The following is a 56,989-nucleotide window of genomic DNA, read 5'->3' as shown; positions in this document are numbered from 1 at the left end:
TTCACCTCCCGCGTCCAGCCGACGGGCCATAATGCCCGTGCAGCCCGACTTGGGGGACGGACAACACGAGGGCCGCCCGTCCTGTTGTTATCAGTTGGTCGAATAACCGTTGAGCTCAGCTAGGACCATCAGGCACTCAGTGACCGATCCCAAGTTATTGAACTCTGTAACACACGAGCCGTCACAGATGACGACACCACCGATGGGACCGTCAACTGAAACGGCATCACGTCGCCATCCCGAGGTGAGATGCGAACTGCGCGAATAACGGGCCACCACTGAATGCGCTCCAGCGGATCAATCATGATTCCTCCTATGTCCTAAGTGATTCGACAGTGTGCTGATGCATCAGGCGACAGGTTCGCATTCAACTCTGTAGATCTCCACGATGATTTCAGAGTGTTCGTTTTGCACCTCGCGTTTCGCGGAGCGAGCCGCATCCAGGCTCAGTAAAGCATCGCCTGGCTGATGCCAGCAGTGCTCATACTGGTCGTACCAGCGCAGATAGAAAACTTCTTTGCGGGTAGTGGTTACATCGATCTCGATAGTCATTGACCCAATCCCGTGTCCAGTCAACGGACCTTGTGCCCGTGCGGCTCGATTTGAGGGACGGACGGCCCAAGCGACCGTCCGTCCAGAACCCATGAGTTAGTTCGCGGAACGCGGGTCATCCACGTAGTAGACGTAGACAACGCGACGGTCGAAACCCTCCCCGGCGTAAACCTCAAGAGAGCTGGACCGCTGAACATAGTAGAACGCAAGGCCGCTGAAGGCTTCTTCTACGTCCCCGAAGGAGATTTCGTTGCCCAGCTCTTGAATGATTCCCTTTGTCCCGGGTACGTAGACCTTGACGTACTTGAAACGCTGCTGGCTAAGAGCCATCGGAACCTCCGTTGAGCATTGTCTGGATAGGCGTGCGTGCCCGGCTGCGGATTGTGCACCGCTACACCCTGTAAATCTCGGGCCGGGCTGAAGTTTGATGAGCACCCGCACTCTCTGTTCTTATGGGAAGGGTCATCATGCGGGGATGCTCGGTAGTGCTGTGTCCGTGCGCGTACACCCAGACTTCGTATCGTGCAGGTTCCTTCACCGTCTCCGGATTGGGCCTGTCTTGACCGTTGGTCGAGCGTAAACACGGCGGTTTAAAGTCGCTGCTGTATCTCCGCGATCCGCACATGCAGAACTCCGGAACGTTTCCGCCGACTCTCAGTCACGGACATATGTCCGCGTCGCTCCGGGTGCCTCACGGCAAGCCATCGCGCATATGTATGGCTGTCTATTCGGCTGTCTGGGGTTGCCCTACACGGTCCCGTGCTGATCTCCCAATGCCATAAACCGGGGGTTCTTTGCAGAACCGTCGGTTTCCTGGGGAGGGCACTGTAACCGCTGCCGATATAGACGTCATGTCTTCTCAAGGAACGGAACTGCGCGCCATCTTTGCGGCCTCATGCCAACGTTCGCCTATCCAGAAGTGCGCCAAAGACGCCAACTGGGGACGGAAGTCTCTCCGCCAGCTGGTTCGGTCGAACATGCAAAGTCATGCTGGGCATTCCGGGGGCAGGTACGCAGTACCCGCAGCACTACTACAGGGCGACTTATGAATCCCTCTGCTACGGGCCATATCCCTCGGTACGCGCGCAGTTTTGAGTTATTCCGTGTCACGACTTCCTCATGCGCTCAAGGCGCAGAAGCCGCCTCCCGTTCCCGAGGGGAGCGCCGTTGTGGCCGTTCCCGCCGTTCCCGGTCGGTGTGGGTCTGACTCTAGACCTTGAGGAAGCTGTTAGCAACAGCTTCCTCAAGCTTCGAGTTTCCAGCCCTTCAACCCTTCGGGATGTCGCGCTCCTGGCTGCGTGGTGCCAGCATAGGGTGCTATATCCTGCGGGGTTGAGCCGACAGGCCGCCTGGGGGTTTCGCCCCCCGCCGCTTGCCGCGCCTTGACTCTAGGGGATGAGGAAGCCGTTGGCAACGGCTTCCATCGAAGTGTGCGTTGACCTGCCGATATGAGGGCTGGGGGAGTGGCGGGGGCAGGGGTGCGCGCGCCTTGCGGGCCCCGTGATGCCATCACGAGCCATCCCGTGATGTCCCGGGCGTCAGTTGCTCCCCAGCGTCACGACAGGGCAAAGCCTTACCGGCCACCTGGGTGCACGGGCGCCAATGGGGCCTGTCGCGCGGTGTCGCCGAGGGGGGTGGCTGCACACGCGCACGCCCGTAGGAGTGGCTGCGTGGCCCCTGGATGCCCCCGCGTCGCCCTCGTGTGCGTCAGCGCTACGGGCGCCCCTGTGGCCGCGCTACGGCCTGTCGTGGCAGGCCGTAGCGCGTCGCCGCCGCGCCGGTGGCTCGCCAGGGGTATGCGTGCCCGCACCGGCGGTACCCCGCCCCCTAGCAACTGACTCACCGTCAGTTCTTGCTGCCATCACGTCTCGTGACCCAGCGACTACAGCTTCCTGCCAGTGGTCTACCTTGGTACGCAGTTCAACGGTCGTCCCGACATGACTGCGGTGTGTACCCTCAGGGAATGTCGGGGGCGGCGCGGGAGTGCCAACACCCCTACTCCTATATAGGCGTAGAGAGACACTGAGGCTCTCTGGCGTCACGCGCGCTCATGCTCCCCATTGCCTACGCTGCGTGCGTATCAACTCTCCGTGATAGCTGATGGTTCGTTAGTCAGGGGTTGGCCCCACGGGGCGCCCTGAAACCTGACGCAGTATCAGATGCGGCAAGGTGACCTTTTGACCCTTTTGTGGCTCACCTTTCGTCGGCACTTTCCGTCACCATGGCCATGACGCTGTGCGTGTGTGTCATCGACGTTCGGTAAGCAACGAAAGGTGCGAGCCTTGACAACACCTTTCCGGCGCTACTCACTTGCTCGGAGTCTTTGACCAAACGCGTGTTTGGTATGGGTGATACCTGGCGCAAGCGGCATACGCGGACATTCTCCAGCGCGCGCAGATGAGGCTTTGACGTGTGATGCGCGCCACTCTTTCAGGGGTAGTCACTCAAAGTGACACCCCCCACCTTTAAACGTGCGCTTGTGAAAACCGCCCCCTGGTGGCACTCTCGGCGCGAGGTCTGGGCGGCGAGGCAGTATCAGCCGGAATGGGGCGGTATTGCTCAGCGTGACGTCCGCCGAGGGGCTAATTCGGTGCCGATGTCGCTCCGTGCGTACAACGGAGCGTCAAATGACGATCCATCAGTCTGATGGAGAGTCAGGTACGTGATTCGTGGGTGCGCGGTCGGGGTCGCGGCGATGAGGTGGCCAGCCCGGTCCGGCCAGGCCCCGGCGGCGATGATCGAGGATGCTCGGCGTGACTGAGCCACTCACCCTGTTGGGCCGCTTGGGAGACCTCGCTGTCGAGGGCGGCGTTCCGGACTGCTTGATGTGCCGGGCGGTGCGCGAGGGGAGCCTGCGCGGACGAGGCGGAGTGCAGGCTGGAGGCGGCACGGCGTGATGCTGGCGACGGCCCGGTGAAGGCTGCGGCGGTGTCCGCGTGCGAGAAAGAGGTGTTGGACTTGCACCGCCTCTTGGCCCTCGAAGAGCTGCGCCGCGCTGGCCGATAGGGCAAGTGGGGTGGATATGCGGAAGCCCCTGGACGTTCGGTATCCAGGGGCTTCAGTGCTGCGGTGCTGGTCCAGGACTTCCTCCAGGCCGTGGTGCTAGTGCTGCCACTGTCCTTGGATCGCGGCTGCGGTGAAACCTGGTCCGAAGGCGAGGAGAAGGGCGTCGCCCTCGCCGACAGGATCGTGGTGGGTGCGGGACATGATGTCCAGGATGGCTACGCCGCCCAGGTTCCCGCGTTCTGCGAGGCTTTCCCAGGAGTGCCTCATGCTCTTCTCCTCGATGCCGATTCCCTGGGCGACATCGGTGAGGATGCGTGGACTGCCGGGGTGCACGACGGGTACCTGGGGAACCCGGTCCTTGGTCCATGCCTTGATGTGGGGCATGACGTCCCGGGTGGCATGGAGGGCGGCCTTCGTGGAGTCGAAGTGGATGCCGGTGTGGTCGATGCGGCCGGAGTAGCGATCGACGCTGTGCGGGAGGACGAACTCCCATGTGTCGTCGATACGCAGGCCAGAGTTGAAGGGCGTGTCGGTGACGATGCAGGCGCCTGCTGAGTCACCGAAGAGGGCCTTCCAGATCATCGACTCCATGGACGTGTCTTCGTGGTGGTAGACGGAGCTCAGGGCTTCGGCGGCGACGACCAGGACACGGGATCCGGGCCGGGTTTGGACCAAGCCGTGGGCACGGGTGAGGGATTGGACGCCGCCCGCGCACGCCATGGTGGCCAAGGCCAGGCGGTGAATGTCCGGCCGCAGTCCGAGTGCGTTGATGAGCCGGATGTCCAAGTTGGGCACGGACCATGAGGTGGTGTGCGAAGTGACGATGGCATCGATGTCGTGAGGGGCGAGCCCGGCGTCGGCCATGGCCTGCTGGGCGGCTGTGGTCGCCAAGGCGAGGGCGTCGTCGAACGCCTCGGAGACGCGGTCCGCGACGCCGCCGGGAGCGGAGAAGTGCTTCAAAGGCCGCACGAACCGCCTGCGTTCGACGCCCGTGTTGCCCAGGACGCGCTCGATGATCCGCAACTTGGGGTGGTTCGGTTGCTGCTCTCGTATGTCTTCCCAGATTTCCTGCGTGGTGATCTCGTGGCCGGGGAGCGCGATGGCAGGGCACGTGACGTAGCTGGCAGGCAAGGGGAACCCCCGTGTCGTAGCTGGACTAAGCAGACGAAAGCACGCTATGCGTTATTGATCGTTCTATGTGAGTGAGCTGAGCGATGGTGCCCACAGGCTCGGGGGCGGACCCTCCTGCGTTTTGTGCACGAGGACGATGAGCCGGGACCGTGGAGAGGACAGTGGCTCGGAGGCGAGCACGGTGGTCCATCCGGGCCCGAGCGTGGCGTGGTGGAGCGGGCGCTGCGCGCCGTCGACGGCCGGAATGGTGTGGGGGGCCCTTCGGTAGACCGGCCCGACGATGGGGTGGTCCAGAGCCCTGCGTTCGATCTGGCGGAGAGTCGGGTCGTCGGGCAGGGCGGCGAGGGCGAGGCGGAACTGGCCGATGACGTGGGGAGCCCAATACTGCTCCCAGCCGATGAGGACGCGGGTACGTGCCTCTTCGTTGAGGAGCATCCACTCCATCACGTTGTGGGGGGTCTCGCCGCGCGGGAAGAGGTCCTTCCAGGCGGCGTTGGAGGTGACGACGTTCCAGCTGGGGTCGTTGACGTACGCCATGACGCCCATTTCCTGGATGGCGTCGGCCCAGGTGGCTGGTATCTCCATTCCGGAAGTGGGGTGGAGGGGGTAGGGGCGGTCGACGGCTTTCGCGTAGTGCCAGAGGACGAACCACTCATGTTCGTTGAGGCCAAGCAGCTTGGCGACAGAACAGAGGAGGTGTTCCGGCGGGTTGGGGTGCTTGCCGTTCTCTAGTCTCTGGTAGGTGCCCTGGCTCTGGAACAGCAGCTGGTCGACCTGGGTTTGAGTCAGCCCTCCTCCTCGGGCTCGCCGCAGGCCGAAGTCCTCGGGGTTGAGCTGGGCTCGTCGCGCGCGCAGCAGTTCCCCTAGTGCCTCTCGATTCAAGAGGATCTCCCATAACACTGGTACGTCGTCGTGTGAAGTGCTCAGACACGACAAAATTTGTAATGCGAGCAGCGGCGGGTCGTGATCACGGGTGGGTGGTCACCGTAGGTATCTGTCGACCCCTCTGATGAAGCGCCCTTGGGGTAAGCATCTGGGGTGCGAAAGGTGCATCAAGGTGCGTATCCCCCCTTGGGTAGCGCTGCTGGGATATACCAGTCGGTAATGAGTTGACCAAGAGGGTAACTCACCGTGAGCGGGGCGCTGCATGCCGTTCGCTTTAGGCTGCATCTGCACTGCTCGAACGATCAACCGGATTGCGTCGTCGCAGATAGCATCAAACAGGAGTTCGAAGTTGTCGAGGTGGCAGGGGAGCCGCCTCCGCTACTCAGTGAGGGGCCGTGATGGGGAGTCTGGCGAGCCGGGGCATGGGGGAGATGTCTGGTGAGGGCGCTTGGGGGAGCGTTTCTGAACTGCACATCGCTCAGCCGGACAGGCGGTGGGTGGAGCTGAGCGCCGACTCGGTCGAGGCTCAGATGCTGGATATGCTCGGCCTGCTCTCCGAGCTGAGCTGGAAGGTGAATCGGTTCACTGGTGAGGTGCGCTACCTCGTGCCCGCCGACTGGGAGCAGCGTCTGGTGGGTGTGATGCTCGGTGAAGGGGGCGGTCCCTCGGGGTTCCGGGAGGCGGCGTAGTTGCAGGCCCCCAGTGCTGAGGTGGGCAGTCGTTCGGATCGTTGAACGACTGCTTATCAACTCAAGAGCAGCTGTTAAAGTCTCTTATGCGGGCCCGCGGGGTGGGTTACGGGCATGCCCGTGGCCAGCTGCGAGGTGTATCAGCGACTGCTAGGAGACCGGTGATGGCGAGGGCGCAGACCCGCATGTACGAGTTGCCTGATGGCAGGCAGACCTGCGTGTACGAGTTGCCTGACGGCAGGCTGTGCGGAGCGCTGGTCAAAGGTCGGCCGTTCCTCATGAGCCTCAATGGCGAGGACTACGCTCTGCCGCTGTGTGGTAAGGACGTGCTCGACTTCGAGAGCAAGCTGGAGGCGCTCCTGCGGTACTCGTATCGCCCCGAGAAGGTGACGAAGGGGCGTCTTTGGCGGGACGGTACAGGAGTGCTTGCCACCCGGGATGACATCGCTGAGTGGCTTACCAAGCTCTGGAAGAACAACCGTGATGCCTTTAATCCGGGTGAGCGTGCGGCTGTGCAGGCGCTGGTTGAGGCCAGGGGTGGTCCTGATCAGCCGATGTACCGCAAGGGGCGCATGTCGAACGACTGCATAGCTGCGTGGAGGCGTCTGCGTCCTTTGCTGGAGGACAGGGACGAGGCGTGGGATCCTCGCCAGCGCGGGGCGGGTGACCGGGCTGCGCTGGCCGAGCTGCGTGACGAACTGGAGAGCAACACGGAGCGGTTCACGGCAGGGGAGGCTATGTTGATCATGCGGCTGTCCGAGGATGAGCCTCTTCCGAGAGAGGCGGCGATCCTCTACGGCAAGGTGGTGGCCTGGCGTCAGATGGCGCAACAGGCCCACTGATGAAGCGATGTAAGGGGCCTGTCCTGCGGGATGGGCCCCTTTGCTGTGCCCGCAAACCCAAAGAAATACTGTTAATGACTGTTCTTTGATCTCTTGATGAACTGTTGCTATGGTGTTGCTACCCGGGGCGATGGCGTACCGCTCCGGATCTTCAGGGCGCGACGGTGGCGACACCCGTCGGCCCTGTTCAGGGAGGGGAGCATCATGACGGCAGTGACATACCCGGACGCGGTCAAGGCCAGGGATGAGTGGCTTGAGTCGTTCCAGGGGCGGACCAGGGAGGAGTACGGGCGGGACGTGCGCCGGTACTTCGAACACTGCGAGAGCCGTGGCACTAACCCGTTGGATGCCCGGCAGGCCGAGGTGGACTCCTTCCGGACCCTGCTTCGGGAGCGCGGGATCGGCGCCAGTGCCTGGAACCGCGCCCGAGCTGCGGTGAAGAGCTTCTACATCTACGTAGTCCGTGAAACCCGCTGCGAGCGCAACCCTGTTGAAGCCACCCGGCGCGCGAGGACTGCCAAGAGGAAGCAGCTCGGCTTCACCAAGGAAGAGGCTGAGCAACTGCTCGACGAGGCGTACCACTCGGGCAATGAGAAGCTCTACGTGCTCGTGCTCACGATCCTGGAGACCGGCCAGCGCATCAGCGAAATCGTCGGCGCGGACATCCGTGACCTCGACTACGAGCACGGGTACCCGGTGCTGCGCACGACGGTCAAGGGTGAGGAGACCCAGGAGATCACGCCGTTGAACGGCCGGGTCTTCATGGCCCTGCTGACCATGATTGGGGGCAGAACCTCCGGACCCCTGTTCACCACGCGCAGTGGGAAGAGGATGACCCGGCAGGGTGCCTACGACATGCTCGCGCGTCTGGCCCGGCGCGTCTTGCGATTCCGCGCGAACTTCCGTAAGGGCAGGCGCACGTTCATCACGCTCGCCCTCGATCTGGGTATCCCGCTGGACTATGTCCAGGAGGCGGTTCACCACGATGACCCCAGGACGACCAAGGGGTATGACGACGGCCGTCGGGCACTGGGCTCGTCACCGACCTACGCCTTGGAAAAGTACCTGGTGCACCCGGATGACCCTGCGGAAGAGTCCCTTCCTGCACGCCCTGCGCTCTCCGTCGTCCGTGACGCTGACGAGGTGATCACCCTCCGCAAGGCAGACCTGGTCAAGCTCATCACTGAAGAGGTCGTCCTCATGATGAGGAAGCAACCCGCAGTGTTCCCCGGGGAGTTGGTCGCCGCATGACCTACACGGACCAGGACGTCGAATACGTCGCCATGGCCATCGCCGAGGTTGACGGCGTGGGACAGCTGCTCGATCACGACTGCACCACGGGCTACGAGCTGAGGCTGGCCTACCAGCTCAAGGCGAAGCTCATCCTCGACGAGATCTACCCGAAGCTGCGAGGCAAGGAGAGCGCCACCCGCATGACGTACCACCCCATGGGCATGGTCGCCGAGTTCCACGACCGGTTCGATATCGAGCGGGAGAACAGCACCGACGACAAGGAGAACCTCGTCGCGCTGCGCCGTCGCCTGATCGAGGAGGAGTGCCAGGAAGCCGCCGTCGAGCTGACACGCTTGGGTCGCAGGCTGGAGCGCGGCCAGCATGCCCGGAGAGCGCGGGTGGCCCTGGCGAGGAAGCTGGTCGACATCTTGTACGTCACCTACGGCACTGCTGAGATCCTCGGTATCCCCCTGGAGGACGCCTTCGAGGAGGTGCACCGCAGCAACATGAGCAAGCTGGGGCTCGACGGGCGGCCGGTGCGACGGCACGACGGCACGATCATGACAGGTCCCAATTACAGGGAGGCGGACGTCGCAGGGGTCATGTCCGAGAAGACGGCCGCCTGAGGGGGCTCGCACAACTTGCTGGGCTCGGAAGAGCGAATGCTGAACACAATTGATGGTGGCAACGCGGGTGGACATAGAGATTCGGAAGACCGAGACACGGGGAACGTGGACTGTTGTGGTCGACGGCATGGAGGCTGGCACCGTTCAAATCAACGTCCCACTCGGTAAGTTCGAGGTCACCATAGACACGGCCTTGGGGTACGGGAAGGTCGCCCAGAAGGCGATTGACGAGGCCGAGCACTTGAGCACCATGGAAGAGATCCAGGCAGCCATCAGGCGTGGGTACACCGAGCACCTGAAGGTGCTGGAGCGGCTGAAGGTCGTCGACCGTGAGAGCCGACCGAAGTTCGTGAGCACTCCCATGGGCGGCCAGCCGAAGTAACCCTGGCGGACATGCCTAAGAAGCAGAAGACCCCGGTCCTTGGCGGAGGACGGGGGTCTTGCTCGTACCCCCTAACAATTGCTGGCTCCACTGGCAGACGATTGAATGAAGTCGACTAGCAGGAGCAGCTCTATGGCGAAGAAGTACCCCAAACCTCGCGAGATTCCGCAGCCTCAGCTCCAGTCCGGGAAATACTCGAAGCGGCAACTCGACCGTCTCCAGCACCAGGTGCGCAAGAACGCCAGCCCCAAGGCTCGGCAGCGCCTGGAAGCCTTCAACGGCGGTGACACCGATGCCCTCGTCCCCTTCGACACCTACCCCGATCACACCATCAGCAAGGACAAGGCCCGCCCGCGCACGGTGGCTGCTGGGTACGACTACAGCACACACACGCTGCGCATTATGTTCCGCAAGGGCGAGCACACTCGTGGTGATCGCGGCGGGGCTGTCTACGAATACTACCGAGTGCCAGTGAACGCCTGGCGGCACGTTCAGAAAGCATCCAGCGAAGGGCGTTACATCAAGTCAACCTTGAACAACTACCCGTACCGACGCATCGCCTAACAGGTTCCTCATGCCTCTGAATATGTTCACGGGCATGAGGAACTCTTTTATGCGCAGAATCAGCGTCAACCCGGGACAGCGGCTCGTCTACCGGACGTGGACGCAGGAGATGTCCGAGCCGTACCGGCGCTGTGAGAACACGGTTGTTGTACGGATAGGTGGCTTGCGGGCTCTCGCCTTCGGGAAATGGGGAGCCCCCCTGGCGGACGAGGACGCAGCGATGGCCACGGTCTTCCGCCTGGGACAGCTGGTGCTGGAGGGCGACGATGACTGACCGGGAGACGGTACGGGAGCTCGTCGGCCGCCAGGCCGCTGATGTTGATGAGGAGATGGAGTTGCTGGAGATGCTGGGGCTGATGCACGAATGCGAGTAGCGAAGAGGCTGGAGCGGCTCCTGGCAGGTCACGGTCATCGGGACAAGGCTCGCCGCTTTATGGAGAGGTCCGGCCGCGCACAGGTGCTGGACTGGGCAGACAACGAGGCCAGCAACCTCATTTCCGCACTTCGCGACCTGGAGATAGGCACGGCTCCGGAAGCCCTGGAGAAGGGCACAGAAGCGCTGGTTGTTCTCGTCGCCGCCTTCGAGACCCTAGCGCGCCGATCTTGAGCTAGCTGTGCCACCTCGTGAGGTTGGTGCCTTGGCACCGATTAACCGCTAACTAACGTCTCTATTTGAGGAGTTCATGGGGAATGAAGTCCCACCACGTGGTCATGTGGTCCGGCGGCATCACGAGCTGGGCCACCGCCCGCCACGTCATCCAGACCCACGGGGCGGCCAGCACGACATTGCTGTTCGCGGACACCAACGCCGAAGATCCCGACCTCCACCGGTTCAACCGTGAGGCCAGCGCCCAGCTCGGCCTTCCCATTACCCGCGTCACCGACCCCCGGGAACGCGATCCCTGGCAGGTCTTCCAGGACGCCAGCTGGCTGGGCAACACCCGTATCGCCCAGTGCTCCCACGCACTCAAGCAGGACCCCTGTCGCGCCTGGTTGACCGCCAACACCGACCCCACGGACACCATGCTCTACGTCGGCATTGACTGGACCGAGACCCACCGGATGCCCGCCATAGCCAAGGGCTGGGCCCCATGGACTGTCGAAGCACCGCTCACCCGAGCGCCCTACCTTGACAAGCGTGACCTCCTCGCCGAGCTGGAGACGCTCGGCATCCGTCGGCCCCGGCTCTACCGGCTCGGCTTCGAGCACAACAACTGCGGTGGCTCCTGCGTCAAGGGTGGTCAGGCTCAGTGGCTCCGCCTCCTGGAGGTTTTCCCCGACCGGTACGCCAAGGCCGAAGCCCACGAGGCGCGTATGCGTATCAAGCTCGGCGACGTGGCGATCTTGCGGGACCGGACCGGCGGCACCACCAAACCGCTCACCCTCGCCGAACTCCGCCGCCGCGCTGAGCAGCAGCACGCCGACCAGCCCAGCCTCCTGGACCACCTTGACTGGGGCGGCTGCGGCTGCTTCACCGAGGCCGACGCGGCGTAGAACCCGTCTACTGCCCACCGTCCGCCGCTGTCACGCCGTGGAACCAACGTGCAGTCAGCTGCTCCATGGAGTGCCGGGCAGGTCGGTGGTGTTGATTCCCCGGTACAGGCAGCGGTAGATCGCCTCTTGGTACAGCCGTGTGTGCCACCGGGGAAGCGGCAGAGCTGAGATGACGGCACGGCCCGTCGTGGTGAACATCCAGTAGACGGGCTGGGACAGGGTTCTGGCGGCGTACTCCAGGCCGGAGCGGGACTGCTCCATCTGGCTCTTCAGCTCGACCTTGTTCCAGGCCCGCATCAGCCTTGTGAAGGTGCGTATCGCCGCCCCAGCGTAGAGGGGAAGCGATACCAGCATGACGGTGTAGAAGATCGCGATGAGCGTGTGGTGCACGGTGAGGTCCGGCTCGACCCAGTTGTAGCGCTCGTCGTAGTCGCCGGAGGGTTTGGAGAGCATCGTGACGAAGAGGGCGATGAAACCGCCGACAAGCCCCAGCGCTGAGGCAACGGTGAGGGTGCGGTGGCTCCTTGAGTAGAGGCTGCACTGGGAGGCGTAGCCCCGGCATGCCGTCTTCTTCTGCGCTACCCAGGCGGCGCCGTGCTTGTCGCGGTCGTGCCACTCGTCAGCTAACTCAGCTCCCCACTGGACTCCGGCTGACCCCCACCCGGCTGCGCTGAAGACGTCCACGGCATCCTCCCCACCCTCGATGACTTGGCCGGGACAACCCTACTCGCCAGTGATCCTTTCACCCATACCTGGCGTGCTGGTGCGGGAATTGGTCGGTAACAGGTTATCCGGCCTGAATTTTAGCCTCGAACCATTCCAAGTGGTTCGAGGGGAAAGTCCATGCCTGAAGTCGTCGAGCAGCCAGTAGAAGAGGCAGCTGAAGATGTCGTCGCCCAGTACGTCCAGGAGGAGTTCAGTCAGGAGACCGTAGACCAGATCCTCGACAAGATGCTCTTGGTCGTCGACGAACTCTCAGGCCACCCGCTGCGCCCTTATCAGACACCGATGGCGCGACGTATCCTGGAGTCGCTCATCATCGGTGATGCCAAGACCATCACTGCATGCTGGGCACGCCAATCCGGGAAGACCGAGGTGCTGGTCAACACGATCAGTGCGGCCATGATTATGTTTCCCCGGCTTTCCCCGGTCTTCCCGAACCTCATGGGGAGGTTCAAAGAGGGTGTGTGGGTTGGGGCGTTCGCCCCTGTCGAGGACATGGCCTCGAATCTCTTTGGGCGTTTCGTGTCCCGGCTTACCTCGGAGCGGGCCCAGGAGCTGGTGAATGATCCGGAGATTGATGACAAGGTCGCGGCGCGGTCCCAGGAGCTGACTCTGACGAAGTCAGGGTCCCTGGTGCGTAAGCAGACCTGCCACCCCCGGGCCCAGATCGAGGGTCGTACCTATCACGTGGTCCTCGTTGATGAGGCTCAGGTTGCCGACGAGCGGGTGATCAACAAGTCGATCTCGCCTATGCTGGCGAGCACTCGGGGGACCATGATCCTCACGGGGACCCCGAATTACGTTCGCGGAGTGTTTTACAAGATCATTCAGCAGAATAAGCGGGAGCAGACCAAGAGGAACGCCCGGCAGAACCACTTCGAGGCCACGTGGAAGGACGTCGCCAAGGCGCATCCTGACTACGGAATCTATGTTCAGGCTGAAAAGCTCAAGATGGGTGAGGACTCCGACGAGTTCAAGCTGTCGTACAGGCTCGTCTGGATGCTCGACAAGGGCATGTTCACCACGAGCGAGAAGTTCGACCGGCTCTGTGATCCGACTATGCAGACGGTGAAGGCGTACAACGCCCATCCGGTGCTGGTGGGTATCGATCCGGCCCGGAAGCAGGACTCGACCATCGTGACGGTGACCTGGGTGGGGTGGGATCGGCCTGATGAGTACGGTACGTACGAGCATCGGGTGCTCAACTGGCTTGACCTGAGCGGGCTGGAGTGGGAAGAGCAATTCTTCCGCATCGTTGATTTCCTTTCCTCGTACCGTATATGGGCTATAGCCATTGATGTGGGGGGTGTCGGTGACGTGGTTGCCTCCCGGCTCAAGGTGCTCATGCCCGAGGTCGACATCATCGAATGCAACTCCGACCTCGGCGCGCAGTCCAAGCGGTGGAAGCATCTGATGGATCTCATGCGGCGCGGAAAGATCGCATGGCCCGGTCATTCCAAGGCCCGCAGGCTCAAGACCTGGAAGCGCTTCCGAACCCAGATGGAGGATGCCGAACTCCGCTTTCAGGGGCCGAACATCGTCGTGGAGGCACCGGACGAAGCGGGTGCCCACGATGACTATGTCGACTCCCTCGCTCTGTCCACCTGGGCGTCTGCGGAGCTTTCCATGCCCGAGGTCCAGACGAGCGACAACGTCTTTTACCGGTGAGGAGACGATTCCTCGGATAATTCAGGGTGACTCGCTGACCATCTGGAGGCACCATGGCGACCCCGCCCGATCCCACCGACGACCTCAAGCGGGAAATCGCCCGGCTGACGGCGGCAAACGCACAGCTCACCCGCGACAAGGCCGACCTTGCCGACTCCCTGAAGGACGCCCAGCTCGGGCTCCGGCCGAACCGCTTCTACCCCGTGGTGCCCGTCGACGACCCCTTCCTCATGCCGGGCTACACGATCCAGCAGAGCCGCCCAGGCCAGCCCACAGCCCCCACCGGACTCACGGTCACGTACTCCGTCGTCGGCACGAACCCCCAGTTCGCGTTCAGCTGGAAGGCCCCGCTGGCGGGCGCTCCGGGTCTCTACCGGATCTACATCCGCGAGGGCGAGGTCGAGGGCACTCAGCACTCCCGGTGGGGGGAGCTTGACGGACAACTCACGTCGTTCACCTGGGTGTTCAAGGACTGCGTCGTCCGTTCCCGGACACTCCTCTTCGAGATGGTGGCCGTCACCCCGGAGGGCCGCCGGTCGTCGCCCCTGGCCGTGCGCGCGGACGTGCGGTGAGCGGCTGGCGCGACCCTTGGTGGATCCCTGGGTGGACATCCCAGCACCCCACGTGGACCTGGGACCCTCCCGAACCTCCGACCCCGTTCCCGGCGCACATCGAGCAGGTCCACATCCAGGCCGTCTTCATGTGGGGGAGCGCAGCGGACACCTACCGGGCCAGCCTCCTGGTACGCGCCAACTCCCCGCTGGTGGACAGCACGACGGGGATCGTCGTGCTGCCGCAGACAGCCCGCATCCCCATCCGCGAGGGGAAAGCCGACTTCACCCTCCCCGCATCCGACGGACCCACGCTTGCCCAGCCCATCACGTACTCGGTCTGGGAGGTCATGCCTGGCGGACGGCAGTACACCATCAGCGTCCCCTCCGGCCGGGGAGGTGCGGTACAGAATCTGCGCGCACTGAAGAGTGGGGAGCCGTACCAGCACATCCCCGTGCCACGCCTCAACAGCTCGAACTGGAAATGGATGTACGGCTAACACCTTGGGCGGGTCCTTCTGGACGATGGCGATGAGTGCATTCTCCAGAATGAGGTAGTGATATGCCGAACAGCCCCCTTGCCCCTGCTCCCGGTGTCCCGGAGCGTGGGCGTCCCGAGTACACCAGTAAGACCGCCTCCAACTCCGTACGCAAGGGCCGGACTCGTTTCGAGGAAGGCATCGGAACAGATACCGATGTACCTCGCGACTTCGGTGTTGGGGCGCTCTCCGGGTATGAGACGGCTCCCGGCCGGCCGAATCACAACAAGTCTGTATGGATCAAGCCTGCTGCTGAGACGCTCAAGGAACGCGCGCACGTCGGGTCGGCGGCCTGGCCGGAAGGCCCGAACTTCCTTGGTTCCTTTGTTGACGGTGCAGGCTCCGGCGCTGAGCTGAAGTACCAGGCGGCCATTCGCGATGGAGGTCATCAGGCCCGGCCGAACTACGCACGGATCTCCGACAAGTAGCCACTGCTGAGCGCTGAGAAGGGCCCCGGGCGATGTGCCCGGGGCCCTTCGCTTTAACAGGTATGACCGTCACGGACGAAGAATTGTGCCCGTACTGAATGTCGAGCGCATACGGGTGAGTCCATGTCGGTTGCCTTCTACCCGCCGTCGATGAGGGCGGCCAGCAGTGACCTCGCCATATCCATCAGCCCCCTCGGCCTCATTGAGCTGAGCGATGAGGAGCACGAGGTCCATGGCCAGCGGCTGAGCCGCTATGCCACCAACTGGGCGTTCTATCTGGGCTTTCATCATTCCTATCGGCGTGAGGCTGGCGAGACGCAGAACACCATCAACTACACGGGTGCACTGTGCCGCTACGTCAATCACTTCACCTTCGGCAGGGGCATCCACTTCGAGGTGAAGAAGAAGTACGAGCACATCGTCCCGGCGTTGCTGCGGCGTGCCTGGGAGGAGGACAACGACAAACGATCGCTCCTCTATGAGATCGGTGAGAACGGCGGGGTGACGGGTGACAGCTTTGTGAAGGTCGCCTACGAGGAGTCCTGGACTGATGGTGCAGGCCGGACACACCCCGGGCGCGTGCGTATCCTCCCGCTCTCCTCTGCCCACGTGTTCCCGGAATGGCATCCCCACGACCGGGGGAAGCTGGTCCGCTGCAAGATCAAGTACAAGTTTTTCGGCACCTCAACAGAGGGAACCCGGACCACGTATACGTACGTCGAGGAGCTGACCGACGAATCCATCAGGGAGTTCATCAACGATGACCTGGTGGACGAACGCCCCAACCCACTGGGGATCATCCCGATAGCTCACATCAAGAACATCTCGGTGTCCGGCAGCCCCTGGGGCAAGAGCGACATCGACGACATCATCCCGCTCAACCGCGAGTACAACAACGTCACCAACGACATTGCCGACGTGGTCAACTATCACGCAGCCCCCACCACTGTGCTCTTGGGCGCGAAAGCTACGAACTTGGAGAAGGGGGCACGCAAGCTGTGGTCGGGACTCCCGAAGGATGCCTCAGTCTTCAACCTGGAATCAGGCGTCGACCTCAAGGGCCCGCTGGAGTACTTGGAGATCATCAAGAACTCCATGCACGAGCTGGTCGGCGTACCGGCAACAGCCCTCGGTGCCATGCAGCCGGTGAGCAACACGTCAGGGGTGGCTCTGGCAATCCAGTTCCAGCCGCTGGTCCAGCGCGCATCCCTGAAGCAGATGCAGTTCACCCTCGGGTTCAAGAAGATCAACGAGCTGATCTTGCTGACGCTCTTCACTCATGAGCCCGACACCCTGAAATACGACGCCGAAACAGGCGGCATCAAGAAGGACGAGTCCCAGCCCGACGTCCTCAACATGAAGGACCCGGACATCTACAAGGTCGACATCGTCTGGCCGACCCCCTTGCCCGTCGACAACCTGGTGAAGCTCAACGAGATCCAGCTGAAGATGGCGCTTGGTCTGGAGAGCAAGCGCAGCGCCCTCTACGAACTCGGTGAGGAGTTCCCCGACGAGAAGCTCGCCGAAATCACGGAGGAACAGAAGCAGGACGCCCTGGCACGCGGGGCGCTGGAATTCATCAACGCCGCCATCGCTACAGGAATCTTCGGCTCGCCGGACGGAACCACGCCCGATAACACTCGGGGCAGCACCGACTCTAAGGTTCCGGAGCAGAGCACCAAACCTGCCGAGTCCGGGATTTCCCTGGACTTCGGCATGGACGCCAAGAAGATCATGGACACAGTCGTGACTATGGCGCACGGCACCAGACTGCCGCAGCGCCAGCAGAAGTACGACGACACCGACATCGCTGCTTAAGACGAGGAACTCCCATGGACGTGAACACCCTTCCCTCTGCTGCCGAGACCACGCCGGATAACCCGGAAACCGTTGCCACCACGAGCCCGACCGACGCCGTCCCCGGTACCCCGTCCAAGACCTTTACTGCTGACGATCTCAACCGCGTCCGCTCTGAGGTGAAGGAGCAGCTCTACGGCCGCCTGAGCGCACAGGAGGAGACGCTGAAGCAGCTCCAGGAGGAACTCGCCACCCAGCGTGCCGCCCGTGAGGCGGAAGAGCAGGCGAAGGCCGACATCGCGAAGCGGGCAGACGAGGAGGCTGAGGCCAAGCGCCGGGCTGAGCTGTCCGCCAAGGCCCTTGTGGAGGAGCAGCGAACCGAGTTCGAGGCACGCCTGGCCGCGATCGAGGAGCAGCGTCAGAAGGAGGCTGAGCTCTATGCCAAGGAGAGGGCCTGGCAGGAGCTCCAGCAGTACAAGTCCCAGGCAGTCGCGGCGGCTCAGAATGAAATCGCCCCGGAGCTTCTCGACCTCATCAGTGGCGATGACACGTCGGCGATCGACGCCTCCATCGCTGCCATGAAGGAGAAGTCGGCTCAGATCGCCGCCAGCGTGCAGCAGGCCCAGACACAGGCGCGGGCGAACATGCGAGGCACCGCGCCGACGGGCTACGGCATCGGCGCTGGCGGCACTGTGGGGGAGACCATGGAACTGACGCCCGAGCAGATTCGGGACATGCCGATGTCCCAGTACATGAAGCTGCGCTCGCGGCCGAACATGCCCGGCGCCACACGGGCCAGTAACCAGGGCATGTTCGGCTGATCCTTCCCGAACCAGAACCGCCCCTCACTCATGCGAAGGTGAGGGGCTTTCTGCTGCCTGATAACACAATATCGAGGAGGTGGAAGAGACTGGCTGCAAGCGGCTCGCAAAGGGCTGCTTGCAACGACCGGTCGTGCCACTTCGAACTAGAGAGACCACAATATGGCTTCATCGATCACCGGTACCGGGTTCCTCTCCCCGAATCCGACGAACTACTCGGGGCCCAACTCCCTACTCACCCCAGCGATTCAGCAAATCTGGAGCAAGGAAATCCTCAACGCCTGAAGGGGACCCCGGCTGGTGACAGTCGGGTAAACACCACGCTGTATCGGTGAACCCCTCCAGGCAGGTCAGGGGAATACCGAGGGAACCCGTGCCGGGGACTCCGTAGAGACTACACGCGAGGCATCTCCGATAGGACTGGCTAGTCGGCATAACTGGCCAGTTCTGGAGATGGAGATATAGTCCGCTCTGCATCGACCTGGTGAAGATGCAGAACCAGGCAGAAATGACCTGGTCACTCCCTCAGGGAGGGGTAACAGATGGCTTCCAGAGCATGCCGATTTTGCGGTACGAGAATTTCGCTGTGAAGAAGACCGAGCTCGGAGTTGCGCCCGGCTTGCAGATCAACTTCATGCGCTATGACAATTTGGCACCGGCCAAGCAGCTGACCGAAGGTATCCGTATGGAAACCCAGTCGCTAACGGCCTCTCAGTTCTCCATAACAGTCCATGAACATGGCCAGGCCGTTGCCGTGTCCGAGCTCCTGCTTAACGCATCGTTCGACGATGTAATGGCCTCTGCCAGCCGCCTTTTGGGGAGGTCGATGGCCCAGTACATCGACGGCCTCGCAAGGGACGTACTGCTCGGGGCCACATCAGTGCTTTACGGCCGGGATAAATTCGATCTCTCGGGTACGAAGGGAACCCGAACCCGGCTCTCGCCCTACGACAAGGGCGATGCTGCTGCCGGTCGTGACGGCCTGACAAGCCACTACCTGACGGCGAGTACGGTCAAGGATGGCGTCGAGACGCTTGCGTCCAAGAACATCCCGCGTCTCGGCGATACCTACGTCATGTTCATCCATCCTCATCAGTCCCGATGGCTGCGAGAGGACCCGGCCTGGATCAACGCTACATCCTATTCGCAGCCCGGGAATTTCTCCATCGGTGAGATCGGGCGCATCGATGACGTGATCTTTGTGGAGACCACTCAGGTCAAGCAGATCCAGAATGCGGCGAGCAAGATCGTTTACCAGAGCAGCCTAATCGGAGACAATTCATTTGGCCACGCAATCAGCCTCCCTGTGGAACTCCGAGACGGCGGTGTCCTTGACTTCGGCCGCGAGCACGCACTTGCCTATGAGAACTGGGCCCTCGCAGCGTAAGCGGTGAGTGAAAATCCCGAGAATTGCTGGGACGCCCGCGTCACCTGACTGCACCACAACGTGGGGCGAAAGCCCGAGCGTGACGGTTCGAAAAGCAGTCAGCAGGGGTGATCAGCAGCCGAGCCCGCCTGGGCCTGACGGTCCGACGGGAAGGTTCAGAGACTATGCACGGGACGCCCCACCGGGGCGAAGAGAGAGTCCGAACTGCGGTGAGAGCCGTAGAGGCTGGCAGAAATGACCAGCCCGCACACAGCAACAGTGCGAACCAGAAGCAGACAAGACATAGCACCAGACGCTACCCGCAGTGTGAGGTAACAGAATTGGGTACAGCATCCTCGGAATGGGCATGATCACCGATCAGAGTGTCGTGACCATCGAGACCAACTAACACAGGCAAATACAAAAGGTCCCCCATCTCCAGCTATCGATGGAGATGGGGGACCTTTTGTATTTGCCTTAGGTGAACTCGCCGTCTCTCACACCGAGCACGAAGGCTTTCCACTCGTCGGCGGTGTAGCGAAGTATGGTCCCATTTGGGTCGGTTGGCACACGGAGGGCAATTGCCCCACCTGGCAGCTTCGCGATCTCTATGCGGTCGTCAGGTGCGGCTCCGGGAGCACTGATCCACTTCGCGTCGCCCAGGTCTAGCGCGTAGAGATCTGCCTTATCTCGCGTGACCGCCATCAGGAAAGGATCTCGTGATCGACGGCATCGATGAACATGTCCCATGCTTGACGAGAGGCGCGTGCCGCAGGAATGTCTACGTTCTTCGAGTCACGTATGGCGATTCCTTGGGAACCAGGGATGTCGGTGACCTCAACGCAGTTACCGTTGCTGGCGGTATAAGAACTCTTACGCCATTGGGAGCTACTGAGGTCGACCGCGTACAGGTCGGCCGTATCGTTCATCTCAAACCAACTCTTTCTCGATGCGTTCAATCAGCTCGCGGCTATCTTGTTCTGAGAGAGCCGAGCTCGACAGGTTCCGAAACAGACGGCTGAGCCGCTTGACGGCCAGCGCGTCGTCTCGGAAGCCCGTCGTGGCCTCAGCGGACTCAACGAAGGCCACGTCGTCGTCATCGGTCTCTTTCCCTGCGGTGAACAGGGTGAAAGCTCCGGTGGTGACCCCGTTCTCGCCAGCATTGAAGGGTACGACGCGAATCGAGGCGTGGTCCCGCTCGGAGATCTCGGCCAGGTGCTGGAGTTGGGCTCGCATGACTGCCACGCCGCCCACGTGAACTCTCAGGGCGGCTTCGTGGATCACTGCCTCCAGCAACAGCGGATCGGTCTCCTTCAGTAGATCTTGCCGACGCATCCGGACCTCGACCAGTGTGTCCACCTGATCTGGACCAAGTGCCGCGATGCCCCTGCTGGTCACTGCTCGCGCGTAGTCGGCAGTCTGAAGGAGTCCCGGGATCAGCAGAGGCTGGCACTCGCGACAACGACCTGCTTCAGCTTCGTACGCGAGGAACTCTGCGTAGTTCGTACTGATCACGTCGCCATACGCTTGCCACCACGGCGGAACTCGCTGCCTTCCCTTGATCATGAGGTCGGCAAGCTCTGACAGTAGCGGCTCGTCAACCCCATACAGCTCCATCAGCCGTTCGAAGTCCTTCTTCGAGCATGCGCGCTTGCCGTTCTCGAAGCGGCTGACCTTCGAGTTGTGACAGTCGAGGTATGCGCCGACCTCCTCCGTGGTGAGCCCCTGCTGATCCCGCAGCTTGCGCAGCGCAGCACCCAGCTTTCGCCTTGCGGTGAGCGGGCTGGTGCTGGTCACGACGGCCATCGGCCCTCCATCCCCTGTTGAGTCGGTTGGTTGAGCGTACCTGCTGCCCTTCTGGCCGAGTCTGGGCGATCGGCGCCTGCGAGGCAGAGATTTGGCAATCTGCCATGCAGGAGCTTGACGGTGAGCCTGAGTGAAGGGCACCGTGGTTCCCGTCACACAGCGCGCCCCGAGTGTGACAGGTAGCTGATCAACTCTGTCCTGACGCACAGTCAGGGCCTGGAGGGGACATGACTGTCATCGCGCAGAGCACCGGCCAGCAGTACAGAGTCAGGCTCCGGGAGATCGAGCCCGAGACGGTGACGCGGATGCGGTCCATCGTCAGAAACCATTTACACCTGTGGGGTGTAGGGGGCGAGAGTCAACCTGATGTCGACAACGCGCAGTTGGTGGTATCTGAGCTGCTTGCGAACGTTGTGCGGCATACGGATGGCGTGTGCGAGCTGTGTCTGTCACTGGCTGACGGAACGTTGACCATCGAGGTCAGGGATCAGTCGTCCGAGCTGCCAGTAGCCCATGAGCCCGCAGAGTCGGACGAGTCGGGCCGGGGCCTGCTCCTAGTACAGGCGCTGGCGCAGAGCTGGGAAGTGACGCCCTACGAGGTCGGCAAGTCGATCATGGTGAGCCTCGCGCTCTCCGGCCTCCCGTCGTCGGCACCCCGTGGAGGTGCGGAGTGAGCGTCGACCGCGAGGACATCGCCCGAGAAATCTTCGACTACCGGCGGAGGTACCCGGCAGAGGAGAGCCTCCTGGAGCAGGTGATTCCCCAACTGTGCGCCCACGCACGGGCGGGAGCACCGTGTGTCCCAGAGTGCCCGGTCGTAGAGGTGGGCGGGCTGCTGGTCGATGAGCAGGACCGGGTGCTGACGACGCCGCACAGTCGGCGCGGTCCTTTTCCTCAGCAGCGCCTCGCCGAAGACGATGAGAGCCTTCGGGCGGCTGCACTCCTCGCAGTAGTGGCAGTCAGTAATACATCTGATGTCTGGATTGTGGCCGGGCAGACCCTTCCCATCGTGGTCGAGGTGTCGCCGCAGATTCCGGGAGCGGGGTACTCGGGCTCACGCCTGACGTTTCGCTACGTATTCCAGACGTTTACATCCTCAGATGTGCTGGATTCCAAGGCTGCGCAGGCTCGTGCAAGTTGGCTGCCGCTTGAGCACCTGAAGCGTGGCCCGCTGGGGAGGCGACTGGTTTCTGCCCTCCGGGCGGCTGAAGGCGCGCAGCAAGAGTTTTGAGGCTCGTTCTGCTCAAGCAACCAGACCGTTTCAATGTCGAGTTGGAGTGTGATCATGGAGTTTCCGCCGATTCCGTATCCGCGAAACATGTCATGGGTGGAGCAGCCGAGCCAGCGGGAGGAATCCTCGGCTCCTCCTTGCTCGGAAGATCGAGACCAGGACGAGGGGTTGCGCGAGGACTGCTCCGAGTGAAGCAACCGCAGGATCCAACTTCCGTGGAAGGTCGCGTGGCGCTCCGCGCGCTACCTGCCGTTTATCCGGATAGGGCGAGCAATGCTGCCCCCGAAGCGCTGGCACAGGGAAACGATTCCGTCGGGTCTTCAACCTGTACGGTATGTGATCTGCTTCGGGTTGCGATTTATGTCGCAGATATCGAAGGAGATGCGGAAAAATGCCAGACGGTGCGGAGGAGTCAGTTTCGTCACGAACGGGAAGTGCATGCGTGATGGGTGAGCACGAGCGTACAGCGGATGCTTCTCGCATGACTCGCCGTAAGTTTGTGGTCAGTTGGGGCGGCATCACCGCGATCTCTGAGAAATCGGAGCCCCCAGCGTTGACCGAGATGGGTGCGCCTGAGCGAACTCGGCAAATTCCTCGCGCTGTTCCACTACTTCCCGGGAGTGTGCAGGGAGGGTAATCTCCGAGCCTGTTGGCCTCTCTGCGTCTAGTGGCCGAATCGATAGCAAACGACGCCCCATGGCGACCGACTCGGGTCAGGGTCGCGCAGGAATACTCAAGAACTCGCTTGGAGGTGAAATATGAAAACTCGTCGTATCGCAAATGTCAGCGCTAAAGCGGGGAATCACCGGTATGGTGCGAAGCTCGCTCACTTCGCGGTTCTCGATAGCCAGACAAAGAAAAGCCTGGCGGAACTCAGTGAGAGAGAGCCGGAACTCAGTGAGGAAGAGATCCTGTTCCGGATCTTCGCGCGCGAAGACGAAGGAGATGACAAGTGACCCGGTCGCTGACGTCGTCTCAGGAGCAGGTTGTTGCCAAGAAACAAGGGGTGATTGCCAGGTATGCCGAGGGAGAGTCAGCCATCAGTATCGCCCGCTCCTTCCGCGTGAGTACCAGTTGGTTCCTTAGGCAGCTGGACGAATGGGAGGTACCGAGGCGCAGCCCATCCGAGGCTCGCGCCGCCCTCGGGTCTGAACATGCGGCTTTACCGTATGGCGCATTCTCCAAAATATCGACCAGTCGGAAAGGTGATCGCGTTGATTGATCCAGGCTTTTGGAGCAACGAGGACCGCGAGGCGGCTGAGCGAGCCGCAACAGACCTGGCTAATGCGATGCACGAGGTAGGTCTGGAGCCCTGGGATATGGAGATCCTCCATCCCTGTGAGCACCAGGCTAACCCCGAATACAAGATCTCCCTCGGGAATCTCACGGTGCCCGCAGCTGAGCAGGCGGGCCGGATTCTTCGCATCCTGGCCGAATTCAGGGCCGCTGTCTCACAGGTTGTGACCCTTGAAGCCACAACTCCATAGAAACATGGTGGTGTTCGACGCAGAGTATGGGCTGCCCGGAGTGGCCGTCGAGCTCACGGACAGCAGCGTCCTCATCAGGCGCCCCACAGGATTCGAGTGGAGGGCGCGCCGTCGGCGGGTCCGTCCGGCAACTGCTGATGAGCGGCGACAGCTGAGAGCCGTCGGCAGACACCACCGGATGCAACTGCGCACTGTCCGCCGATGAGACTCCGCTCCCTGCCGGATGACGTCTTCCCCCAGCCCGGCAGGGGGCGGGAACAAACGCCCGCCCGGTCGTCCTCGTGGCTGAGCGGCCGGGCGGGTGTACCACCGCACGACGGCGCAAGGACCGTCCCTGCGTCGGCACCACGTAGGAGGTAACGCAATGCGAAACCTGTACGTGACTCAGGTGGACCCCGAGGACGACCCCGACGGCGACGACGGTGAAGCCAACCCTAACCACGGGTGCGGCGACAACATCGTCAAGTAGGGGCTAGGTAGCAACGGTTGGGCCCCTGCTCATGGGATCGTGGTGGGCGGGGGCCCGGCTGAACTGATCAGAGGAACACACATGGCTCTAACCGTTACCGGAACCGGCAGAGTGACCATCGCACCGCTACGGTACACATGGGACCCGGCAGCGTACTGCCTGATCGGGTATGCAACCTCAGAAGGGGGCCTGGCGGCGGTCATCGGTACCGTGGCCATCCCGGGCAGGAAGAACAGCGAGCCATCCCTCATGGACGTAGCGGCGCGACATCAGCCCACCAGCGTCTATGGTCAGCCACTCGAACATGCTCAGGCGTGCTGGCTGATCTGTGCTGGCTGGAGTAGCAGCCTGATCCCCAAACCGGGCTGTCTGGAGTTCCTCGACGCCGCATGGAAGCTGGAACGGCAGGGGACCGTGGATCTGAAGTCCACCATGTACGGACACGATCAGGCGCATATCGGCCGCTTCGTGTTGACTGATCCAGAACTGAGGGCTCAAGCGGTGCGCGCACTCGACACGTACGCTTAACGGCAGCCCCACCTTGCCCCGCCCGCGCACTCCTCCGGGAGGCGCCGGGCGGGGCTCTCTTGTTGCTCGTTACGCGGGCGGTAGCGCGTCCGGTCCCATGACCGGCGTTCCGTTCTCGTGTGCCCCTGTGCATGGAGACTTGTGCTTGCAGAAGAATCCACGGCCCTGACAGGCGAGGCACCGGTGAGCCGCCTGCATCTCTCCGGCTTCGCCGGACTGGCTCACGTACAGCGTGGGCGCGTGGTATGTGCCATCGCCCCTGCATCCCTTGCACAGGTGGTGCGGGCCGGGGCAGAGGCCGTCAGTCATGACCGGGTGTCGGCGTCGACCCAGCCCTGCCCGTTGCACGTGGAGCACGTCTGCTCTTCGTACTCCTTGCCGCCGGGGTTGTCCTCGATGTTGTGGTGGCGCTCAACCTGTACTGTCCCTTTGCCGTTGCAGTCGCTGCACTGGGTGGCCATCCGAGAAACCTCGCATCCATGCGTTGATGGTGCCGGTCTGAGCCGTGCCTGTCCCCCGTTCGCTGGCGTCTCCCCCTTTCTGCGTAGGGCCTTTGGGACCCGTCCGGCCGGTGTCGTGACCAGCGGCGGCCGGACGGGCGTTTGGTGCTCGCCCCTGTGCCGGGGGAGTGGAGTGCACCCCTCTCGGGGGCGAGGGGTCTTCCGGCAGAGGGGCGAGCGGTCTAAGGGGCCCCGTGCTGCGGCGTCGGGACCGCTTCGAGGAGCTGCACGACCTCGACCAGCTGGAGCAGCTCCTCCTTGTCGCCCTGCCAGTCACGTAGGCGCGCTATGACGGCTCTGGTGAGCTGAGCGCGGAATTCCGGGGTGTCGTAGACGGCCGGACTGTACGCAGGGGTCAACGCATCCGCCGTCACGTCACCCGGGGGAGATGCTGACTCGTACGGGTCGCGCGCCCATAGAGCTCCGCTAACTCCTCTCATAGATCCCTTGCGAAGATTTTCTCGCAAGGGATCTCTGTTGTTACATGAGGAGTATCAGATGCCGCCCAGGAAGAAGATTTCGCCGCGTGACCACACCGCGATCGTGAATGCGGAGCTGGAGGAGAACCGGCAGCTGACGGAGAAGGAGACAGCTGAGCGGGAGCTCATCGAGGCGCAGATAGCCGACGAGGTACGCAGCCGCGTCGTGGACCTGACGCAGCCGGACGTGGTGGTTGAGGAGCAGCCGGTCGAGGTCGGTGATCCGGTTCGTGAGATGCAGGTGGTGGAGGACATCACGGATGTCACGATCGGCTACCGGCAGACCTACAGCTTCGAGGCCGGACGCAAGTACCGTGTTCCCGCCCACGTTTATAATCACCTCAAGGAGAAGAACTACGTCTGGGGCGCCTGATATGGCCGACCTCAGTCTCCTCCCCTCCATCGCCGGACCTCAGGTGCAGGCAGGGCGCCGGTACCGTCTCACCGCGCCCGAGGGCATTGGTGTCGGGCTGGGGAAGCTGAATCCCGGGATCACGGTGGAGGTCTATGACGTGACACCGCCCGGCCAGCGTCCTAACCCGTACCAGGACCAGCCTTACGTGTCATTCGTCTACCTGGATGACCGTATCCAGCCGGGTGAGCTCGTCGAGCGGCACATCGGCTACGGGCAGGTGCTGTTCGCGCAGAGCTTTCAGCTCCTGGACGACAGCACCGTGCCCGTCGGCGAGCCCTCGGACCGGGGCGGGCTCACCGCCACCACGGCGCCGTCTTTGGAGGATGCCGCGTGAGCGCGATCGTCCCCAGGGCCACTGCCGCTGATACCACGCGCCTCCTGGCGGGAGCTGCCGCTCCCGACAATGCGCTGGCGGTGGCGTATCTCCAGGCGCTGTGGAGTTCCGCGACGGACAGGCAGCTGCTGTACCGGGTGTTGCCTGCCGAGTTCCTGGCCTCCGTGGCGGCACTGGTCGCCTCCGGCGGGGAGGCCGCCTTCCGTAAGGAGACCGAGACCGTCAAGCCGCGCAGCGTGCGCCGACGTCTGCTCCTGCTGACCGCTGACCCCGGGCTGGACGCCACCGCCGACTCGGTTACGGCCCGCGAGGTGATCGCCAGCGGGTACGCGCGGCAGGCCCTGACGCTGACGGAGGCCAGGGACGATCAGGGCCGTGTCGCCTATGCCAGCAGCACCGACATCCAGTTCGGGCCGCTGATCTTCACGTCCCAGGACGGCACCGGGACCATCACCCACCTCGCTGCCATCAACGAGAGCGACACTCCGGCCGCCCGTGTCCTGGCCGTCTGGCCGCTGGCCACCCCGTTCCAGGTGCACTCGGGAGAGACCCTCTCGGTGCGAGCAGCCACCCTTCAGATCGGGGTGGCCTGATGGTCCAGTCCGTCACTCCCGGACTCCGCGACCTGTGGATGCAGGCTCTGATGCACCCGCAGGCGGATGTGCCGGAGGCCCGCGTACGCCAGTGGTACGAGACAGCGAGTCTCCGGCTGGCCACGGCCGCGCACGGAGACGGCAGTACCTGGCTGGGCTGCCTGTCCAGCCAGGTACTGAGCCAGCTGAGCGCGCGCTTCGCCCAGGCCCCCGAGGCTCTGAACAACTTCATCTCCGGCTCGCGCGCAGGTAGTTGCTGGGTCATGCTCCTGACCAGGGCCCCGCTCGACCCGTGGGCCACGGGCGAGGCCCTGGCCCGCGACTACGAGGTTGCCGCTGAGGGGTGCAGTCCTCAGCGCGTGCTCTTCGCCGACGGAGTGCAGACCAACGCGACCGACGGCACCATCATGGTCAGCAACAGCAACACGCTGCTCTTCGGCCCTTTCACCGGCACTGCCGGATCCGGCGGCACCATCCGCCACGTCGCCCTCCTGCCCGACCCGGTACGCGGCGACACCGTACCCATCGCCGTAGGGGAACTCGATATCCCCGTCACCGCCACGCAGGGATCGACCCTGGTCATCCCCAAGGGCGCAGTCACCCTCCGCACCGCCCCCACCGGGCCGGTGACCAGCACGGCACGCGAGGCCCTGCTCCAGGCGTCCCTCGACGTCACGGGAAAGGCCGAGACGCTCACGCCGCTCCTCCGGCATATGAGCGCCTACCTGGCCGCCAGGAGCCCCGACACGCTGCTCCTGGCCGTGCACGACGATATCGTGCGCTGGCTGGCCAGCACGCTCACCGCCGACAGCCAGTACCTCACCCGGCTCCTGGCTGCCCGTGGCACGGGGCAGGACTTCACCGCCGACACATGGATCCGCCTCCTGACCCAGTCACCGGGAACGAGCCCGACGATGAGCGCCGTCCTCGACGCGGAGCTCCTCGCGCCCGGGTACCTGCCCCAGCTCCTGACCATGTCGGCCGCCTCCTCCGGCCACGAGCTGAGCAACCGTCAGCGTGTGACGTTCGGGACCTTCACCGATCTCGACGGCACACCCGCTCCGGTGACCCACATCGCCGTCACCTCCAACCGGGCCACCGGTCACGTCATCGCCGTCTGGCCCCTCGACGCCCCCGTCCAGGTCCGGCAGTTCGAAGATCTGACCATCCCGGAGAAGACCCTGAGCCTGGAGTGCGTCTGATGGCCGACACCGCGCGCGTTCTGCGCCGCATGAAGAGCATGCTCGACGACCACGGCACCCCCTACCGGGATGTCCTCACCGGTACGGGCGACCTCGCAGAATTCGACCTCTCGGAATCGAATGTCACCGTGGACCGGGCCACCATGATCAAGGAGGGCGCGCTCAGCGACCTCAAGCCCGGCCAGGACTACACCCTCGACCCCGTCCAGGGCCGCATCATCCTCCGGGGAACCGCCCCTCTGGCCCTGGGCGCCATCGTCATCGTCGAGGGCACCGCCCGGGGCATGTTCACCGACGACGACCTCCTCCAGTACATCCGCGAGGCGCAGCTGTGGCATTGCGGCGACCGCGTCCAGACCGACCGCTACCGCAGCCCTGAGGGCTTCTACCGGTATGCCGACGAGCCGCTGACCCTCGACAGCCTCCCGGAGATCGAGGAGCTGCCGCTGGCCATCCTCGCCACGGTCAACGCGCTCTGGGACATTGCCACCAGCCTTGCCCCCGAGCCGGACATCCAGACCCCCGAGGGCACCCACATCGACCGGGAGCGCACCTACACCAAAACGATGGACCAGATCACGGCGCTCACCGACCGCTACAAGGAGCTGTGCGCGCAGCTCAACATTGGCGCCTACCGTATCGAGGTGGCCACGCTGCGGCGTGTCTCTCCGACGACCAATCGCTACATCCCGGTCTTCACGCCCCGGGAGTTCGACGACTCCGCTTATCCCACGCGTCAGCTGCCGCCGATCGACCGGCACAACGAGGACCCCTCGGGCATCCCGACGCCGATCATCTCGGGCCTGATCGGATGAGCCGGGCCGACCGCAAGCGCGGCCGATGGTCACCGGCAGCGGAGTCCTCCCGCATCGATCGGGGCCTGCGCTCCTGGGCAGCCCGGACGGGCGACACCGTCGACTGGTTCCGGTTCTCCCCGGAGACATCGCAGAGGGACGACATCTACGACGAGGGCACCGGCACCGGCCGGGCCTTCTGGGGCCCCCTCTCCGTCCCGGTCCTCAACGCCTACCGGGACCAGGGAACCGCCGACCGCACCGAGCGCGGCCTCTACCAGGTCGCCCCGCTGTCCGTCACCGCGTCCCTGCGCCAGCTGGAGCGGGTGGGGATCACGGAGCCCGGCCTTCTGAATTACCGGTATCTGCGGGACTGGATCGGATACGACGGTCGGCTCTTCCGTATGGAGAAAATCGATGTCCTCGGGCGGCTCCGGCGCCGCGATGCGATCGTCGCTCTCACGCTCACCGAAGTGAAGGCGGACGAGATCACCAGCGACCCCATGTTCGCCACGTACCGGGCTTTCCATAACCGGCTCATCCAGAAGCCTCGCTAACAGTCCCGCTCTTCCGGGTGTAATTCTTGATCTGTCAGAAAGGGCTGATCAGAGGTCACATCCATGCCATGGCTGAGGAATGAGGACGCCGCGATCCGGCGCAAGCTCCAAGGGCTGTCCGTCAAAGACGGCACAGTGGAGCTGCCCGTCGGTGTGCGTTTCTCGCTTCCCGAGACAGAGCTGGCTGACCAGACCTTCCCCCTGGTGATCCTTGAACGCACCCGTGCTGAGCGGGACCCCTCACGGGAATGGCGCGGAACCGTCCAGCTGAAGTATGCGCCTGAAGGCCGCAGGCCGTGGGGCGATATGACGGACCCCTCAGCATCCCCGTACTACACACGTGACCCCATTCCGTACCTGATCGAATACCAGGTCACTGTGCTGGCACGGAAGCAGCAGCACATCACCGACCTCACCGGCACTCTCGCGGAATTCTCCTACCTGCCCGCCCGGTTCGGATACCTGGAGATCCCCGAGGACGGCACGGTACGGAGCCTTGATCTCGCAGGCGGGCCGGAATTCGTCACGGGATGGGACGAATACCGCAAGAGGCTGTTCCAGGCTGTCTACCTCGTACGGGTCACCAGTGAGGTACTCGGCGAAGTCACCGAAGCCACCCCCGTCAAGGAAGTCATCCGGACTGTCCACGACACCCAAGACCCCTGGCCGACCTAGCAGAAGAGGAACCGCATGGCGAACTACCGCCGCCCCGGAATATTCGTCGACGAATCGCTCGTGCCGATCCTCGTCAGCGAGGCCCCGGCAGGTGAATTCATCTCGGCCTTCGTCGGCGAGCACACCTACGGCCCGAGTACACCGACCCTGGTCAGGAACTGGGCCGACTTCGTCACGCTCTTCGGCGGATTCGGAGACGGAAGCCGGATGCTGCCGTTTGCCGTGCACCAGTATTTCGGCAACGGAGGCCGCGCCGCCTACATCGTGCGCGCGGTAGCGAAGGACGCCAAGACCGCGTCACTGACTCTGAAGGACCGCGAGGCCCCCGCCCCTCCGGTCAACGGCGGCGATCCACCGAAGGCGCCCCCTTCGCTGCCTGCCGACACTCTGCGGCTGACAGCGAAGGCCGCAGGCTCCTATGGCAATACGGTCTCGGTCAGCATCAGCGACTCCAATACCGGACCCGGCCGCTTCAACCTCTGGATCAAGGTCGGCGGCGACTCCTCCGGCAGCACCATTGAGCGCTTCAATGACCTCTCCACGGACCCCGCCGACCAGCGCAATGTCGTCGCCATCGTCAACTCGCCCTCGACCGGCTCCCATTTCCTCACAGCCGAGTACCTGGGCAAGCCTCCGTGGAAGGCCGACTTCACTCCCGCACCCGTGCAGGACGCACCACTGACCGGTGGTGACGACGGTGCCTCCGCGCCCGACCTGGTCGCCGCGACCCGCCAGCTGGAGGAGACCGGCCAGACCCTCAACATCAATCTGCCAGGGATCAGCGATGCGGCCATCCTCAACCCGATCATCGACTGGTGCGAGACCTACGGCTATGCATTCCTCGTCGTCGACGGGCCCCGGCTCGCTGCTGACACCACGCTCGACCAGGCCGTCGACAAGTACCTGGCCCTGTCTCCCCTGAGTAACCGGGGCACCAGCCCAGCCCCGCTACGGACCTCCTCCTACGCAGCCGTCTACGGTCCCTGGATCAGCACCGCCGACCCGGCGGTGGCCGCCACCGGAGCAACCCGGCTCCTGCCGCCCGGCGGCGCCGTCATGGGGCGCTTCGCCGACTTCGATGTCCAGTACGGACCCCACCGCACCCCAGCTGGCCCTGAAGCCTCACTCAAGGCCGTGTACGCCGTCCAGTTCCGGTTCCTCGACGCCCAGCTCGATGTCCTCAACCAGGCAGGCATCAACGTCATCCGTCAGGTCCCGAATTCGGGGTTCTGCATCATGGGAGGACGCACCGCCAAGTCCGGCTACCCGGACAGGTACATCGCAGTCCGGCGGTTCCTCATCCACGTGCGCAAGATGCTCGTGGAGAGCACCCAGTTCGCGGTTTTCCAGCCGAATACACCGGACCTGTGGGCGAGTCTGGCGGCGATCGTCACGCAGCGCCTCACCGAGATGACCCAGACGCAGATGCTCAAGGGAAGCACCCCAGACCAGGCTTTCCGCGTCATCTGCGATGCCACGAACAACACGGAACAGACCGTCTCCAACGGCGAAGTCCACATCGACGTGGGGCTGGCGCTGGCCCGCCCTGCTGAATTCATCGGCATCCACATCGGCCAGTTCGAGGGCGGTTCGACCTCAGCAGAGTCTCTCTAGAAGGAGAGGAAGACATGGCAGGCAAGACCCGTACCACCGTTGAACAGAAGTCCTCACTCGCATCCATCTCAACTGACCCGCTTCGCTCGTTCAAATTTCACGTCCAGATCCACGGACCCCAGTCACTCCAGAATGCCTATCCCAAGATGGGGTTCATGGCGGTGAGTGGCCTGAGCATGACCACGGACGTCATCGCCTATCGCACCGGCGGCAACAACGTCACTACGCAAAAGCTCCCCGGTTTCCGCGAGAACCTCGCACTGGCCGCCTAGCAGGGCAACTTGCTAGTGATAATCCCGAGAATTGCTGGGACCTCCTGTCAGACTCCGGCACCACAACGTAGAGGGAAACCTCAGGCGTGATGGTTCGAAAAGCCGGAGGTAGGGAAAATCAGCAGCCGAGCCCGCCTGGACCTGACGGCCCGACGGGAAGGTTCACAGAACATGCACGGGAGACCCCACAGGGGTCAAGATATGTTCGGGTCTGCGGTGAGAGCCGTAGAGGCTGGCAGAAATGACCAGCCCGCACACAGCAACAGTGCGCACCAGAAGCAGACAAGACATAGCACCAGACGTTACCCGCAGTGTGAGGTAACAGAACGCAGTCAGACTTCTCTCCGATCACCCTCTCCAAGGGCCTTTGCCCTGGTGATCAGCAACTGCTCGACTGGATGTACCAGATGTTCTCGGTCATGCAGGGCGTCGGCAAGACCTACGACACGAATACCGATTTCCGCGCCACCATTGACATCATGCTGATCGACCATCCGGTCACCAAGCCAACAGCCGCCGTGAAGGCGATCTGGCGTGTGTACAACGCGTGGCCAACAGCTATCGCGTTCGGCGACCTCGACGCCGGTCAGAACATGTACGCGGTCAGCCAGATGACGTTTGCCCATGAGGGGTTCGATTTCAAGGTCGCGTCCAAGGCCGGGCCGACCGGCGTTTCCCTCTAACTTTCAGCAGGAGTAGCAGATGAGCGAGATGACGTACGACTGGCACTTTGACGACGGGAACACGGCATCAGCCATCAGCCCCGCCGAGGATCCAGCCAGAGCCACTCAGGTCATGCAGCAGGTACTCACCGAATCGGTAGGGCCGCCGCCCGCGCCGCCTGTTCCCAACGACTGCCTCGTCACGCTGCCCGTGGGCGCCACCATCAACGGCCAGCCCGTCCGTGCGGCTGAGGTGCGGGAGCTGACAGGAGAGGACGAGGAAGCTCTGGCGTCCGTCGCGACGAACACCTTGCGATTCTTCTCCAAGGTGCTGGAGCGCGGCCTCGTCGGCATCGGCGGCACCAAGCCCACGCCTGAGCTGACGACGGGTCTCTACGTCGGCGACAGGGACGCGCTGCTCCTCGCGATCCGCCGTGCCACTTTCGGACCGACGCTTGAGATGAAGGGTGTTCCTTGCCCCGGCTGCCATCAGTCTGTCGATATCACTGTCGACCTGGCCACCGTGCCTCAGCAGGGGCTGCCGGACGGCCCGCACACCGTCCAGCTCCGGGGCGGCATTGCCCACGTGACGTTTCCTACGGTCGCGGACCAGGAGCACATTCTCACCGACCCTGACGCGTCGGATGCCGTCAAGAACACGCGCCTTCTGGAGCGATGCCTTGACCGTATCGAGGCGCCGGACGGCACGGTCGTCAAGGGCAGCGCAGATGTGGCGCGGAAGCTTGGTATCTCCGACCGGCGCAAGGTACTGCTCTACCTCGCCGACCATGCCCCGGGTCCTCAGCTGATGGACATCTCCGTCGAGCACGACGGCTGCGGAAAGGAGATCCCGCTGCCGCTCACCCTGGCGGACACGTTTCTCAATCTCTGACGTGGAGGCCACGCTCATCGACTACGCCTCCCTCGTCCACGTCTACGGCTGGACACCCTCTGAAGTAAAGGGACTTAGCGTCCGCGAGCGCCACTACTGGCGCGATCTCGCCCTGTGGTCCAAACAGCGAAAGGAGGCCGAAGGCAATGGCACAGGATGACACTCCGCTCAACGAGCCCAACATCGCCGGGCGCCTCCTGGGGACCAATGAATTCGTCAAGGGCGTCGACGCGACCGAGAAGCAGATCAAGGAGCTCGGACAGTCCCTGGACCGGATGAACCGGGCCATCAACGGGCTCACCGGGAAGATCACCGGCACTGCGGTCAGCAGCACCCAGTTCCCCCCGGCGAATTCCCCCTATGCCGCCGGTCGGGCTCAGGTCGCACAGTCCTCCGGCAGCGGGGGCGTGCTCGTCCCCACGTCCGTGACCCTGGGCACGGGGGGCAACCGGCTGCCCGTGCCCGCCGGGAACCGGCTCCCTGTACCGACGGTGGTTCCTCAGCAGCTCCCGCCGCTTCGGGGCACCATCACACGTCTGTACACCACCACCCGTCCCGCGCCGCCCATTCCTCCGGGAGACGGAGGCAGCGGCAACGGGGGAGGGGACTCCGGCGGGGGCCCGGCACCTGCTGGGGGCGGCGACCCCCGGCTCAGCTACGGGCTCGGGCAGGCGACCGGTGCGGCGGCCACCTGGGGTGCGGGGAAATTCCGGCGCCGTGTCGACCATATGACGACGCAGGCGTACGAGATGGACCGGTACGCCACCTTCGCCTATACCCAGTGGGGCGATCAGGACCGTGGCCGGTGGTCGGAGAAGAACCGTCTGCGCAATGACGCCATGCACAGCAGCACGGCGCAGAGCACCGAGGATCTGAACACCGGCCTTTTCGAGGTGGACCGCCGACTCGGCATGGGCCGCTCGGACGCGGAGCGGCGCATCCTCCACAAGCGCGCGTCCGGCTATGCCCTCCTCGACCCGTCCATGGGTGTCGCCGATTCCGCGCAGATGATGACGGCCATGTACACGCCGCAGACCAGCATGATGTACCAGGTCATGGGCGTGGGGCCGACGATCGGCGCGGGCGGCGAGCGCATGTCCCAGGCGCAGCTGAACGAGAACCTCCTGGGCCGTGTCTACCGGGGTGGCGGATACACCCTGAAAAACGTGCAGGCGGACAGCGAGCAGGGCGGGGCGCTGCGCACGACTCTGGAGGCTCAGGCCCGGATGTCCGGGCAGTCGCAGGACTGGGTCGAGAACAGGCTCAACGAGATCCAGTCGCAGGCCAAATGGCAGGAGAAGACGAAGGGTTCGGCTGAGGACTTCGACAAGCTGCTCCAGGACGCGGGCGGGACAGGGGACAAGGCGAAGGCTGCCCGGAAGAAGCTGGATGAGGGCGGCCTGGACACTGACAATTTGATCAACCAGCGCAAGCGTAAAGAGGGTGAGGAGCGGCGTCACGATTCCCAGATGATGGATGCTTTCGCGCCGACGCTCCAGGCGACGACTGATGTCGTCATCAAGTTCAAGGAGGCGCTGAACTCCATTTTGGAGCTGCCCGGTATCAAGCAGATCGTGGGGGCAGCTCAGGGCGTCGACTCCGGGACTGGAGGGCGGCTGATGAGCACCCTCAGCGGAGCCGCCCAGGGTGCCGCACTGGGTGCGGGAATCGGCTCTGCCGTACCCGTCATCGGTACCGGGGTGGGGGCCGTAGCTGGTGGTCTGATCGGTGGCATCGGTGGTCTGATCGGTGGCGGTGCCGACAGCGGGGGAGGAGCGGGCAGCGGGGCGCCCCACAAGACGCGGGCCAACCTGCCGCAGGGTGCCGCGAACAGTGCCATCGGCGCCGCACTCAGCCAGATCGGCATCCCCTACTCATGGGGCGGTGGCGGACCGGACGGTCCCAGCACGGGGTTCGCGCAGGGCGCGGACACGGTCGGCTTCGACTGCTCGTCCTTGATGCAGTACGCCTACGCCAAGGCCGGTATCTCCCTGGGGCGTACGACCTATGAGCAGATGACCCAGGGCAAGGGCATCGACTACAAGGACCGCAAGCCCGGCGACCTGATGTTCCCGAATTCCGGCCACGTGGTCATGTACCTGGGCGGCGGGAAGATTGTGCACGCGCCGAGAAGCGGGCAGAAGATCAGGATCGACCCCGAATCACATTTCGGGAAGTACATCGCGGTGCGGCGGCTCGTCGCGGGCGGCGGGGACACCATCTCCGTCGACGGCGATGGAGATAAATCCTCCGAGGCGGGCTCCGGGAACGATAACAGCGCCAAGACCGGGACATCAGCTATCGGCGCGATCGGTGACGCCTACGGCAGCGCCAATGAAGTCGACGTTCTCAGAGCCGCGTTGACCGCCTCCGGCGGCTCTCCCGCAGGCAGCGGCGGCACCTCGAAGCAGAAGTCATCAGGAGGCGACGGAGAGGATTCGGGAGATACCTCGGCAGCGTCTATAGGCGCGTCCGGATCCGGCGTGCAGCGCTGGGCGGGTGTAGTCCGGTCGGTCCTGCGGCAGTTGCACGAGCCTCTGGAGAAGACGGGGCTGGTGCTGAAGAGCATCGACAAGGAGAGCGGCGGCGACCCCAACATCGTCAACACCACAGACATCAACTGGAAATCGGGAACCCCGTCTGTCGGCCTGCTCCAGGTCATCGGACCGACCTTCAAAGAGAACGCCGGACCCTACCTGAAGACCGGGCCCTTCAAATACGGAGTCAGCGTCAACCCGGCGGCCAACCTCTATTCCGGCGTGCACTATGCCAAGGGCCGTTACGGACCAGGCTGGGCTGAGCGTATGGCGGAGCCACGCGGATATGCGGTAGGCGCATGGGAGTTGCCCGCTGATGAGGTGGCACAGGTCCACAAGGGCGAGATGATCATCCCGGCCCGGCAGGCGCAGACGATCCGCCAGGCGCTGCTCCAGGATTCCGTTCCGGTGACGTCTCCGGCGGCGGAGGCGGCGCGGGCCAGTGCCGCCGGTACGCCCTCAGCGGCTGGGCCGGGCGGGGTGGTTATCCAGTTCGCCGATGGTGCGATCCGCGTGAGCATCGCGGGAGGTGCCTCAGGTCCGGCCGCATATCAGGTGGCGCAGCAGATCGTCGATTACGTCGCGGCGGATGACCGTATCAAGAGGATCGGGGCGGGGGTGTAACTCATGTTTGAGAACATCAAGGAGTTGAAGTCCGACCAGAGGGACAATGAGCCGTGGGATCGCAGGCAGACCGCGACGGCGGGTGTCTGGACGGGTGGCGGCAGGGTCGGTGAGGGAACGGATGGCTGGGGCAATGAGCTGTTCAGCCGCCGGGGTTTCATCCGTACGGCGAAGATGCCGGGTGGGACGAAGGAGTCGGACCTGCGGACCCTGCGCTTTTTGTACAACCCTTCAACGGTTGCTGTCACGCACGGGCTTGACGGGCAGAACATGCAGTTGGCGCAGTGGCAGCGCAGTGAGGATATGACGGGTACCGCACTGCTGCCGGTCAACAACTCCTGTTCGTTCAGCTTGCTGTTCGACCGGACCTTCGATGTGCTCGGGCCCCGTGACAAGCCTCCGGCGAAGTTCGGGGTGATGTACGACATCAACATGCTGTACAACATCTGCGGCATCAATCAGCAGGTGAATCCCAACGTCGGTGTCACCGTCACGCCGTACAAGGACGGAAGCGACACCTCCAAGCCGTCCCCGGACTCCGGGGAGCTGCCGACGAAAATCACGGGACCGATGCAGATGGTGCCGGTGGACATCTATTTCGGCGGTCACAACAATCTGTACTTCTACGGCTTCATCAGCAATCTGTCGATCCAGTATTCCCACTGGACGCAGGAGATGATACCGACGCGCAGCGCGGTGAGTATCACCGTGACCGGGCTTCCCAAGTGAGGTGGAGAGGACTGTGATATCGAGCCGTTCGCGGTACGCGCGTCATGTTGTGGAGCTGGTTACCAGCCCCGACGGAATCAGCCGTAGGGTTATTTCAACCGGCCCGCAGGAGACGATCAGGACCCGGGCCAGGCGGTACCGGTGGAGGGACGGAGACCGGGTGGATCTCCTGGCCTACCGGCATTACGGAGATGCCACACAGTGGTGGCGTATCGCTGACGTCAACCCGCATGTCATGGACTGGACGGAGCCTCCGCCAGGAACGATTATCAGGATCCCGCATGTCACTTAGGATGCACGCCCCGCACGCCTCGGTCGTCTACCCGAAGGTCACCTCTGTCCGCCAGTTCGTCACGGAACTGGCTGTGCACCTGAAGGAAGGCGCGCATCCTGTTGCGGAGGTGACGGTGGCGTTCTCCGCGCCGTTCCGTGCGGATATGCAGGGCTGGCTGATGGCCACCGGCCGTCTCATACCGGAAGGCGCACCCGTCCACCTGGTCTACGGTTCCGGCCCGCACCAGAGGGCCGACTTCTTCGGGTACGTGCACTCCTTCAATATCGCCTCCTCCGGCGAGGACACGAAATTCACCGCGAACACCGAGGTCACGGTGACCTACACCCTGACCGGCGCCACGAGCTTTCTCCAGACGCAGCGCAGCCGGACCTGGATCGCGGCCTCCCCTTCCCACATGGCCCGCACCATCTGCCGCGACCACCAGCTGGCCCCCATGGTCCAGCACAGCCCCACCCGTCTACCGGCCCGGTCCCAGCACTCCCAGTCCAATTTCGTCTTCCTGCGCGAGCTGGCCGATGAGTGCGGCTTGCGCCTGGTGGTCGACGGCACGCACGTGTACGTAACCGATCCGCTGGTCTCACTGCGGCAGGGGCACGAGGTGCCCGCGTTCTTCCTGACCAAGCTCCCCGGCATCCGTGACACGATCTACGATTTCCGGATGACCGGCGGTGAGCTGGACCCGGTCGGGGGCCTGCGTACCCGCTCGGAGGCGTACGGGTACAACCCGGCGACCCGTCGCATCTCCCGGGTCGTGGACCGCAGCACCGTCCAGGCCCGCACCACCAGCTACGCCACGAGGCGCCCCAGTGCCTCACAGACCTCCGCAGCGCGCAGGGCTGTCAGCCAGGCCGCCAACTCCCAGCTCTGGGTCGAGGCCAGTGCCCGGGTACGTGGTGATGCCCGGGTACGGCCGGGAACAGAGGTCTGGCTGCAAGGGGCGGGGCTGGGGCCGCGCACGGTCGGCCAGTGGATGACCCGTGAGGCCACCCACCGCCTGGTACTGCACCTGACCGACCCCCGGAAGTCCGTGTTCGAGACCTTGCTGGTCGTGGGGCGTAATCGTCTCGACGGCCTGGACTCCGTCGCCCGGTCCACGGTCCTGCCACCGCCGCGCGGAACAGCCCTGGTCCAGGGGGCGTGGCGGGCCGCGCCTGCCGGAGCCGCCCGGTGAGCACCCTGGGCATCTATCTCGGCATCGTCTCGCACACCCGTGATCCCCAGCAGCGCCGACGGGTGCGGGTGCGTATCCCCCAGCTCGCCGGACTGAGCGTCCAGCCGTGGGCCAGGCCCGCCTACCCCGGTTCCCGTATCCCCTCGGTGGGTGAGGAGACCTGGGTGTTTTTCGAGGGCGGCGATCCTGACCTGCCCGTCTATCTGCCCCGCCCCTGAACGGAGACCGCTTGTGCCGCAGCAGATGTCCGTCCCTTTCGCCCTGGACAAGAACGGCCGGGTGGCCGCCGTCGGGCGGCCGGATCAGCAGATGTCCCAGCGTGTGCGCGGCGTGGTGGCAACCGGGCTCACCGAGCGGGTGATGCGCCCTGAATTCGGCACCGACCTGGGGCCGTTCCTCTTCGAGGTGAACGACGAACTGACCCGGCAGGCTATCCGCCACACCGTTCAGGAGTCCTTGTCGCGGTGGGAGCCGAATGCGGTCATCAAGAACATCGAGCCTCTCGCCAAGGATGACGAGCAAGGTGTGAGCGACGTCTTCGTTGATGTGGGACGGACCAATGCCGATCCGGAGGAGACCGACCTCATGGAGGACGACATCACGGTCCGGCCCGGCGGCCGGGTCGACATCTACTAATAGTTTTCGCCTCATGGGCTCCACGATCTAAGGGAACCACTGTCCCGCAGATCCCGGAGCACTCATGGCCACAGGAAATTCCGTCAAGCCTGCCATCGATTACACGGCGAAGGACTTTGACGGATTCCGGGCAGCCATGCTCGCCCACGCGGCACAGATATTCCCTGAATGGACGGCTGCGGAGAACGCCGCCGATGACGATGACGCCTATGCCGCCGACTTCGGCGTGGTCATGGTGGAGCTCCTGGCCCACCTGGGTGACATCCTCTCGTACTACCAGGAAGCCGCCGCCCGCGAGGCGTTCCTCTCCACGGCCACCCGCCGCGACTCCATCATGGAGCTCGCGCGCATGCTCGGATACACCCCGGACGTGGCCTCGCCGTCCTCGGGCAGCGTCGCCCTGGCCACCGAGGAATCCCAGGCGTCCGACGTCCTCGTGCCCCGGGGCACGAAGATCACCACCGAGTACCTCCCCGAGCTGGACGGGCCCCTGGTCTTTGAGACCGCTCAGGATGTGACCCTGCCTGCCAAGGGCGCGGCCACGCTGTCCGTCGGCGTCACCGAGGGGATCACCGCAGGCACATCACCCCTGACCGTCATGCGCCGCACCGCCCAGGAGCACACGGTGGCGGTCGAGCCGCTCGGCACCTCCACCGGCCTCGCCGACCAGCACCTCGCCCTGGCGCAGACCCCCGTCATCCCCGGCACAGTCCGCCTGTTCACCGATGACGGTGACGACGCCACCGAATGGCGTCAGGTGGACTCCCTCCTGGAATGGGGCCGACTGGACAAGGTCTACACCGTGGCCACCGGCGCCGATGGTACGACGTCCGTCGTCCTGGGCGACGGCATCACCGGCGCCGTCCCCGCGCTCGGCCAGCCGCTGTACGTGACCTACCGGACCGGCGGCGGCAGCAGGGGGAATCTGGCCGCCGGATCCCTGGTCGACCTCATGGACGGCCTCACCGGGGTGTACATCGTCTCCTCCTCGGCCATGACGGGCGGCCGGGATCCCGAGACGCTGGAGTCCATCCGCGCCAACGCCCCCCGGGCCCACCGCACGCAGGACCGGGCCGTGAGCCTGCGCGACTACGCCGACCTGGCCCTGGCCGTGCCCGGCGTCAGCAAGGCACGTGCACTCGCCCGCCAGACCACCTCCGTCCAGGTACGCATCGTCACCGCCCGCAACGGCACCCCGACGCCGGAACTCCTCGACCGCACCGAGCGTTTCCTCCAGCAGCGCGCCGTGGCCGGAGTCAACGTCAGCGTCTCCCCGGGGGCGCTGGTGCGCGTGCACATGGGGGCCAAGGACGCACCGATCGTGCTGGGCCTGTACCCCAACCACCGGCGCGAGGACGCGCTCCTGGCCGGAACGCAGGCGCTCCAGCAGCTGCTCTCCGACACCGGCACCGCATTCGGCATGTCGCTCCCGGTCAGCCGCGTCTACGGCCTCCTCGACGCCATCCCGGGCGTCGAATACGTCAAGATCCCTTTCCTGACGCGCGACGGCGCGGTGCAGAGCGGGGCGCAGGACATTGTCTGCCGGGACTGGGAAATCCCCGTCCCCGGAAACCTCTACCTTGTGACCGACGGAGGTCTTTGATGCCCTCGCACTACCCCCAGGCCGTCCGCCGCTGGCCCAAGCACACCAATCAGCGCGACTACGTCATGGCGGAAGACGTCAACGAAATCCAGGACGAAATCCAGGGCATCAGCACCACACTCGGTGTCCTGCCCACCGAGTACCAGGACTCCAAGGGCAAGACCACCCACTACACCACCGTCGACTCCCGCCTGGACAACATCCAGCGGGACATCGAAAAAATCAAGTACTACCAGGACGGTCTGCTCGACGCCGCCAAAACCGGCTGGAACCTGCCCGTCGCCTCCATCCGGTCCTCCGGCACCAGCGTCCCGCAGACCGTCAACCAGACCAGCCCCAACTCCCCGGTAGAGGACTGGTGGCCGCTGCTGTACGACGCCCCGGTCATCGACCCTCTGGGCATCGCCAAGCGCCCCACCTACTACCTGACCTGCCCGCAGACAGGATGGTGGGTCGTCTCGGTGCGCACCATGATGTGGGTGCCCCGGCGCCAGCCCGGCACGCAGTCCACCGACCACGCGATGTTCACCCGTATCCACATCGACGGTGTGAGCAAGGACGTGGCGACCGACGGTGACTCGGCACCTCTGGGCACCAACGGCTACCACCGCAACAACCCCACCTACGCGGGCCCTTGGTATCAGGGCGAGAAGCTGAGCGTCGAGATCCGGCACATGGGCAACAAGTCGATCGCCAACGCCCCGGTCAATGACCCCATCGGCGCTCAGACGGTCTACACCTGGATCGGGCTCACCTACATCCGGGCACTGCCCGAGCAGTTCACCAAACGGCCGGACTGGGACGTCGACCCCCTCGGCATCTGACCCCACCACATCCCCGGAAAGGAGGCGACCATGGCCGTCTACGGACTCGACTTCTACGCACAGGCAAAATACGGCATCGACATCCCCGTGCAGTACAGCGTGGAACCGGTCACCGCCGTGCCCACCGCACCCGGCACCGTCCACCTCCACTGGTCGCCCTCCAAAGAGGACGACTGGACGCTGCTGCGCCTGGTCCGCAACCCCCTGGGACTGCCCGGCGACGCCACCGACGGTGACGTCCTCCTCGAATCCGGCCACGACGGACTGACCGCCAGCTACCTCGACACCAACCTCACCCAGGGCCGCCTCTACTACTACTCGGTATTCGTGGCCACCCCGCCCGACCCCGGCACTACCGGCCCCGGCACCTGGATCAGAGCAGGCAACACCGCCGCCCTCGCCGTGGGCGACCACCGCTACGCGGAGCGCATGTACCACCTGATGCCCCGGGCCTACCGCACCGCCCTGCACGAGGTCACCGGGTACGAGGACGGCATCACCAACCAGACCCTCTTCACCTTCCTCAAGATCCTCGGGTTCCAGTACGACACCATCAAAACCGAGCTCGACCTGCGCACCCGCATCCACGACCAGCGCTACAGCACCCTCACGCAGACCCAGCACACCGCCGAATCCCTCGGGGTCGAACCCGCCCTGTCCCCCCGCCCCGCGCTGCGCCGCACCCGCGTGCACAACGCCACCGCCACCGCACGGGCCAAAGGCTCACCGGACGGGCTGCGCCGGATCATCCGCGACCTGACCGGCTGGGACGCCACCATCGACAACACGCCGAACCTGCTGGTCGACCAGGACCAGTCCGGCCTCTGGCACCCCACACTCCAGGACTGGAAACCCGGCATCCGCTACGCCGAAGGCGAGTACGTCCAGTACGGCGCTGCGGTGTACAAATCCAAGGGCTCCAGCAGGACATACGGTGCTGCCCAACTCCTGCCACCGGTCGCCATCTCCTCCCAAGGGCGCGTCCGGCGCCAGAGCTACATGGGCGAGCGCGCCTTCGCCGAAGACTTCAAACTCGGCGACTCCTTCACCCTGGAATTCGACGTCGCCACCGCAGGCGAGTACGACGCCTACGGCATCTACACCACCAGCCACGACTTCGCGATCTGGGACACCGAGCTCGACGGCACCAAAGTCAACACCGGATTCGGCGGCTACAGCCCCTACGTCATGCCCGTCGGCGTCAGCCTCGGACGATGGACCCTCACGGCGGGAAAGCACCGGCTCCGTTTCGTCTCCACCGGCAAGAACGACACCTCCACCGGGTACCAGATGGGGGTCAACCAGTGGACGATCACCCCCACAGGAACGCTGCGGGCTGCTGACGTCCCACCCCAGGGCCACCCCGACTCGGCCCTCTTCTGGTCCCAGGAACCCACCCCGCGCGACTGGGCACTGGAACGCAACCCCCTGACTCTGGACCCCTCCACCTGGATGCTCTTCAAGGACGCCACCCTCGGGCGCCTGCCGACGGGCAGCCTGGGCATCCAGACCGGAGCCACCGCCGTCGAGGGCCCCTACTCCGGCACCAGCCTGACCTTCACCGCCCCCGAGGACGGCCAGTCCTACACCCTCTCCTCCGTCGCCAACGCCCAGATCCGCCCCTGGACCCCCACCACCGACTACACCCTCGGCAACCTGGTCACCTACCAGGACACCACCTGGGAAGCCATCGCCTCCGTCACCGACGGCCAGGAACCCGGCCACAGCCCCGCCCACTGGCGCCCCTCCCTCATGACCACCAACCGCGCCACCCCCGACTCCTCCCTCATCACCAGCTACGGCATCCCCCTGCGCCCCCTCCACGACTGGACACCGAACACCCCCTACCAGCCCGGCGACCTCGTCATCCACGGCCGCTACCGCTACCAGGCCGTCCTCGCCAGCACCGCCACCCCGCCCAGTACCGGCCCGCACGACAACCGCGCATGGTCCTACGCCGGGCCCAACACCGACATCATCACCGCCAGCGCCTACGCCCGGTTCGCCGACGGGAAGCCATTGCCGGACCTGGCCGTCGACGTGTGGTGGTACGGCGACCAGTCCGACTACCTCACCTGGAGCAGCCGCGCCACCGCCGCTGCCGTCCTGGACCGGTTCGACTCCCACCGCACCACCCTCTCCGGCGCACCGGTCAGCACCACCCCCACGTCGTGGATCACCGGAGGCGGCACCTGGTCCGCCCAGGAAGGCGCCGCCCGCCTCGCTCCGGCGACGGCACCGGACGGCACCTACTGCGCGTACGCGCTCTTCGAGCCGCCGCCCCTGTCCGGCACCGCACCGGGCAGCCAGCCCTTCACGGTGTCCGCCACGTTCGTCAGCAGGCCCGCCGACCCCACCGCCCATCAAGGGGTGGCTCTCTCGGCCAAGCCGGACCTGGCCTCATTCACGCTGGCGGCCCGGGACGGCCTCTACCGCGCGTGGCTGGCCAGCGGGAAATACACACTCACCAAACTGGGCACCTACCCCGAGGTCAAGGACGGCGAGCGCATCACCGTCTGCTACGAGAAAGGCCAGCTGGTGGTGAAGAAGTCCGCCGGTGACGGATACCAGATGACCGACCTGCTCACCCTCAAAAATCCCGAGATGACAGGCACATACCTGGGGTTCGTGGAGATCAAGGGACAGACATGACCGACCTCAGCATCAACGGCCCGGCAACCCTGACCGCCATCAGCGCCATACCTGCCCTCACCGTGGAAATCCCCGCCCTCTCCACCACCCTCAGCACCGCCTTCACCGGCAGCGCCCGCCTCAGCCAGGCATCCGCTTTCGGCGCGCTCACCGACCTCGGCGTCACCCCGTTCGCCAGCACCACCGCAGCCCTGCGCACCCCCTGGGTCGACCCCGCCGCCGCCATGACCGTCAACCACGGCGTCACCGACACCAGTAACGGATGGCGTCGTACCTACCTGACCACCACCGTGCCGCAAGGCCGCAACACCGGCGCACCGGCCGGAACCACCCGGGGCGCCGCCTACGCCGCACTCGCCGTACGCCTGCCCAACCTGCCCAAGGGCAGCATGCCCCAGCTCAACTCCGTCATGGTCGAGCGGCACACCACCGCCAACCTCCTCGACCACGACGCCGCCTACCACCTCAATGCCCTGTGCTACACCGGCAACGGCTGCACCGTTGCCCTCTCCGGCGACCGGGTCCTGGTCGGCAACCGCTCCCTGAAATGCACCGTCACCACCCCGGCCGCCCCCGAGATCGGCCCCATCCCCACCTTCGCCGCCCTCGCCCAACTCCCCGACAACCCACCACCGCTGGTGTTCTCCGTATCGGTCGCAACCTCCTTCGCGGAGAGCTTCAGCGTCCGCGCCGCCTTCTACGACGCCGTCGGCACCACCCTCTCCTCCACCGACGCAGGGCAGACCTTCACCACACGGGGCACCTACGCCTGGACCCCCGGATACATCACCGTCACCCCGCCCCCCACCGCCGTGTACGCCAGCGTGGTCCCTGTCCTGCGCCCGTCGGCAACGTTGCAGGTGGGGGAGAGCATCTACACCGCAGCCCACGCCATCCGCTACCAGTCGCTGACCGCACCGCGCACCGGGAAAACCGGGTACCGGCCCGCCCGCCACATGACCATCAACCTGCACGCCGACCGGATCAACCTGGCACGCAACCCCTCTCTCACCACCAACACCCCCGGGATCTGGCGCAACTGCACCCCCGAAGCCGAAACGAGCGCGGCCGTCACCCTGGCCGTGGGCCGCACCCGCCCCGGCGCCGCCGTCTTCCGGGCCACCCCGGCAGCCAGCGAAACCGTGCACCCTGAGGGCACACGTATCGGCATCGGCAGCACCGTCGGCCAGCAACCCCTGACCACCACACTGGAGATCATCAACACCGGACGCCAGCACATCCTCTCGGGATACATCCGCGAGCAGCCCGACAACACCCTCCCCGTCCGCCCCTTCGTCAGAATCACCCAGGACGTCCCCGGCACCGGCCCCGTCACCACCGTCCACCGGGGCATCTCCACCGCAGAGGTCCGTGCCCAGTACCCCCAGCACGTCGACGGGGAATGGGTACGCGTCTGGGCCGTCATCACCCCGCCACCCGGCAGCCCGAAATGGCTCAGCGCATGGTTCGGCCCCGCTCCCGAAGACTTCACCGCCAGCGCGGTCAGCAGCTTCCACCTCGACGACGTCCAGCTCGAAGAAGGCGCCGCCCTCCAGCCCTATTTCGACGGCGGCGCCCACACCGCCGACTACCTCTGGGAAGACACCGGCCCCGCAGCCGCAGACTCCGGCGAATACACCCGCAGCCACTACTACCGAGACCGCCGCACCATCCAGCGCCGACTCAAAGACACCCTCACCGACCACATCCAGCACGGCACCCCCTACGACCTCACCTACGCCACCGCACCCACACCCGCACCCACCGAGCCACTGCCACCCCTTGCGGGCCGACCCAGCGCATCCCTGCCGCCCGTCGCAGGCGTGCGCGCCACCCAGGTCAACTCCCGCTCAGCAGTGGTGCACTGGAGCGCCCATGAAGACACCGGCCGCAGCATCATCGTGCGCAAGGCAGGCCGCCCGGACACCGTCCGCGCACCCGGCGCCAGCGGAGTCCTCCTCAGCGACCTGACCCCCCAGACCCTCCACCACATCACCGTCCTGCGCCGCAACGACGCCACCGGAGCCGAATCCGCCCCCACCACACTCACCCTGCGCACGACCCGCACCGCATGGCCCGAGGGCCTGCGCAACGAAGCCGCCGACCCGTCCTTCGAACTGTCCGCTCCGCAGAGCGGTGGCCAGGTCGGCACATGGACCATCAACCGCGAAACCACCCCGGTCGGCCTGGCCGTCGACACCACCCTGGCCCTGACCGGACAGCGCAGCCTGCGCATGACGTCCCGGGCCGACGGCGCTGGCTACGGCATCAGCATGTGGCCGCACCGCCGCACCGTCGTCCCCGGCCAGCAGTGGACCCTCAGCGCCTGGGTACGCTCCACCACCGCCCGCCCGGCAGAGATCTGGATCCGCTGGTGGGCAGAGGGCGGCACCACCAACATCGCCATCAGCGACAAGGCGGCCACCCTCCCCGCCAACACCTGGACCTACCTCACTGTCACCGCCACCGCCCCGCCCGGCGCAGACCGGGCCTTCGGCCACTTCCACTTCCCCCAGCAGGCCGCAGGAGAGACCTACTGGATCGACGGTGTCAGTTTCACCCGCACCCCCGGACCTGTCGAATACGCCGACGGCAGTGTCCCCGGATGGGAATGGAACGGGCAGGATGCCGACCGCACCTCTCACTACATCGGCATACCCGGTGAACACACCACCCCCGGACGGCTCCAGATCACCGACATCGGCGCCTACAGCGCCACCATCATCTGGGACCCGGCCAACCCCACCAACCTCCAGCGCAGCATCATCATCCGCCAGGGCGACCAGACCCTCGCCGAAGTCCCCAAAGCCACCGGCTACATGCGCCTGACCGGCCTCAAGCCCTCCACCGACTACACCTACACCGTCACCCAGCGATACGAGGACGGACAGGAATCCGGACCGCAGCGCCTGGTCCTCACCACCCAGGCCGACACCTGGACCAAGGGCCTGGTCAACGGCGCCCCCAACCCGAACTTCGAATACGGCGCGCTCACCGGCAACCGCCTCGGCCCCTGGTCCGCCGACCAGCCCACCGCCACCCTCAGCCTCAGCAGCACCGCCTTCACCGGAACCCGAAGTCTGGCCCTGCGCGGACAGGCCGGAACAACCACCGCCCTCACCCACGCCGGTCAGACCCAGCCCACCACCGAAGGCGACACATGGACCGCCTCCGGCTGGGTCTACAGCACCGTGGCCGCCACCACCCACACGGCACTGCGCTGGCAGGACTCCACCGGCGCGGACGTCCTCCTCCAGCAGAGCACGGGCATCCCCCTGCTCCCGGGCGAATGGCAACGCATCACCGTGACCGGCAAGGCACCGGCAAAAACCACGCAGGTCCACGCCCTGTTCGTCTTCGACAACCAGACCGACGGCGAGAGCTACCAGGTGGACGCCGTCATGCTCACCAAGACCCCCGGGCCCGTCGAGTACGCCGACGGAGACACCACCGGATGGCGCTGGAACACCACCCCCGGCACCACCAGCACCTATGTGGACGACGGCGCACCCCCAGCCCCCCTCAACTTGCAGGTGCTCCGCAAGAGCGAGAAAGACCTGTCGGTCACCTGGGACCAGCCGCCCGCCGACCGGGCCCTCACCGCCCGCCTGTGGCTGGGCGGGGTAAAACAGTGGGAGGGCGACGCGGCAGTGCGCAGCGTGCGCTTCACCGGCCTCACCCCGGCCACGGCATACACCGTCGACGCCGCCTACTTCGACGCGGCCAGAGGCAAGGAGTCGCCGAAGAGCACCCTCAACGTGACCACCGACCCAGCGAAATGGCCGGTCGGACTCGTCAACTACGCACCCGATCCCGGATTCGAGTATCTCAAGCGGGACGCCAACGGCCTGATCGGCGGCATCTGGACCCTCAACCGGGACACCCGGATCACCGAGCTGGACATCAACACCACCAACGGCAAGCACTTCCTCCAGTACACCGCCCGCGACGGCGCCTACGTGGCCGCCACCCACAACCCGAAACGGATCGCCGTCGTGCCGGGGGAGACATGGACAGCCAGCGCGTACTTCCTCGGGCTCAACACCGACAAGAAATGCAGCATCGTCTTCATCTGGTGGGACAAGAACGGCAACGAGCTCCCCCACGCCGCCATGACCCCGCAGACGGTGCCCAAGGGCGCATGGAACCGGCTCTCCTTCACCGACACAGCCCCGGCGGGCGCCGTCGAGATGTACACGATGTACCGCTTCGGCGACCCCACCGACCTCACCAAGAAGGGCGAGTTGTACTACCTGGAGAACGTCATGGTCACCCGGGGTGCCCAGACCTACCCGGCGGCGTCCGGAGACACCGAGGACTGGGAATGGATCGGTGGGCCCGGTGGGACCAGCAGGTACAAGGGCTGGCCCGGAGCCCAGCAGCCCGCGAAATCCGCATAGCAAGACCCCCAGGACGGGGGAGGGGGGCACACGTCCTGGGGGTCTGATGCGGAGGCGGGGAGGGCCTCTGAAAAGAGCGTAGCGAGGAGGGTGCTGAACATGTGAACGGACTTCTCGCGCAGAGTGGCTATCAACTGCCAACCCCTTGTTGGTGTGGGCCAGTTCATAGCACGCGCGGGAATGAAACGCCGAGCCCCGCTGGTTTCTCTAACCGTTCCCGCCGCCTCAGCCACCGCTCAACCTGGCGGCGGAACGCTGGCAGGTCATGCTTCCCTGCCAGCCCTCACAGAACCGACCACCCCCTACAGGTGCGGCAGAACAGGGCGCAGGCAATACCCCTCCCCCCCTCTGCCGTTCCGACCATGACGCCCACCTGGGACGGAGGCACATGGGCTACCACCCAGGTGCCTCGCCGGATGGTGCGGCCTTGCTCCGGAAGCCGGGAGCAGGAGCGCTGATGCACACTGAGCCGTAAGGGATTCAGGTCCGAACCGGTGGGCCCGACGAGGACGGCTACGGCGAGAAGTGTGTCAGGCGGCGTGCCTCAGCCCATCCGCACCTGTACGACCTTCAGCGGTTCTGGATGGAATGCAAGACGTCTCTCCATGGCCCGAACGTAAAGGCTTCCCCGGGCAGCGGTACAGCCAGGTGATCGGCGATAACACCCCTCTGAACCGGCTGCCGAGCCGCACGCGGCACAAGCCCAGGACGGCAGCAGAACAGTGCTTATCAACTTGCGGAAATGAGTTGATCCCCAGTTGAGCCAGGGGCCTCCCGCTGCCTAGTCTCCGGTGTCAGGCAGCAGCTTCTCTGCACCAGATGAAAGGCCCCGGGATGCCACGCGGACACGGCAGGATCGACGCCGAAATATGGGACAACCCCCAATTCCTGAAGCTCGACGAAAAGGCGCAGCGGCTCTATTTCTTCGTCGTCTGCCAGCCCGATGTCACTCACGCGGGCATCCTGCCCCTGACCCTCAGCCGCTGGGCACAGACAGCCAGCGGGCTGACTCCCGCCAGCCTCCGCGAGACCCTCCAGGCCCTCGTCCACGCCGACCTCGTCGCCGTGGACCACACCACGGACGAACTGCTCATCTGCGGCTATGCCCGTCTCACGAGGACCTGGAAACAGCCGCGCGTGATGGGAGCCATGGTCCGCGCCGCCCGCCAGATCACCTCACCAACCCTGCGGGCGCGACTCCTGGCTGATGTCGAGCGCCTCCCCCTGAGCGACCTCGCAGACGTCACCACCGGCACGGCCCCGTCCGTCCGGCAGCAGGTCATCCTGCACGTCCAGACCCTGTGCGCCGAACTCACACCCCCCACCGCACCCCCCTCACGAACCCCCTCGCAACCCCCGTCCCCAGCCCCTTCCTCCACTGCTCCGCAGACCGCCCCACAGGCCCCCGCACTGGCGGACCAGATCCTGGCCGCATGGTGGGAGCGCTACGGGCGCCGTACCGCACAGGGCCGGAGGTCCGTGCGCGCGACCATCGCCGACGCCCTCGACAACGGCAATGACCCCCGCGAGCTGTGGCGCGCCATGGAGCGGCTCGGCGAGCTCAGCAAGCCCGTCACCGGCGGCACCCTGACCTACGCGTATGCCGAGCTCCGCAAGCCGTCCAGGCCCTCCGGCACTCCTCAGCTGCCGGGCGGCCTGCACCCCACCGGCACGGACCGCCGCGTCGCCGACCACTACGCCCTGATCGCTGAGATGGACCGGGAGACGCGATGACCCCCGCCGAAGCCGGGCGCCTCCTGGCCCACTGCGCCGCATTCGACAACCGGCAGCCCTCCCGCGCCGCGAGTGAGGGATGGTCCGCCGCCCTGCGCGATGTCCCGTTCGACGAGGACGCCCTGGCCGCCGTCGCCCGCTACTACGGCACCCCGCCACGCGACCCCGGACAGCGCCTGTGGATCCAGCCGCACGACGTGCGCACCCTCCGCAAAACGATCCGCAGCGAACGCCTGGAGAATTTCTCCTACGACGGCGACCCCGACGAAAGCCCCCAGCAGTACCTCACCCACCGCCGCCACCAACTGGCCGCCGTCGCATCCGGCCGCCAGCCCTCTCCCTCGGCACGCCCGGCCCTCACCGGCCCGCCGCACCCGCAGCTCGCCCGCTTCCTCGAAGGCGTCGGCCACACGGTCGAGAACGGCTCGGCAGCCGAGCAGGTCGCCGCCGTACGCCGCCCCGGCCCGCTCGGCAGGGACTGCCCCACGTGCAGCGCACGGACAGGCCGACCCTGCCGCACCCCCGGAGGCAAGCCCCGCGCTGCGCACCGCCACCGGGTGGACGCCGCGCTCGGCCACCCCGCGCCGGATGCCGGGACGACGGAGCGCGAGATGGAAAGGCGCCGCGATGCCTCCCGCCGCTACCTGGAGAACACTCACGCGCAGGACGCTGCGTGACGTGGGAGAAGCTGCTGGCGGAGGAACTGCCCACGGGAAGCTTCGGGGGCCCTCGGTCGCCAGAGCAGCATGCGCAGGATGCCGGTTCCGGGCGCACGCCTGACCCCAGGGCGGCGGAGCACCGGGCGGTGATGGAGGCAGAGTTGGCGGCCTGGTACCAGCGCCCCCGCTCCCGTAATCCGATGTGACATACGGCACGCGGCCGGGAGGTTTAAGCCCCGTCAAACACATCGTCAGTATTCGCGGAGCGTTTGGTCCAGCAGTAGCAACGCCTCCCGGAACACCAAACGTTTGGCTCTGCTAACGAAAGCGTTTGACCGGAATTCTTCATTAGCAGGGCACCAACAGGGCTGTTGTAGTGTCGTCGGTGTCGGGAGGAGATATCCCGAACCCACTTCTGCGGCTGAATGCGCGCCGCCTAACCCGCGCCCGCCGACGTATCCTCAGGAGCACCCTCATGCCTTTTTTCGATGCCGACACCCCTGATGCAAGCAGCAGCCAGAATGAAGCCCCTGAAGCCGCCTTCCGGGGAAAGGCAGCCAAGTGGGCACTCATCAAGTCGCGGATAGAAGCCGAGACCAGGATCCTTGAGAACCTGAAGAAGTCCCTTTCCGCCGATCTCCAGGAGTTCGGAATCCGGGACGCCAACGGCTCCTACATCATCGACCTCGGCACTTCCTACGAGGTCTCGGGAAAACCGTTCACGGCACTGAAGTTGGAGTGCTCCCGGCGGCGTACGGCCGACGAAGACACCGCCGAGCGCATCGCCCTGGAGAAAGGGCTCCTCGACCGGCTCTTCCCTCACCGCCGGACCTTCGACCCGCAGGAGGTCCACGTCCTCCTCCAGGAGGACCTGCTGACGGAGGACGAGGTCGACGCCATCTTCCCCGAGGAGACGTCCTACCGCTTCGTCCGGGCAGGCCAGTGATGGCTGGAATCCGGCACTTCAAGTCCGTCGAAGGCAACACCCAGAGCGGCGACGTCCACGCCTACTACCCGGGTTCCTCCCGCCGTATCCGTGCCGTCGATCCTCACACCATGCAGCTCGTGGCTCCCACGCCCGTCGAGCCCACCTGGGACGCCCAGCCCCGCCTCCTGCGCGTCGGCACCGAATGGCGCGAGTTCTTCACCATCGGCCAGCTCGCCAGCGCCCTCCACCGCTCACCCGTCACCATCCGCAAATGGGAGAGCAGCGGCATCATCCCCGCCCCTACCTTCGTCATCAAGGGCAAGAGCGAGCGCGGAAACCGACGGCTCTACACCCGCGAGCAGGTCGAAGGCATACTGCGCATCGCCGACGAGGAGGGGATCCTTCATCACCAGGGGGAGGGCATCCACATCTCCGACACCAAATTCTCCGAGCGGGTGATCGAGCTCTTCCACGCTCTTGCCGCCCGGCCGCAGAGCCAGGACCAGGCTGCGTGAGCCGCCGCAAGCACGCGCCACCGCGAGGCAAACACCCTCAACGGCATTAGAGGGACCATGAGATGTCTCCTCGAAACGCTGCGGACCGCCACTGAGGAGACCACGTTCACCCGCACCGGCCCCGGCCTGCACCGGCCGCACCGCCCAAGGACTTGACTCATGCCATATCCCCGATATGCAGACCAGAACCAGCCCAGCGCCCCCAGGCACCACGACGCCGAGCACGACACACCGCCCGGATACGTTGATCCCACCACCCCGGCATACCAGCCCCCCGCTCAGGACCAGCACACCGCCACCGAAGGCGCCCAGGCGGCGCACGGGGGATGGGACGCCTACGACCAGGTCGCCGGACCCGGAGAAACCAGTTACGAAGCGAAGAACGCCCTACGCCTGCAACTCTCCAGCATCCCCACACTTTTGAAGGTGCTCGCAAACGAGCCCTTCGACAGCTATCACATCCACTGGTTCCGGGAGTTCACCACAGGACGCCGCTCCTTTCGGGGCCGCGCCACCGGATGCCCCCCATGCGACGACCTCGGCCACCGTCCCCGGAAGGTCGCAGTATTCAACGTGGCCTGCTACGACGAGGCCAAGGGCACCTGGGAAAACGGGGTCTGGGAGGCAGGCAAGACCGTAAGCGACCAGCTTCGCGCCTTCGCCAACGACCGCAAGCGCGGACCTCTGACCAATCCCGTCCTGTACTTCGCCGTCTCCAAGACCGGCGCAGGCACCGAGACGAAGTACCACGTGGAGACGGTCAAGGCTCGCGACCTGGAGGAGGACTGGGGTGTACGTCCGCCCAGTCAGGACGATGCCGCACGGCTGCTCCAGGGAGTCCAAACCGAGGCATGGGAGCGGCACAACAGCGTCGCTGAGCTGCGGGAGGCTGTCGCCCGCGCACTCGCCGAAGCCAACAACCAACCGCCCGCCGCATAGACCCAGGAATACGCCGTGACTGAGCCGTTCATCGCCGCCACTGCCAGCTCGCTCCAGACCGAGCTCCTCATGGACTCCGTCGAGACGATCGACGAGAACCTCCTTGCGCTCCTGGAGCGCCTCGGGCAGCCCCGGCGCAGCCCAGACGTGCTGGATATGGAAGCCAGGGCATCCCAGGCCCGGATGGAACTGGTCGCCCCCCTGCGGCCTCTGATCGAGATGTACTGCCGCCTGTGGGCCGAGGGCGCGTACCAGCTCGCCCCTGAAGACGCTGCGCACGTCGACAAATCCACGGAAGAATGGGAGCAGGCGGTCACCCAGATCGTCAGCCAGATGAACGCGCTGTCCGTGGCCATCGTGGCGAATCTGATCGACAAGGGTGTCATCACACACGCACCGCGCCGGGTCCGCCGGTGAGCGGATTCTGGGACCGGGTCGTCGGCAGCGGGGCCCCCGCCACACCCGGACCCGCCGTCTCCGCACCTCCTCCCCGGCACCTCAGGCCCGCCCCCGCCACATCACCCTCGGTACGCCAGCTGTCCACCTGCCCCGGGTGCGGCTCCGGCCACTACATGGCCCCGCCCAACGCCCCCCAAAATCCCCGGTGCTTCGACTGCGGCTATCCCAAGCTGCACTCCACCAGCGGACTGATAGCCGGACCCTCGGACGGCCCACCCACCCCAGCCCGCAACCAGTCCCCGGGCAGCCAGAGCATTCACCAGATCGTCAACCGCGTCAGCTAAAGGAACCCTGTGACCAGTCAACTCATTACGGTTGAACAGTTGTTGGTGCTCGCTAACCGGGCCGAACGCCCCGGCGGTCTCACAGCGCCCGAAGCCGACCGTCTGCGGCGCGGAGTCCAGGCACTGGCCGGTCGGCCCGCATCGCGCCGCCCACGGCCCTCAAAGGGGCCGCAGCGGCGCGCAGCGGAGGCGCTGCGGCTGCGGACCGCTCTCGCCCGGCTCCACCAGCCGCTGCTCCGAGGCGGCATCGAGGTGTGCACCGAGTGCTCCGGCTGGAACGGACAGCGCTGCCGGGGGCTCATCACGCCGTGGCCCTGCCCCACCGCCGACACCGCCAAGCTCGACCTGGTGCGTGCGAGCTGACTGGCGTGCCCTCTGCGCTCTCCTTTGCCTTCCGGGTGCCTCACCAGGGGGATGCGGGGAAGCGAATTACCGTGCCGCGAAGGCGGTCATATTCACTAAGGAGCCGGACATGGCCGACGAGCATGTGACGATGGAAACCCTGGAATCGCTGGCCCTCGCATGCGAAGAGCGTGCTGAGCAGCTGGGCTCCACATACGCCACGGAGGAGGACATCGGCACGGCCCGAAGCCTGTCCGAAGTAGCCGACATCCTCAGAAACATGGCGCTTGACTGCCTGGCCTGAGCAGCTCGCGATCAGTGCCCTGGAGACGCACGATGTCTCCAGGGCACTGTGCTGCCATGACCCGGAAATCCTTTACCTGTCCGTGATGCAGGTGAGTAACTCCCGCACGCGACATGCGAATTACCCACCGCATAGTGTCACCCGCAGACAGAGCACCAGAAGCACTACAAACTGGGGGATCCCATGAGCATCGAGATCTACTTGTGGGTCCTGATCGGATCGCTCGTCCTCAACGCGATCGTCATCCTGATCAACACCTTCGGGGACCGCCGTAGCCTGACACGAATCCTCGACCGCCTCGACGCCATGGACGATGGGCAGCCCACACCGGACGAGCGGTGAATGGCACTCTTCTCCCGCAAGAAAGCACCCGACTGGAGCGCCAACGGCATCCCGGCCCTCGAAGCCAAGTGCCGCAAGTCCCGGACCCCTGACGCAAACCACGACCCGTGGTTCGACGACCCGGACGAGGCCCGTGCCATTTGTAACGGGGAAGCCGACGGAGTCGTCTGCCCCATGCGCCAGGAGTGCCTGACCCAGGCAATGATCAACAACGAGCGGCACGGGGTCTGGGCAGGACTCACCGAAATCCAACTGGTATGGATGCGCAGGAAATTCCGTCACCAGCCGCATCACTGGCATGTCGAGAACGCGATCCCGCACGAGGAGCTCGTCCAGCGTGAAGCAGCTTCCCAAGACACCCGCCCTCCGGCGCAGGAAAACCCCCGCCCCCGTCAGCTTGAACTCCCATTTCGAGTCACGCCGGACGGACAAGTCCTTCTTGTCTGAGGCCCGCGCACACGTCATCACCCAGCACCAGGCCGACACATCACGACGGCAGGACATCATCCACCCGTCGGAGATGGCCAAGGCCGACTGGTGCCCCCGCGCCACCTATCTCCGCATTGAGACAGGCGTTCACCACAGGAAGACCTTCGGCTTCCAGACCCTCAACGTCTTCGACACTGGCCACGAGGCCCACCGGAAATGGCAGAACCGCGCCTGGCAACTCGGCTGGCTCGAAGGGAACTTCAAGTGCCTCCACTGCGCGCATATCTGGTGGGCTGTCAGTCCCGCTTCATGTGACGGGTGCTCCAGTACCGCCCTGGAGTACGCCGAAGTCCCCGTCAAGGATATTGCGGGATTCCAGATCGCCGGGCACGCCGATGGCCTGCTCAGGCCGATCCGGAAGCTTCTCGAAATCAAAACGGTGGGGGAGGGGACCTACCGGTTCGAGTACCCCAGACTCCTGGCCAGGCACACCCTGACCCTGCCGGACGGCTCCGAGATGGTCGATCTCAAGAAGGTCTGGGCAGATACCCGTACCCCCTTCCCGTCGCACATCCGCCAGGGCCAGATCTACATGTGGCTCGCCCGCAAGGCCGGGATCGACATCGACGGCATGGAATACATCTATGAGTCCAAGTTCAACCAGGACGTGAAGTCCTTCACCGTCCAGGCGAATCCCGACGCAATCGCCGACCGCATCGCCATGGCCCACGACATCAAACAGCGCCTGGGTACCCACAATCCGCCACCGTGCCCGC

60 protein-coding genes and 1 pseudogene (1 of these 61 running past the window's edge) are annotated in these 56,989 nt (G+C 64.9%); 51 read left to right on the top strand and 10 right to left on the bottom strand.

What is annotated here, in order from left to right; genetic code table 11:
- Positions 1-348: 348 nt before the first annotated feature.
- From ACH427_RS04430 to ACH427_RS04415, 4 genes are all read right to left on the bottom strand, one after another.
- Positions 349-552, bottom strand: a complete 204-nt coding sequence (locus ACH427_RS04430) for a hypothetical protein (RefSeq protein WP_398867864.1) — start codon at positions 550-552, stop codon at positions 349-351.
- Between the two features lie 96 nt (positions 553-648).
- Positions 649-882 carry a hypothetical protein gene (locus ACH427_RS04425; protein WP_398867863.1) on the bottom strand — a complete coding sequence of 78 codons (234 nt, stop codon included), beginning with the start codon at positions 880-882 and terminating at the stop codon, positions 649-651.
- Between the two features lie 2,772 nt (positions 883-3,654).
- Positions 3,655-4,689 carry a PhlD gene (locus ACH427_RS04420; RefSeq protein WP_398867862.1) on the bottom strand — a complete coding sequence of 345 codons (1,035 nt, stop codon included), beginning with the start codon at positions 4,687-4,689 and terminating at the stop codon, positions 3,655-3,657.
- A 63-nt stretch (positions 4,690-4,752) separates the two neighbouring features.
- Entirely contained in the window at positions 4,753-5,571 is an 819-nt protein-coding gene (locus ACH427_RS04415; protein WP_398867861.1) for a helix-turn-helix domain-containing protein, read from the bottom strand.
- A 500-nt stretch (positions 5,572-6,071) separates the two neighbouring features.
- Between ACH427_RS04415 and ACH427_RS04410 the strand changes: the two genes are divergently transcribed.
- From ACH427_RS04410 to ACH427_RS04375, 8 genes are all read left to right on the top strand, one after another.
- Positions 6,072-6,263, top strand: coding sequence for a hypothetical protein (locus ACH427_RS04410; protein WP_398867860.1), 192 nt, complete (start codon positions 6,072-6,074; stop codon positions 6,261-6,263).
- 164 nt (positions 6,264-6,427) lie between these two features.
- Positions 6,428-7,105 carry a hypothetical protein gene (locus ACH427_RS04405; protein WP_398867858.1) on the top strand — a complete coding sequence of 226 codons (678 nt, stop codon included), beginning with the start codon at positions 6,428-6,430 and terminating at the stop codon, positions 7,103-7,105.
- Between the two features lie 204 nt (positions 7,106-7,309).
- Positions 7,310-8,356: a tyrosine-type recombinase/integrase gene (locus tag ACH427_RS04400; RefSeq protein ID WP_398867857.1), complete on the top strand. Its 1,047-nt coding sequence runs from the start codon at positions 7,310-7,312 to the stop codon at positions 8,354-8,356.
- Entirely contained in the window at positions 8,353-8,964 is a 612-nt protein-coding gene (locus ACH427_RS04395; protein WP_398867856.1) for a hypothetical protein, read from the top strand. Before ACH427_RS04400 ends, ACH427_RS04395 begins: the two co-directional genes overlap by 4 nt.
- Positions 8,965-9,031: 67 nt before the next feature.
- Positions 9,032-9,346 (top strand): hypothetical protein, encoded by a 315-nt coding sequence (locus tag ACH427_RS04390; protein WP_398867855.1) that lies wholly within the window; start codon positions 9,032-9,034, stop codon positions 9,344-9,346.
- 132 nt (positions 9,347-9,478) lie between these two features.
- A complete protein-coding gene (locus tag ACH427_RS04385; protein ID WP_398867854.1) occupies positions 9,479-9,910 on the top strand; it encodes a KTSC domain-containing protein in 432 nt (143 codons plus the stop codon).
- Positions 9,911-9,959: 49 nt separating this feature from the next.
- A complete protein-coding gene (locus tag ACH427_RS04380) occupies positions 9,960-10,184 on the top strand; it encodes a hypothetical protein (RefSeq protein WP_398867853.1) in 225 nt (74 codons plus the stop codon).
- A gap of 416 nt (positions 10,185-10,600) precedes the next feature.
- A complete protein-coding gene (locus tag ACH427_RS04375) occupies positions 10,601-11,404 on the top strand; it encodes a hypothetical protein (protein WP_398867852.1) in 804 nt (267 codons plus the stop codon).
- Between the two features lie 54 nt (positions 11,405-11,458).
- Here ACH427_RS04375 and ACH427_RS04370 read toward each other — a convergent pair whose 3' ends face one another.
- The gene (locus ACH427_RS04370) at positions 11,459-12,088 is read right to left on the bottom strand and encodes a hypothetical protein (RefSeq protein ID WP_398867851.1); all 630 of its coding nucleotides are present in this window, start codon (positions 12,086-12,088) and stop codon (positions 11,459-11,461) included.
- A gap of 159 nt (positions 12,089-12,247) precedes the next feature.
- Between ACH427_RS04370 and ACH427_RS04365 the strand changes: the two genes are divergently transcribed.
- From ACH427_RS04365 to ACH427_RS04335, 7 genes are all read left to right on the top strand, one after another.
- Positions 12,248-13,795: a terminase large subunit domain-containing protein gene (locus tag ACH427_RS04365; RefSeq protein WP_398867850.1), complete on the top strand. Its 1,548-nt coding sequence runs from the start codon at positions 12,248-12,250 to the stop codon at positions 13,793-13,795.
- Between the two features lie 53 nt (positions 13,796-13,848).
- Positions 13,849-14,367 carry a hypothetical protein gene (locus ACH427_RS04360; RefSeq protein ID WP_398867849.1) on the top strand — a complete coding sequence of 173 codons (519 nt, stop codon included), beginning with the start codon at positions 13,849-13,851 and terminating at the stop codon, positions 14,365-14,367.
- A 128-nt stretch (positions 14,368-14,495) separates the two neighbouring features.
- Complete coding sequence (locus ACH427_RS04355) at positions 14,496-14,846, top strand: hypothetical protein (RefSeq protein WP_398867848.1); 351 nt, start codon at positions 14,496-14,498, stop codon at positions 14,844-14,846.
- Positions 14,847-14,908: 62 nt separating this feature from the next.
- Complete coding sequence (locus ACH427_RS04350) at positions 14,909-15,313, top strand: hypothetical protein (RefSeq protein ID WP_398867847.1); 405 nt, start codon at positions 14,909-14,911, stop codon at positions 15,311-15,313.
- A gap of 123 nt (positions 15,314-15,436) precedes the next feature.
- Complete coding sequence (locus ACH427_RS04345) at positions 15,437-17,131, top strand: phage portal protein (protein ID WP_398867846.1); 1,695 nt, start codon at positions 15,437-15,439, stop codon at positions 17,129-17,131.
- Positions 17,132-17,145: 14 nt separating this feature from the next.
- Complete coding sequence (locus ACH427_RS04340) at positions 17,146-17,931, top strand: hypothetical protein (protein WP_398867845.1); 786 nt, start codon at positions 17,146-17,148, stop codon at positions 17,929-17,931.
- Positions 17,932-18,421: 490 nt separating this feature from the next.
- The gene (locus ACH427_RS04335; protein ID WP_398867962.1) at positions 18,422-19,318 is read left to right on the top strand and encodes a N4-gp56 family major capsid protein; all 897 of its coding nucleotides are present in this window, start codon (positions 18,422-18,424) and stop codon (positions 19,316-19,318) included.
- Positions 19,319-19,774: 456 nt separating this feature from the next.
- On the opposite strand, the gene ACH427_RS04330 is transcribed toward ACH427_RS04335, so the two are convergent.
- The 3 genes from ACH427_RS04330 to ACH427_RS04320 are packed head-to-tail and all read right to left on the bottom strand — an operon-like array spanning position 19,775 to position 21,103.
- Entirely contained in the window at positions 19,775-20,002 is a 228-nt protein-coding gene (locus ACH427_RS04330; protein WP_398867844.1) for a DUF397 domain-containing protein, read from the bottom strand.
- Positions 20,002-20,226 (bottom strand): DUF397 domain-containing protein, encoded by a 225-nt coding sequence (locus tag ACH427_RS04325; protein WP_398867843.1) that lies wholly within the window; start codon positions 20,224-20,226, stop codon positions 20,002-20,004. The genes ACH427_RS04330 and ACH427_RS04325 overlap by 1 nt, the downstream gene beginning before the upstream one ends.
- Position 20,227: 1 nt before the next feature.
- Positions 20,228-21,103, bottom strand: a complete 876-nt coding sequence (locus ACH427_RS04320; RefSeq protein ID WP_398867842.1) for a helix-turn-helix domain-containing protein — start codon at positions 21,101-21,103, stop codon at positions 20,228-20,230.
- Between the two features lie 227 nt (positions 21,104-21,330).
- Here ACH427_RS04320 and ACH427_RS04315 point away from each other — a divergent pair, with 227 nt between their 5' ends.
- From ACH427_RS04315 to ACH427_RS04300, 4 genes are all read left to right on the top strand, one after another.
- Entirely contained in the window at positions 21,331-21,777 is a 447-nt protein-coding gene (locus ACH427_RS04315) for an ATP-binding protein (protein WP_398867841.1), read from the top strand.
- Positions 21,774-22,334, top strand: a complete 561-nt coding sequence (locus ACH427_RS04310; protein ID WP_398867840.1) for a hypothetical protein — start codon at positions 21,774-21,776, stop codon at positions 22,332-22,334. The genes ACH427_RS04315 and ACH427_RS04310 overlap by 4 nt, the downstream gene beginning before the upstream one ends.
- A gap of 758 nt (positions 22,335-23,092) precedes the next feature.
- On the top strand, positions 23,093-23,290 hold the full coding sequence (locus ACH427_RS04305) for a hypothetical protein (protein ID WP_398867839.1): 198 nt from the start codon (positions 23,093-23,095) through the stop codon (positions 23,288-23,290).
- 1,111 nt (positions 23,291-24,401) lie between these two features.
- The gene (locus ACH427_RS04300) at positions 24,402-24,818 is read left to right on the top strand and encodes a hypothetical protein (protein WP_398867838.1); all 417 of its coding nucleotides are present in this window, start codon (positions 24,402-24,404) and stop codon (positions 24,816-24,818) included.
- Positions 24,819-25,123: 305 nt separating this feature from the next.
- Here ACH427_RS04300 and ACH427_RS04295 read toward each other — a convergent pair whose 3' ends face one another.
- Together ACH427_RS04295 and ACH427_RS04290 are read right to left on the bottom strand one after the other, a co-directional pair.
- Positions 25,124-25,279, bottom strand: coding sequence for a hypothetical protein (locus tag ACH427_RS04295; RefSeq protein ID WP_398867837.1), 156 nt, complete (start codon positions 25,277-25,279; stop codon positions 25,124-25,126).
- A 221-nt stretch (positions 25,280-25,500) separates the two neighbouring features.
- Entirely contained in the window at positions 25,501-25,677 is a 177-nt protein-coding gene (locus ACH427_RS04290) for a hypothetical protein (protein WP_398867836.1), read from the bottom strand.
- 139 nt (positions 25,678-25,816) lie between these two features.
- Between ACH427_RS04290 and ACH427_RS04285 the strand changes: the two genes are divergently transcribed.
- From ACH427_RS04285 to ACH427_RS04130, 32 genes and pseudogenes are all read left to right on the top strand, one after another.
- Positions 25,817-26,170 carry a hypothetical protein gene (locus tag ACH427_RS04285; RefSeq protein ID WP_398867835.1) on the top strand — a complete coding sequence of 118 codons (354 nt, stop codon included), beginning with the start codon at positions 25,817-25,819 and terminating at the stop codon, positions 26,168-26,170.
- A 1-nt stretch (position 26,171) separates the two neighbouring features.
- Complete coding sequence (locus ACH427_RS04280; RefSeq protein WP_398867834.1) at positions 26,172-26,546, top strand: hypothetical protein; 375 nt, start codon at positions 26,172-26,174, stop codon at positions 26,544-26,546.
- Positions 26,543-27,139 carry a hypothetical protein gene (locus ACH427_RS04275; RefSeq protein ID WP_398867833.1) on the top strand — a complete coding sequence of 199 codons (597 nt, stop codon included), beginning with the start codon at positions 26,543-26,545 and terminating at the stop codon, positions 27,137-27,139. Before ACH427_RS04280 ends, ACH427_RS04275 begins: the two co-directional genes overlap by 4 nt.
- Positions 27,139-28,341, top strand: a complete 1,203-nt coding sequence (locus ACH427_RS04270; RefSeq protein WP_398867831.1) for a hypothetical protein — start codon at positions 27,139-27,141, stop codon at positions 28,339-28,341. The genes ACH427_RS04275 and ACH427_RS04270 overlap by 1 nt, the downstream gene beginning before the upstream one ends.
- On the top strand, positions 28,341-29,156 hold the full coding sequence (locus tag ACH427_RS04265) for a hypothetical protein (protein ID WP_398867830.1): 816 nt from the start codon (positions 28,341-28,343) through the stop codon (positions 29,154-29,156). The genes ACH427_RS04270 and ACH427_RS04265 overlap by 1 nt, the downstream gene beginning before the upstream one ends.
- Positions 29,153-29,692 (top strand): hypothetical protein, encoded by a 540-nt coding sequence (locus ACH427_RS04260; RefSeq protein ID WP_398867829.1) that lies wholly within the window; start codon positions 29,153-29,155, stop codon positions 29,690-29,692. The genes ACH427_RS04265 and ACH427_RS04260 overlap by 4 nt, the downstream gene beginning before the upstream one ends.
- 63 nt (positions 29,693-29,755) lie before the next feature.
- On the top strand, positions 29,756-30,367 hold the full coding sequence (locus tag ACH427_RS04255) for a hypothetical protein (RefSeq protein ID WP_398867828.1): 612 nt from the start codon (positions 29,756-29,758) through the stop codon (positions 30,365-30,367).
- 15 nt (positions 30,368-30,382) lie between these two features.
- Entirely contained in the window at positions 30,383-31,981 is a 1,599-nt protein-coding gene (locus tag ACH427_RS04250; protein WP_398867827.1) for a phage tail sheath family protein, read from the top strand.
- A 14-nt stretch (positions 31,982-31,995) separates the two neighbouring features.
- Complete coding sequence (locus ACH427_RS04245; RefSeq protein ID WP_398867826.1) at positions 31,996-32,253, top strand: phage tail protein; 258 nt, start codon at positions 31,996-31,998, stop codon at positions 32,251-32,253.
- Between the two features lie 338 nt (positions 32,254-32,591).
- Positions 32,592-32,936: pseudogene (locus ACH427_RS04240) on the top strand (phage tail protein); the annotation flags it as partial.
- Positions 32,937-32,955: 19 nt separating this feature from the next.
- The gene (locus ACH427_RS04235; protein ID WP_398867825.1) at positions 32,956-33,807 is read left to right on the top strand and encodes a hypothetical protein; all 852 of its coding nucleotides are present in this window, start codon (positions 32,956-32,958) and stop codon (positions 33,805-33,807) included.
- A gap of 146 nt (positions 33,808-33,953) precedes the next feature.
- Positions 33,954-36,968, top strand: coding sequence for an NlpC/P60 family protein (locus tag ACH427_RS04230; RefSeq protein WP_398867824.1), 3,015 nt, complete (start codon positions 33,954-33,956; stop codon positions 36,966-36,968).
- Positions 36,969-36,971: 3 nt separating this feature from the next.
- Positions 36,972-37,697, top strand: coding sequence for a hypothetical protein (locus ACH427_RS04225; RefSeq protein WP_398867823.1), 726 nt, complete (start codon positions 36,972-36,974; stop codon positions 37,695-37,697).
- Position 37,698: 1 nt separating this feature from the next.
- A complete protein-coding gene (locus tag ACH427_RS04220; RefSeq protein WP_398867822.1) occupies positions 37,699-37,989 on the top strand; it encodes a tail protein X in 291 nt (96 codons plus the stop codon).
- The gene (locus ACH427_RS04215; RefSeq protein ID WP_398867821.1) at positions 37,979-39,163 is read left to right on the top strand and encodes a hypothetical protein; all 1,185 of its coding nucleotides are present in this window, start codon (positions 37,979-37,981) and stop codon (positions 39,161-39,163) included. Before ACH427_RS04220 ends, ACH427_RS04215 begins: the two co-directional genes overlap by 11 nt.
- The gene (locus tag ACH427_RS04210) at positions 39,160-39,381 is read left to right on the top strand and encodes a phage baseplate assembly protein V (protein ID WP_398867820.1); all 222 of its coding nucleotides are present in this window, start codon (positions 39,160-39,162) and stop codon (positions 39,379-39,381) included. Before ACH427_RS04215 ends, ACH427_RS04210 begins: the two co-directional genes overlap by 4 nt.
- Before the next feature lie 13 nt (positions 39,382-39,394).
- Positions 39,395-39,799, top strand: a complete 405-nt coding sequence (locus ACH427_RS04205) for a GPW/gp25 family protein (RefSeq protein ID WP_398867819.1) — start codon at positions 39,395-39,397, stop codon at positions 39,797-39,799.
- Positions 39,800-39,863: 64 nt separating this feature from the next.
- Complete coding sequence (locus ACH427_RS04200; RefSeq protein WP_398867818.1) at positions 39,864-41,402, top strand: baseplate J/gp47 family protein; 1,539 nt, start codon at positions 39,864-39,866, stop codon at positions 41,400-41,402.
- Positions 41,402-42,226, top strand: a complete 825-nt coding sequence (locus tag ACH427_RS04195) for a hypothetical protein (RefSeq protein ID WP_398867817.1) — start codon at positions 41,402-41,404, stop codon at positions 42,224-42,226. Before ACH427_RS04200 ends, ACH427_RS04195 begins: the two co-directional genes overlap by 1 nt.
- A gap of 30 nt (positions 42,227-42,256) precedes the next feature.
- Complete coding sequence (locus tag ACH427_RS04190) at positions 42,257-44,878, top strand: hypothetical protein (RefSeq protein ID WP_398867816.1); 2,622 nt, start codon at positions 42,257-42,259, stop codon at positions 44,876-44,878.
- Entirely contained in the window at positions 44,875-49,278 is a 4,404-nt protein-coding gene (locus tag ACH427_RS04185) for a fibronectin type III domain-containing protein (protein ID WP_398867815.1), read from the top strand. The genes ACH427_RS04190 and ACH427_RS04185 overlap by 4 nt, the downstream gene beginning before the upstream one ends.
- A gap of 834 nt (positions 49,279-50,112) precedes the next feature.
- Positions 50,113-51,012 carry a hypothetical protein gene (locus ACH427_RS04180; RefSeq protein ID WP_398867813.1) on the top strand — a complete coding sequence of 300 codons (900 nt, stop codon included), beginning with the start codon at positions 50,113-50,115 and terminating at the stop codon, positions 51,010-51,012.
- On the top strand, positions 51,009-51,689 hold the full coding sequence (locus ACH427_RS04175) for a hypothetical protein (protein WP_398867812.1): 681 nt from the start codon (positions 51,009-51,011) through the stop codon (positions 51,687-51,689). The genes ACH427_RS04180 and ACH427_RS04175 overlap by 4 nt, the downstream gene beginning before the upstream one ends.
- Positions 51,690-52,146: 457 nt before the next feature.
- Entirely contained in the window at positions 52,147-52,617 is a 471-nt protein-coding gene (locus tag ACH427_RS04170; protein ID WP_398867810.1) for a hypothetical protein, read from the top strand.
- Positions 52,617-53,114, top strand: coding sequence for a MerR family transcriptional regulator (locus tag ACH427_RS04165; RefSeq protein ID WP_398867809.1), 498 nt, complete (start codon positions 52,617-52,619; stop codon positions 53,112-53,114). The genes ACH427_RS04170 and ACH427_RS04165 overlap by 1 nt, the downstream gene beginning before the upstream one ends.
- A 159-nt stretch (positions 53,115-53,273) precedes the next feature.
- A complete protein-coding gene (locus tag ACH427_RS04160) occupies positions 53,274-54,053 on the top strand; it encodes a hypothetical protein (protein WP_398867808.1) in 780 nt (259 codons plus the stop codon).
- A gap of 15 nt (positions 54,054-54,068) precedes the next feature.
- Positions 54,069-54,470, top strand: coding sequence for a hypothetical protein (locus ACH427_RS04155; protein WP_398867807.1), 402 nt, complete (start codon positions 54,069-54,071; stop codon positions 54,468-54,470).
- A 365-nt stretch (positions 54,471-54,835) separates the two neighbouring features.
- Complete coding sequence (locus ACH427_RS04150) at positions 54,836-55,159, top strand: hypothetical protein (RefSeq protein ID WP_398867806.1); 324 nt, start codon at positions 54,836-54,838, stop codon at positions 55,157-55,159.
- Between the two features lie 109 nt (positions 55,160-55,268).
- Complete coding sequence (locus tag ACH427_RS04145) at positions 55,269-55,442, top strand: hypothetical protein (RefSeq protein WP_398867805.1); 174 nt, start codon at positions 55,269-55,271, stop codon at positions 55,440-55,442.
- 183 nt (positions 55,443-55,625) lie between these two features.
- A complete protein-coding gene (locus ACH427_RS04140; RefSeq protein ID WP_398867803.1) occupies positions 55,626-55,784 on the top strand; it encodes a hypothetical protein in 159 nt (52 codons plus the stop codon).
- On the top strand, positions 55,785-56,231 hold the full coding sequence (locus ACH427_RS04135) for a WhiB family transcriptional regulator (RefSeq protein WP_398867802.1): 447 nt from the start codon (positions 55,785-55,787) through the stop codon (positions 56,229-56,231).
- Positions 56,224-56,989, top strand: the 5' portion of a protein-coding gene (locus ACH427_RS04130; RefSeq protein ID WP_398867801.1) for a hypothetical protein. 74 nt of this gene lie beyond the right edge of the window; 766 of the gene's 840 nt are visible here — the first part of the coding sequence; its start codon is at positions 56,224-56,226; its stop codon lies off the right edge, out of view. Before ACH427_RS04135 ends, ACH427_RS04130 begins: the two co-directional genes overlap by 8 nt.

Origin of the sequence: Streptomyces sp. NPDC020379 (assembly GCF_044387105.1) — a bacterium.
Classification (GTDB): Bacteria; Actinomycetota; Actinomycetes; order Streptomycetales; family Streptomycetaceae; genus Streptomyces.
Note: the sequence above shows the minus strand (reverse complement) of the source record. Positions and strands in the feature narration are given on the sequence as shown.

Excerpts from the sequence above, each read along its gene's own strand:
- ACH427_RS04255 (WP_398867828.1), top strand. The coding sequence starts at position 29,756 with ATGCCATGGCTGAGGAATGAGGACGCCGCGATCCGGCGCAAGCTCCAA.
- ACH427_RS04190 (WP_398867816.1), top strand. The coding sequence starts at position 42,257 with ATGGCCGTCTACGGACTCGACTTCTACGCACAGGCAAAATACGGCATC.
- ACH427_RS04270 (WP_398867831.1), top strand. The coding sequence starts at position 27,139 with ATGGTCCAGTCCGTCACTCCCGGACTCCGCGACCTGTGGATGCAGGCT.
- ACH427_RS04135 (WP_398867802.1), top strand. The coding sequence starts at position 55,785 with ATGGCACTCTTCTCCCGCAAGAAAGCACCCGACTGGAGCGCCAACGGC.
- ACH427_RS04245 (WP_398867826.1), top strand. The coding sequence starts at position 31,996 with ATGGCAGGCAAGACCCGTACCACCGTTGAACAGAAGTCCTCACTCGCA.
- ACH427_RS04225 (WP_398867823.1), top strand. The coding sequence starts at position 36,972 with ATGTTTGAGAACATCAAGGAGTTGAAGTCCGACCAGAGGGACAATGAG.
- ACH427_RS04200 (WP_398867818.1), top strand. The coding sequence starts at position 39,864 with ATGGCCACAGGAAATTCCGTCAAGCCTGCCATCGATTACACGGCGAAG.
- ACH427_RS04335 (WP_398867962.1), top strand. The coding sequence starts at position 18,422 with ATGCAGAACCAGGCAGAAATGACCTGGTCACTCCCTCAGGGAGGGGTA.
- ACH427_RS04380 (WP_398867853.1), top strand. The coding sequence starts at position 9,960 with ATGCGCAGAATCAGCGTCAACCCGGGACAGCGGCTCGTCTACCGGACG.
- ACH427_RS04305 (WP_398867839.1), top strand. The coding sequence starts at position 23,093 with ATGAAAACTCGTCGTATCGCAAATGTCAGCGCTAAAGCGGGGAATCAC.
- ACH427_RS04230 (WP_398867824.1), top strand. The coding sequence starts at position 33,954 with ATGGCACAGGATGACACTCCGCTCAACGAGCCCAACATCGCCGGGCGC.
- ACH427_RS04430 (WP_398867864.1), bottom strand. The coding sequence starts at position 552 with ATGACTATCGAGATCGATGTAACCACTACCCGCAAAGAAGTTTTCTAT.
- ACH427_RS04165 (WP_398867809.1), top strand. The coding sequence starts at position 52,617 with ATGGCTGGAATCCGGCACTTCAAGTCCGTCGAAGGCAACACCCAGAGC.
- ACH427_RS04325 (WP_398867843.1), bottom strand. The coding sequence starts at position 20,226 with ATGAACGATACGGCCGACCTGTACGCGGTCGACCTCAGTAGCTCCCAA.
- ACH427_RS04285 (WP_398867835.1), top strand. The coding sequence starts at position 25,817 with ATGCCGCCCAGGAAGAAGATTTCGCCGCGTGACCACACCGCGATCGTG.
- ACH427_RS04215 (WP_398867821.1), top strand. The coding sequence starts at position 37,979 with ATGTCACTTAGGATGCACGCCCCGCACGCCTCGGTCGTCTACCCGAAG.
- ACH427_RS04385 (WP_398867854.1), top strand. The coding sequence starts at position 9,479 with ATGGCGAAGAAGTACCCCAAACCTCGCGAGATTCCGCAGCCTCAGCTC.
- ACH427_RS04395 (WP_398867856.1), top strand. The coding sequence starts at position 8,353 with ATGACCTACACGGACCAGGACGTCGAATACGTCGCCATGGCCATCGCC.
- ACH427_RS04170 (WP_398867810.1), top strand. The coding sequence starts at position 52,147 with ATGCCTTTTTTCGATGCCGACACCCCTGATGCAAGCAGCAGCCAGAAT.
- ACH427_RS04280 (WP_398867834.1), top strand. The coding sequence starts at position 26,172 with ATGGCCGACCTCAGTCTCCTCCCCTCCATCGCCGGACCTCAGGTGCAG.
- ACH427_RS04145 (WP_398867805.1), top strand. The coding sequence starts at position 55,269 with ATGGCCGACGAGCATGTGACGATGGAAACCCTGGAATCGCTGGCCCTC.
- ACH427_RS04260 (WP_398867829.1), top strand. The coding sequence starts at position 29,153 with ATGAGCCGGGCCGACCGCAAGCGCGGCCGATGGTCACCGGCAGCGGAG.
- ACH427_RS04180 (WP_398867813.1), top strand. The coding sequence starts at position 50,113 with ATGCCACGCGGACACGGCAGGATCGACGCCGAAATATGGGACAACCCC.
- ACH427_RS04400 (WP_398867857.1), top strand. The coding sequence starts at position 7,310 with ATGACGGCAGTGACATACCCGGACGCGGTCAAGGCCAGGGATGAGTGG.
- ACH427_RS04375 (WP_398867852.1), top strand. The coding sequence starts at position 10,601 with ATGAAGTCCCACCACGTGGTCATGTGGTCCGGCGGCATCACGAGCTGG.
- ACH427_RS04340 (WP_398867845.1), top strand. The coding sequence starts at position 17,146 with ATGGACGTGAACACCCTTCCCTCTGCTGCCGAGACCACGCCGGATAAC.
- ACH427_RS04320 (WP_398867842.1), bottom strand. The coding sequence starts at position 21,103 with ATGGCCGTCGTGACCAGCACCAGCCCGCTCACCGCAAGGCGAAAGCTG.
- ACH427_RS04175 (WP_398867812.1), top strand. The coding sequence starts at position 51,009 with ATGACCCCCGCCGAAGCCGGGCGCCTCCTGGCCCACTGCGCCGCATTC.
- ACH427_RS04405 (WP_398867858.1), top strand. The coding sequence starts at position 6,428 with ATGGCGAGGGCGCAGACCCGCATGTACGAGTTGCCTGATGGCAGGCAG.
- ACH427_RS04355 (WP_398867848.1), top strand. The coding sequence starts at position 14,496 with ATGTGGGGGAGCGCAGCGGACACCTACCGGGCCAGCCTCCTGGTACGC.
- ACH427_RS04160 (WP_398867808.1), top strand. The coding sequence starts at position 53,274 with ATGCCATATCCCCGATATGCAGACCAGAACCAGCCCAGCGCCCCCAGG.
- ACH427_RS04330 (WP_398867844.1), bottom strand. The coding sequence starts at position 20,002 with ATGGCGGTCACGCGAGATAAGGCAGATCTCTACGCGCTAGACCTGGGC.
- ACH427_RS04295 (WP_398867837.1), bottom strand. The coding sequence starts at position 25,279 with ATGGCCACCCAGTGCAGCGACTGCAACGGCAAAGGGACAGTACAGGTT.
- ACH427_RS04360 (WP_398867849.1), top strand. The coding sequence starts at position 13,849 with ATGGCGACCCCGCCCGATCCCACCGACGACCTCAAGCGGGAAATCGCC.
- ACH427_RS04250 (WP_398867827.1), top strand. The coding sequence starts at position 30,383 with ATGGCGAACTACCGCCGCCCCGGAATATTCGTCGACGAATCGCTCGTG.
- ACH427_RS04425 (WP_398867863.1), bottom strand. The coding sequence starts at position 882 with ATGGCTCTTAGCCAGCAGCGTTTCAAGTACGTCAAGGTCTACGTACCC.
- ACH427_RS04365 (WP_398867850.1), top strand. The coding sequence starts at position 12,248 with ATGCCTGAAGTCGTCGAGCAGCCAGTAGAAGAGGCAGCTGAAGATGTC.
- ACH427_RS04345 (WP_398867846.1), top strand. The coding sequence starts at position 15,437 with ATGTCGGTTGCCTTCTACCCGCCGTCGATGAGGGCGGCCAGCAGTGAC.
- ACH427_RS04195 (WP_398867817.1), top strand. The coding sequence starts at position 41,402 with ATGCCCTCGCACTACCCCCAGGCCGTCCGCCGCTGGCCCAAGCACACC.
- ACH427_RS04140 (WP_398867803.1), top strand. The coding sequence starts at position 55,626 with ATGAGCATCGAGATCTACTTGTGGGTCCTGATCGGATCGCTCGTCCTC.
- ACH427_RS04315 (WP_398867841.1), top strand. The coding sequence starts at position 21,331 with ATGACTGTCATCGCGCAGAGCACCGGCCAGCAGTACAGAGTCAGGCTC.
- ACH427_RS04235 (WP_398867825.1), top strand. The coding sequence starts at position 32,956 with ATGAGCGAGATGACGTACGACTGGCACTTTGACGACGGGAACACGGCA.
- ACH427_RS04265 (WP_398867830.1), top strand. The coding sequence starts at position 28,341 with ATGGCCGACACCGCGCGCGTTCTGCGCCGCATGAAGAGCATGCTCGAC.
- ACH427_RS04185 (WP_398867815.1), top strand. The coding sequence starts at position 44,875 with ATGACCGACCTCAGCATCAACGGCCCGGCAACCCTGACCGCCATCAGC.
- ACH427_RS04350 (WP_398867847.1), top strand. The coding sequence starts at position 14,909 with ATGCCGAACAGCCCCCTTGCCCCTGCTCCCGGTGTCCCGGAGCGTGGG.